The organism is Armatimonadota bacterium, assembly GCA_017993055.1.
Classification (GTDB): domain Bacteria; phylum Armatimonadota; class UBA5829; order DTJY01; family DTJY01; genus JAGONM01.
Window position 1 is genome coordinate 1 of record JAGONM010000027.1, and the last position, 52,437, is coordinate 52,437.

Annotated in this window: 47 protein-coding genes and 1 tRNA gene; 24 read left to right on the forward strand and 24 right to left on the reverse strand. The window is 61.9% G+C overall.

Annotation, left to right across the window (positions count from 1 at the left end; translation table 11 throughout):
• Positions 1 to 265 precede the first annotated feature (265 nt).
• The 8 genes from KBC96_10770 to KBC96_10805 all read right to left on the reverse strand — a co-directional run bounded on the left by KBC96_10770 (position 266) and on the right by KBC96_10805 (position 5,504).
• Positions 266 to 535 carry a hypothetical protein gene (locus KBC96_10770; protein ID MBP6964876.1) on the reverse strand — a complete coding sequence of 90 codons (270 nt, stop codon included), beginning with the start codon at positions 533 to 535 and terminating at the stop codon, positions 266 to 268.
• The gene (locus KBC96_10775) at positions 535 to 921 is read right to left on the reverse strand and encodes a hypothetical protein (protein MBP6964877.1); all 387 of its coding nucleotides are present in this window, start codon (positions 919 to 921) and stop codon (positions 535 to 537) included. Before KBC96_10775 ends, KBC96_10770 begins: the two co-directional genes overlap by 1 nt.
• 104 nt (positions 922 to 1,025) lie before the next feature.
• A complete protein-coding gene (locus KBC96_10780; GenBank protein MBP6964878.1) occupies positions 1,026 to 1,298 on the reverse strand; it encodes a 30S ribosomal protein S20 in 273 nt (90 codons plus the stop codon).
• A 144-nt stretch (positions 1,299 to 1,442) separates the two neighbouring features.
• Positions 1,443 to 2,600: a C39 family peptidase gene (locus KBC96_10785; GenBank protein MBP6964879.1), complete on the reverse strand. Its 1,158-nt coding sequence runs from the start codon at positions 2,598 to 2,600 to the stop codon at positions 1,443 to 1,445.
• A gap of 48 nt (positions 2,601 to 2,648) precedes the next feature.
• Positions 2,649 to 3,605, reverse strand: coding sequence for a WYL domain-containing transcriptional regulator (locus KBC96_10790; GenBank protein ID MBP6964880.1), 957 nt, complete (start codon positions 3,603 to 3,605; stop codon positions 2,649 to 2,651).
• On the reverse strand, positions 3,595 to 4,026 hold the full coding sequence (locus KBC96_10795; GenBank protein MBP6964881.1) for a hypothetical protein: 432 nt from the start codon (positions 4,024 to 4,026) through the stop codon (positions 3,595 to 3,597). The genes KBC96_10790 and KBC96_10795 overlap by 11 nt, the downstream gene beginning before the upstream one ends.
• A gap of 105 nt (positions 4,027 to 4,131) precedes the next feature.
• Positions 4,132 to 4,833, reverse strand: coding sequence for a DNA repair protein RadC (radC, locus tag KBC96_10800; protein ID MBP6964882.1), 702 nt, complete (start codon positions 4,831 to 4,833; stop codon positions 4,132 to 4,134).
• Positions 4,830 to 5,504, reverse strand: a complete 675-nt coding sequence (locus tag KBC96_10805; protein MBP6964883.1) for a hypothetical protein — start codon at positions 5,502 to 5,504, stop codon at positions 4,830 to 4,832. The genes radC and KBC96_10805 overlap by 4 nt, the downstream gene beginning before the upstream one ends.
• Positions 5,505 to 5,634: 130 nt before the next feature.
• Between KBC96_10805 and KBC96_10810 the strand changes: the two genes are divergently transcribed.
• The 14 genes from KBC96_10810 to KBC96_10875 all read left to right on the forward strand — a co-directional run bounded on the left by KBC96_10810 (position 5,635) and on the right by KBC96_10875 (position 21,171).
• Entirely contained in the window at positions 5,635 to 6,486 is an 852-nt protein-coding gene (locus KBC96_10810; GenBank protein MBP6964884.1) for a sugar phosphate isomerase/epimerase, read from the forward strand.
• Between the two features lie 178 nt (positions 6,487 to 6,664).
• Positions 6,665 to 7,426, forward strand: coding sequence for a secretin and TonB N-terminal domain-containing protein (locus KBC96_10815; protein MBP6964885.1), 762 nt, complete (start codon positions 6,665 to 6,667; stop codon positions 7,424 to 7,426).
• Positions 7,427 to 7,477: 51 nt separating this feature from the next.
• On the forward strand, positions 7,478 to 8,050 hold the full coding sequence (locus tag KBC96_10820) for a sigma-70 family RNA polymerase sigma factor (protein ID MBP6964886.1): 573 nt from the start codon (positions 7,478 to 7,480) through the stop codon (positions 8,048 to 8,050).
• Entirely contained in the window at positions 8,040 to 8,903 is an 864-nt protein-coding gene (locus tag KBC96_10825; GenBank protein ID MBP6964887.1) for a zf-HC2 domain-containing protein, read from the forward strand. The genes KBC96_10820 and KBC96_10825 overlap by 11 nt, the downstream gene beginning before the upstream one ends.
• Positions 8,830 to 9,675, forward strand: a complete 846-nt coding sequence (locus tag KBC96_10830; protein ID MBP6964888.1) for a secretin and TonB N-terminal domain-containing protein — start codon at positions 8,830 to 8,832, stop codon at positions 9,673 to 9,675. The genes KBC96_10825 and KBC96_10830 overlap by 74 nt, the downstream gene beginning before the upstream one ends.
• 241 nt (positions 9,676 to 9,916) lie before the next feature.
• The gene (locus tag KBC96_10835) at positions 9,917 to 10,705 is read left to right on the forward strand and encodes a hypothetical protein (protein MBP6964889.1); all 789 of its coding nucleotides are present in this window, start codon (positions 9,917 to 9,919) and stop codon (positions 10,703 to 10,705) included.
• A gap of 378 nt (positions 10,706 to 11,083) precedes the next feature.
• Positions 11,084 to 12,262, forward strand: coding sequence for a M48 family metalloprotease (locus KBC96_10840; protein MBP6964890.1), 1,179 nt, complete (start codon positions 11,084 to 11,086; stop codon positions 12,260 to 12,262).
• A 101-nt stretch (positions 12,263 to 12,363) separates the two neighbouring features.
• On the forward strand, positions 12,364 to 13,113 hold the full coding sequence (locus KBC96_10845; GenBank protein ID MBP6964891.1) for a periplasmic heavy metal sensor: 750 nt from the start codon (positions 12,364 to 12,366) through the stop codon (positions 13,111 to 13,113).
• Positions 13,114 to 13,275: 162 nt separating this feature from the next.
• Positions 13,276 to 13,367, forward strand: a tRNA-Ser gene (locus KBC96_10850).
• 91 nt (positions 13,368 to 13,458) lie between these two features.
• The gene (locus KBC96_10855; GenBank protein ID MBP6964892.1) at positions 13,459 to 15,039 is read left to right on the forward strand and encodes an alpha-L-arabinofuranosidase; all 1,581 of its coding nucleotides are present in this window, start codon (positions 13,459 to 13,461) and stop codon (positions 15,037 to 15,039) included.
• Between the two features lie 75 nt (positions 15,040 to 15,114).
• On the forward strand, positions 15,115 to 15,681 hold the full coding sequence (locus KBC96_10860; protein MBP6964893.1) for a hypothetical protein: 567 nt from the start codon (positions 15,115 to 15,117) through the stop codon (positions 15,679 to 15,681).
• Positions 15,682 to 15,809: 128 nt separating this feature from the next.
• Entirely contained in the window at positions 15,810 to 16,289 is a 480-nt protein-coding gene (locus KBC96_10865; GenBank protein MBP6964894.1) for an Lrp/AsnC family transcriptional regulator, read from the forward strand.
• A 131-nt stretch (positions 16,290 to 16,420) separates the two neighbouring features.
• The gene (locus KBC96_10870) at positions 16,421 to 17,575 is read left to right on the forward strand and encodes an aminotransferase class I/II-fold pyridoxal phosphate-dependent enzyme (GenBank protein ID MBP6964895.1); all 1,155 of its coding nucleotides are present in this window, start codon (positions 16,421 to 16,423) and stop codon (positions 17,573 to 17,575) included.
• A gap of 119 nt (positions 17,576 to 17,694) precedes the next feature.
• Complete coding sequence (locus KBC96_10875; GenBank protein ID MBP6964896.1) at positions 17,695 to 21,171, forward strand: hypothetical protein; 3,477 nt, start codon at positions 17,695 to 17,697, stop codon at positions 21,169 to 21,171.
• Between the two features lie 295 nt (positions 21,172 to 21,466).
• Here KBC96_10875 and mraZ read toward each other — a convergent pair whose 3' ends face one another.
• Both mraZ and KBC96_10885 read right to left on the reverse strand, forming a co-directional pair.
• A complete protein-coding gene (gene mraZ, locus KBC96_10880) occupies positions 21,467 to 21,901 on the reverse strand; it encodes a division/cell wall cluster transcriptional repressor MraZ (protein ID MBP6964897.1) in 435 nt (144 codons plus the stop codon).
• 20 nt (positions 21,902 to 21,921) lie between these two features.
• The gene (locus tag KBC96_10885) at positions 21,922 to 22,554 is read right to left on the reverse strand and encodes a hypothetical protein (protein ID MBP6964898.1); all 633 of its coding nucleotides are present in this window, start codon (positions 22,552 to 22,554) and stop codon (positions 21,922 to 21,924) included.
• A 316-nt stretch (positions 22,555 to 22,870) separates the two neighbouring features.
• Between KBC96_10885 and KBC96_10890 the strand changes: the two genes are divergently transcribed.
• Together KBC96_10890 and KBC96_10895 are read left to right on the forward strand one after the other, a co-directional pair.
• Positions 22,871 to 23,686 (forward strand): alpha/beta hydrolase, encoded by an 816-nt coding sequence (locus KBC96_10890; protein MBP6964899.1) that lies wholly within the window; start codon positions 22,871 to 22,873, stop codon positions 23,684 to 23,686.
• Between the two features lie 13 nt (positions 23,687 to 23,699).
• A complete protein-coding gene (locus KBC96_10895) occupies positions 23,700 to 24,473 on the forward strand; it encodes a TatD family hydrolase (GenBank protein MBP6964900.1) in 774 nt (257 codons plus the stop codon).
• Here KBC96_10895 and KBC96_10900 read toward each other — a convergent pair.
• Positions 24,460 to 24,639, reverse strand: a complete 180-nt coding sequence (locus tag KBC96_10900; protein MBP6964901.1) for a zinc-ribbon domain-containing protein — start codon at positions 24,637 to 24,639, stop codon at positions 24,460 to 24,462. The two genes, KBC96_10895 and KBC96_10900, sit on opposite strands and share 14 nt — an antisense overlap.
• A 143-nt stretch (positions 24,640 to 24,782) precedes the next feature.
• Between KBC96_10900 and KBC96_10905 the strand changes: the two genes are divergently transcribed.
• The 3 genes from KBC96_10905 to KBC96_10915 all read left to right on the forward strand — a co-directional run bounded on the left by KBC96_10905 (position 24,783) and on the right by KBC96_10915 (position 27,666).
• Positions 24,783 to 25,733, forward strand: a complete 951-nt coding sequence (locus KBC96_10905) for a GNAT family N-acetyltransferase (protein ID MBP6964902.1) — start codon at positions 24,783 to 24,785, stop codon at positions 25,731 to 25,733.
• Between the two features lie 54 nt (positions 25,734 to 25,787).
• The gene (locus KBC96_10910) at positions 25,788 to 26,492 is read left to right on the forward strand and encodes a PIG-L family deacetylase (GenBank protein MBP6964903.1); all 705 of its coding nucleotides are present in this window, start codon (positions 25,788 to 25,790) and stop codon (positions 26,490 to 26,492) included.
• A gap of 79 nt (positions 26,493 to 26,571) precedes the next feature.
• Complete coding sequence (locus KBC96_10915; protein MBP6964904.1) at positions 26,572 to 27,666, forward strand: AAA family ATPase; 1,095 nt, start codon at positions 26,572 to 26,574, stop codon at positions 27,664 to 27,666.
• Positions 27,667 to 27,783: 117 nt separating this feature from the next.
• On the opposite strand, the gene KBC96_10920 is transcribed toward KBC96_10915, so the two are convergent.
• The 6 genes from KBC96_10920 to KBC96_10945 all read right to left on the reverse strand — a co-directional run bounded on the left by KBC96_10920 (position 27,784) and on the right by KBC96_10945 (position 34,872).
• The gene (locus KBC96_10920; GenBank protein MBP6964905.1) at positions 27,784 to 28,662 is read right to left on the reverse strand and encodes a carbohydrate ABC transporter permease; all 879 of its coding nucleotides are present in this window, start codon (positions 28,660 to 28,662) and stop codon (positions 27,784 to 27,786) included.
• A 63-nt stretch (positions 28,663 to 28,725) separates the two neighbouring features.
• Positions 28,726 to 29,619, reverse strand: a complete 894-nt coding sequence (locus KBC96_10925; GenBank protein MBP6964906.1) for a sugar ABC transporter permease — start codon at positions 29,617 to 29,619, stop codon at positions 28,726 to 28,728.
• Positions 29,620 to 30,096: 477 nt separating this feature from the next.
• The gene (locus tag KBC96_10930) at positions 30,097 to 31,380 is read right to left on the reverse strand and encodes a sugar ABC transporter substrate-binding protein (protein MBP6964907.1); all 1,284 of its coding nucleotides are present in this window, start codon (positions 31,378 to 31,380) and stop codon (positions 30,097 to 30,099) included.
• Between the two features lie 22 nt (positions 31,381 to 31,402).
• Positions 31,403 to 32,764: a sugar ABC transporter substrate-binding protein gene (locus KBC96_10935; GenBank protein MBP6964908.1), complete on the reverse strand. Its 1,362-nt coding sequence runs from the start codon at positions 32,762 to 32,764 to the stop codon at positions 31,403 to 31,405.
• Positions 32,740 to 34,032 (reverse strand): sugar ABC transporter substrate-binding protein, encoded by a 1,293-nt coding sequence (locus KBC96_10940; GenBank protein MBP6964909.1) that lies wholly within the window; start codon positions 34,030 to 34,032, stop codon positions 32,740 to 32,742. The genes KBC96_10935 and KBC96_10940 overlap by 25 nt, the downstream gene beginning before the upstream one ends.
• A gap of 168 nt (positions 34,033 to 34,200) precedes the next feature.
• On the reverse strand, positions 34,201 to 34,872 hold the full coding sequence (locus tag KBC96_10945) for a hypothetical protein (GenBank protein ID MBP6964910.1): 672 nt from the start codon (positions 34,870 to 34,872) through the stop codon (positions 34,201 to 34,203).
• Between the two features lie 274 nt (positions 34,873 to 35,146).
• On the opposite strand from KBC96_10945, the gene eno reads away from it, so the two are divergent.
• From eno to KBC96_10970, 5 genes are all read left to right on the forward strand, one after another.
• Positions 35,147 to 36,454 (forward strand): phosphopyruvate hydratase, encoded by a 1,308-nt coding sequence (gene eno, locus KBC96_10950; GenBank protein MBP6964911.1) that lies wholly within the window; start codon positions 35,147 to 35,149, stop codon positions 36,452 to 36,454.
• A gap of 86 nt (positions 36,455 to 36,540) precedes the next feature.
• A complete protein-coding gene (gene pyk / locus KBC96_10955) occupies positions 36,541 to 37,968 on the forward strand; it encodes a pyruvate kinase (GenBank protein ID MBP6964912.1) in 1,428 nt (475 codons plus the stop codon).
• 84 nt (positions 37,969 to 38,052) lie between these two features.
• Positions 38,053 to 38,481: a hypothetical protein gene (locus KBC96_10960; protein MBP6964913.1), complete on the forward strand. Its 429-nt coding sequence runs from the start codon at positions 38,053 to 38,055 to the stop codon at positions 38,479 to 38,481.
• 194 nt (positions 38,482 to 38,675) lie between these two features.
• On the forward strand, positions 38,676 to 42,224 hold the full coding sequence (mfd, locus tag KBC96_10965; protein ID MBP6964914.1) for a transcription-repair coupling factor: 3,549 nt from the start codon (positions 38,676 to 38,678) through the stop codon (positions 42,222 to 42,224).
• A 3-nt stretch (positions 42,225 to 42,227) separates the two neighbouring features.
• A complete protein-coding gene (locus KBC96_10970; protein ID MBP6964915.1) occupies positions 42,228 to 43,493 on the forward strand; it encodes an NAD(P)/FAD-dependent oxidoreductase in 1,266 nt (421 codons plus the stop codon).
• A gap of 1 nt (position 43,494) precedes the next feature.
• Here KBC96_10970 and KBC96_10975 read toward each other — a convergent pair whose 3' ends face one another.
• From KBC96_10975 to KBC96_11005, 7 genes are all read right to left on the reverse strand, one after another.
• Positions 43,495 to 46,650 (reverse strand): efflux RND transporter permease subunit, encoded by a 3,156-nt coding sequence (locus KBC96_10975; protein MBP6964916.1) that lies wholly within the window; start codon positions 46,648 to 46,650, stop codon positions 43,495 to 43,497.
• Positions 46,637 to 48,067, reverse strand: coding sequence for an efflux RND transporter periplasmic adaptor subunit (locus KBC96_10980; protein ID MBP6964917.1), 1,431 nt, complete (start codon positions 48,065 to 48,067; stop codon positions 46,637 to 46,639). The genes KBC96_10975 and KBC96_10980 overlap by 14 nt, the downstream gene beginning before the upstream one ends.
• A gap of 1 nt (position 48,068) precedes the next feature.
• Positions 48,069 to 48,773, reverse strand: coding sequence for a hypothetical protein (locus tag KBC96_10985; GenBank protein ID MBP6964918.1), 705 nt, complete (start codon positions 48,771 to 48,773; stop codon positions 48,069 to 48,071).
• Positions 48,770 to 49,591 carry an ABC transporter permease subunit gene (locus KBC96_10990; protein MBP6964919.1) on the reverse strand — a complete coding sequence of 274 codons (822 nt, stop codon included), beginning with the start codon at positions 49,589 to 49,591 and terminating at the stop codon, positions 48,770 to 48,772. The genes KBC96_10985 and KBC96_10990 overlap by 4 nt, the downstream gene beginning before the upstream one ends.
• Positions 49,566 to 50,504, reverse strand: coding sequence for an ABC transporter ATP-binding protein (locus KBC96_10995; protein ID MBP6964920.1), 939 nt, complete (start codon positions 50,502 to 50,504; stop codon positions 49,566 to 49,568). The genes KBC96_10990 and KBC96_10995 overlap by 26 nt, the downstream gene beginning before the upstream one ends.
• Before the next feature lie 80 nt (positions 50,505 to 50,584).
• Positions 50,585 to 51,922, reverse strand: coding sequence for a TolC family protein (locus KBC96_11000; protein ID MBP6964921.1), 1,338 nt, complete (start codon positions 51,920 to 51,922; stop codon positions 50,585 to 50,587).
• A gap of 11 nt (positions 51,923 to 51,933) precedes the next feature.
• Positions 51,934 to 52,170: an AbrB/MazE/SpoVT family DNA-binding domain-containing protein gene (locus KBC96_11005; protein ID MBP6964922.1), complete on the reverse strand. Its 237-nt coding sequence runs from the start codon at positions 52,168 to 52,170 to the stop codon at positions 51,934 to 51,936.
• Between the last annotated feature and the right edge of the window lie 267 nt (positions 52,171 to 52,437).

Here is a 52,437-nt window from a genome sequence, read left to right on the forward strand (position 1 = left end):
CGGCGTCGTTCCCCCCGCCCCCAGTGGCGTTCTGGTTGCTGCTACCGCCGCCTCCGCCGGATGAACCGCCGGAGCCCTTGCCCCCGCCGTCCTCCGCGTCGAAGAAGGCCCGCCATTCGTCAGACCTCAGTACCATGTCCCAAACCTCCCGCTTAGAGCCCGTCGGCTGTATCATCTGGTGAGAATTCCGCGCTCACCAGCCCATACAAAAAGCCCTCCCGTACCAGCCGGGAAGGCTCGATGTCACGTTACTTGCACTGCTGGGTTAGTGCCAGATCACCTTCAAATCTGTAACCACATCCCGAAGCGGCTTGCCGTCGAACTTGTAGCCGTCGAGCATCTCCTCGATCGTAGCAAACTCGCGGTACGACTCCTCGTTGTGCTTCTCATAGATGCAGTAGTTGCCAACCTGCGGCAAGATCGCCCACTCCTTGCCGGCGAACTTGAACTCTATCTCGATGCCGATCTTGATCTGATCGACCATCTCCTGCACGCTCTCGTATTCGTCGCCTTCAGGGAACGGATGTATGATCATCAGTCTATCCCAAGCGATCGCTTCTCGCTCTTTGTCAGGTCTCTCCATTCGCGCTGTCGTTCGCCGTCAATCCAGTCATGTACATGCGGTACTACTCTGTGCGTCTTCGGCTTGCCATGAGCGGTCAGGTCAATATCTCTGACGGGTCTCCCGTCCGCACCATAGACGCGCCTCTGTACTATTGTACCATGTTCATTCTCTCTGTCAATCGCTGAGTTGGGAGCCGCCTCGTATGGCAATCCAAGGCTCCGAGACCTTGGCACAACAAACCGCTCCCTATCCCTCTGCCTCAACCGCCCGGTGTCCTTGATGAACCCGCGCATCCGGGCCTGGTAGAACCTGACCTTCCGCTCAGCGACCGCCCTGACGGAGTCCGTCCCGGCCACCGCCGATCGCCGCTTCCTTCGTCGGGTAGATCCGGGCCTGACGCAACAAAGCCCGGACACCACGAGGATATCCGGGCTCGATGAAGGTCAGGTTCTGCTGAAGACTATGAGTCCGACTGGGTCTTGTTCGCGGCGCGCATGAGCCTCGACTTTCGCCGCGCGGCGGCGTTCTTGTGGATGATGCCCTTCTCGGCGGCCTTGTCTATGACGCTCTCGGCCGCCGAAACGACCTTAGCTTTCGCCTCGGGATCGCCGTCCTCGAAGACCGAGTGAGCTTTCTTGACGAAGGTCTTGATCTTCGACTTGGTCGCGACGTTGCGATCCCGGCGTTCCCGGGACTTCTTGACGTCCTTGATTACGGACTTGATATTCGGCAATGGTCTTCCCCCCAAATGTCATCTGAAACTGAGCGAGCCGAAGCCAGTCGGCTCAGGAAACGGGTCAAGCTTAGGACCGGACGACATAGTATAGCAGGTTCGATCCCAAAAGGCAAGAGCCGCGGAAGTGCGAAGAGCGAACCCCTACCACCGATTGCGGGGGATCTTCCATCCCTCGGGATAGACCAGGTAGACCGTCCCCCAGGAGCCGGGGTTCTTCAGCCATGACGCCTCGAGGGCCTCGCGGCTGTAGACGACCCGCCCGCTCCTGCCGAGATCGAGCCTCGTAGCGGGGTCGTTGAGGATGACCTCTCCTCCGGCCGTGAACCCGCGCACCAGCATCAGGTGGCCGGAACGCTCGGTCGTGTCTCTTGCCCGCAGCTTGTTGTAGTCCAGGCTCACGATGACCGGGACCCCCGCCGCGATCCATTGCTCTATGTCGCTAAGGCTGTCAAACCTCGTGACGATCGCCCGGATTCCCTCGTATTCGCCCGCGAACGCGGTGTTGAATGTCCAGTTGCCCGTGCCGCCCCAGCCGATGTCGTATATCCCGTCCACCGCCTGCTGGACGCCGCACGTCAGGTCGGGCCGGTTGAGTTCCTGCGCCCAGTAGCTCAGGGCCATCGCGGTCGAGGTCGCGCTGCAGAACCGCCCGCCGTCCGGCACGCTGAGTTGGGAAAGCTGCGGCACGTCCAGGTCCTTCCCCCACACATCCTTCCTCGCGCGGGCGCGGGGCAAGGCAGCCTTCGTGTCCATGACGTGGACCGTCAGCGACTTGAGCGTTGGGTAGACGGCTCCCTCAGCCGAGCAGAGACTGGCGGATACCCGGACCGCATCACCGGGCCGCCTGAGGTATAGTATGTCCGCCCGCAGGGACGCGATGTGGTCGCTCTGCCCCCGCACGCTCATGCGCTTCATGGGGATGTTGTCCCGGTTCCATATCGCGTAGCAGAACCACCGGCTCCAGACCTCGCCGCTCCGGACCTGGACGTAGATCTTGAGGTAGCTCCCCGGCGGCGTGTCGGCATTCCACGAGAGCACGACCTCGTCGAATCCGAAACCCGGCTCGAGGTCTCCCGACTCGATCCTGCCCATCGGGATGCCCTTCTCGTCCGCGGGCGCGTTCTTCTCGCGGAAGACGATGCCGTTCGCGGATGAGTCCCACTTCGCGCCGGAGCAGAACATCGCCGCGAAGTCGCGTCTGGTCTCGAATCTGAACAGCCGCCGTGATGGTCCCGAGTCCGCGTACGCGCTGATCATACAGGCTGTCAGAGCCGCCGCAATGCACGCTGCCGTCTTCATGTGGTTACTGCACGTCCCTCTCTACGAAGCTGTCTCGGAGCTCCTGAGTCAATCGTCGTACATCGCAGCCATGCGCGCGCAGGTCTCGGCGATCGCCTCGCGCAGGCTTGCCGGTTCGACCACCTCGACGCGGTCGCCGAACCCCAGTATCCAGTGCTTGATCTCCTCGACTCCGGCCACCGTCACCTCGAACAGGAGCGATCCGTCTTCCTGCTCTGTCATCTTCTGGTTCGGGTGAAACTTGCAGCCGGAGATCCATTTCGCCCAGCTCTTGCTGAATCTCAGCACCACATGCTCCGGCTCGGCGTTCGCCTGTAGCTGCCAGCCGCGATTGAGGTACTCCTCCAGATCGAAGTCGGCCGGATACTTGAAATGGTCGTCGCGCACCCGTATGCCCCTGATGCGGTCCACCCCGAAGGTGCGTATCTCGTTCCTGAGTTTGCAGTATCCGATCAGGTACCAGGAGCCGAAACGGAACGTCAGCCCGTAAGGCTCGACCAACCGTTTGGTCGTCTGGTCCCGGCTGGGCACGTAGTATGTGATGTCGAGCGGGTTGTGGCCGGAGACAGCCTTGCTGATCTCGTTCAGGGTCTCGGTGTTGCACTCGCGGATGAGGTCAATGCCGACGGATACGCGGCGCTTCATCTTGCGTATGGTCGAGTCCACCTGGTCGGACAGCAGGGAGTTGACCTTTTTGAGAGCGCTGCGAACCGCATCCGTCGGGGGCATCCGGATGCGATCGGCCGCGATGTGCCCGGCGAGAACCAGCGCGAGCGCCTCGCTGGGCGTGAAGGCCGACGGCATCAGTTTCAGATCGTTCACCGCGAAACACCCGTTGCGCCGCTTGATCGTGCCCCACTTTCGCAGGATGCGGATGTCTCTCTCGATGGTGGCGGTCCCCACGCCGAACTCGACCTCGAACCCCGCGACGTCCCACTTGCCCGGTTCGTTCTCGATGAGCTGCAGTATCCGTATCAGGCGCCCGAACTGTTCTTCAAGAGTCATGGTGTGTCCCCGCGCCGGGCTCGACGGGCTTCGGCTCGCCGGCCCTGCTCTCGGCTGGCTCGGCCAGAACGTCTTCGTACTCCGGCCCGGTGTGGTAGATGGTCGTGAACGCTATGTGACCGATGATCGGCAGCTTGTGTTCCTCGCCGTACAGCGCCCTGATCATCATGTAGCACGAGAACACGAACGCGATTCCGCCCGGCGCCCACCAGAAATACCTGTCGAGAAAAGGAATCCATCGGACCGTCAGCCACAGGCACGTCAGCAGTCCGAATGCGAGGATTGACTGGACGCAGTGGAACTTCACGAAATGGCTGCGTTTCTCGAAGATGAGGATGATCAGGCCCAGGAAGCCGAGATACGATGCGGCGGCGACCAGGCTCTCCTCTACGCCGAGGCTCGATTGGCCGTCATGCTCCATGTTTCCGGCAGTTCCCCCCAAGGCAGACATTCTTGCGGCATGGGTCGGATTTGCATACCCATGCTCTATATTCCATGAGAGTATATCAGATCAACAGTCGAGTTATCAACGCTGCATCAATCCGCGTTCCTTGAGGCTCACCCACCGGCCGTCGCCGATGACCAGATGGTCCAGAACGGAGATTCCCACGTATTCCCCGGCCTGCACCAGGCGCTTCGTTACGGTGATGTCCTCCTGCGAGGGGGTAGGGTCGCCGGAGGGATGATTGTGGGCCACGATCACCGACGCGCTCCCCCATCCCAGGGCCTTCCGAAACAGGTCTCTCGGGCTTATCAGGCTCGAATCGAGCGTCCCGACGGTGATTCTCTCTGTCTTCAGGACCTCGCCTTTGGTGTTCAGGAACAGGCCTGTGAACTGCTCCTGGGTCAGGTCGCGTAGGGCCGGCATCAGGAGGTCGGCGGCGTCCGCCGGGTCGCGTATGACCGGTCTGCTCTCGGCGACGCTGGCGGCGAGCCGTTTGCCCAGTTCGACCATCGCCATTATCTGCGCGCTCTTCGCCGTGCCGATCCCGTGAATCCGCTCGAAGTTCCCGAGGCTTGCCGTGGCGATTCCTCTCAGCCCGTTCAGGTCCGCCAGCATCTTCTGCGCCAGGCCGACGGCCGAGTATCCGGCCGCTCCGACTCGCAGGATTATCGCCAGCAGTTCCGAGTCCGACAGCGCTTCGGGCCCGTACTTGAGCAGCCTCTCGCGGGGTCGTTCGTCGGCAGGAAGTTCCTTGATGGTCAGGGTGCGCCGTCCGTCGGTCATGGCTGTTCGGCCCTTATCCTGAGCTTGATCCATCCGATATCGGATTCCGGCAGTACCGACTCCTCCCACCGGCCGTAGTCCAGCGCCTCGACGGTGATGTTCATTCCCGCCCTCGATCCCCGCCACGTCTTGCCTCTCCTGAGCTTGTCCGGCTCGATGACCGCCAGCGTCTCGTAGCCCGTTGTGCCGAGACCCTTGGAACTGTCGCTCAAGGCGATTCGCACCTCCGCGAGCTTGTTGCCGGCATCTCCCACCAGCACGACGGTGCCGAATGCCACGGACACCTTGTCGGCGCCCCCGTCGGTCAGGGCGAGGTTGAACATATGTGGAGGATAGTAGAGCACGGTGACAGGCCGTCCGTCCGCCGCGATCTTCGGCGTGGAGCCGTTCGCGTACTTCGGATCGTGCGAGTCAATGTCCGCCTTCGGGGGCGTCTCTGCCGGCCTCTCATCGGTCACGGAACGCTCGGATGGGGCTTTTTGCGATGCCTCATCGGGCTTCGATACCTTCGCCTGCTTCGGGACTACCTGCTCGGAGGCGGGGGGCTTCCCGGCGGCCGTTTCCGGTGGCGCAGTGGCGGTTTCCTTCCGGCAGCCGCCCGCCAGCTCCAGCAACGCAATCAGCGCGCAGAGCGTGCACGCTCCTGCAATACGTCTTTCTGTATCGCTCATATCCTTCCTCCCGCCAGACGTCGGCACGTTCGGTATACCATCGTGACGCCCCGCGTGTCAACAGAGGTTGACGGCGCGGTGTTCCGGCCCTAGAATGATAGCGCTATTACAGGCGCGGGAGGTGCCACACATGAAACTCGGATACCTGACCAACTTCAGCGAGGACGAACTCAAGCTGGCTTCGAACATCGGCTTCGACGGCCTTGAGGTGCATGCGAAGTCCTGGGCGGCCGACGATCTGCAGTCGCCTGACCGGCGGGCGGAAGCGTCCGCGCGCGCGTCGGAACTAGCCGGCCGATACGGTATAACGGTAACGGCGATCGCCCACTACGAGCGCGGCAACCCGGCCGATCCCAAGGCGCGGATCGAGTCCTATCGCAGCGTGATCGAGTTCTGCTCCGCGATGAAAGTGCCGGTGGTCGCGACTCTCACCGGCGGAGACCCTGACGCGGGACTCGAAGACAACGTCAAGCTCTGGACGAACACCTTCTCGGAGGTTGCGCGCATCGCGGAGGCGAGCGGCGTCAAGGTCGCCTTCGAGAACTGGCCCGGCTTTGGCGCGATCCCGCCGTGCAGGAGCGTGAACTTCGGATTCAGCCCGACGGCATGGGAGATGATGTTCGACGCGGTGGATTCGCCCGCGCTGGGCCTCGAGTTCGATCCCTCGCATCTGGTCTGGCAGCAGGCAGACTACCTGTCCGCCGCGAAGCGTTTCGGCTCGCGGATACACCACGTCCATCTCAAGGACACCGAGATCATGGAGGACAAGCTGGCGGAGCACGGTTCTTTCGGCGGCGGATGGTGGCGCTACCGCATACCGGGATTCGGCCTGGTGGACTGGATGGGCTTCTTCTCCGTCCTGTACGAGATCGGATACGACGGGGGAACCGCCATCGAGCACGAGGACGGGGTGTTCTCCGGCCCGAAGCGCGCGGACGGCCTCAAGCTCGGCTATGAGTACCTGCGCCCCATGATCCTGTGATCCGTGCCACCGAAACCTTCCGGTGCCCGGCGAACAAAAAGCGGTGTCCGGCCGACTAATAAGTGTAACGTGAAATGATGCGGTCGCGTCTAATCAGTGAAGGCACCACCCGGAGTGGCGGGGCGTGCCTCCCGCGGGCGAGATGACGCTCGCGCACCGTCGAAGGGAGGAATCCGAGATGGCGGCAAGACAGCGCATTTCACTCTATCTGATAGCATCGGCTTTGGTCTTCCTGATGTCGGCCCAGGCGGTCGCGCAGCAGGCAGGGGCCGGAGAGAAGCGGGTCACCATCAGCCTGCAGGACACCCCGGTCCGCAGCGCGATAGACATGATCTTCCGCGAAGCGGGCGTCAACTATGCCTTCGAAGGCGGCACTCAGGGCACGGTCAACGTCAACCTCACGGATGTACCGTTCGATCAGGCCGTGGCGATCATACTTCGCAGCGCCGGCCTCACGATGCGCCGTGAGAACGACACGTACATGATCGGTCCGAAGAAAGAAGTCGAGGCCTATGTCGAGACGGCCCCGACTCTTGCGGCCGAAGAGACCGAGATCGCACGTACGACCTCGCTGGAGAAGATCCGCGTGAACTTCGCCGACGTCATGGAGATCGGCGCGATCTTCGGCGCCGAGTACCGCGGCGGCAGCGGTTTCGGCGGAGGCGGATACACCGGCGGTTACGGCATGACCGGAGGAATTGGCGGCTACGGTGGAATGGGTGGAATGAGTAGCTACGGTGGAATGGGCGGAATGGGCAGCTACGGCATGACCGGCGGCATGGGCGGCTATGGAAGCAGCTACGGAAGCGGCATGGGCGGCTACGGCAGCAGCTACGGCGGCGCCATGGCAGGCTACGGCAGCAGTTACGGCGGGATGAGTGGGTTCGGCGGTACAGGCACCTATGGCACTGGCAACACCGGAATCCGCAGGCGATGGTAGTCACCCGTAACGGCGGAGTCGCGCGTCATCCTGGACAGGAGTGATCCGTGCATGGGCTTTCGCGATAGCTCGGAGGCGGCTGCCCGAGCGACCGATCCCGATCTGGAGTTGGTCCGGGCGTTTGCCTCCGGGCAAGCCGATGCATTCGATCAACTGTACGATCGGCACAACCGGTTCGTGTACAATGCCTGTCTGGGGATACTGGGCGATCCTGACGATGCGCGGGATGCGGTGCAGGAGACCTTCGTGCAGCTCTGGAAATCGCTGCCGAAGTTCAGCGGCCGAAGCAAGTTCTCGACCTGGCTATACCGCATCGCGGTCAACAAGTGCATGGACTTCCTGCGGGGGAAGCCCAAATGGGCGGGCGAGCTGCCCCTCGACCTTCCGTCAGACAGCGGCCCGCGTTCCGACGGGCTTCTGGAGCAGCAGGTCAGACAGACCGTCCTCAGGCTGAAACCCGAGTATCGGGCGGTCATGGTTCTGTACTATTTTCAGCAGCTCTCCTATGATGAGATCGCTGAGAGCCTGGGATGCTCCTTCGATCAGGTTCGGATCAGGCTCTATCGGGCAAGGCAGGCGTTCCGGAAGCTCTATACCCAGGGGGGTGTCGGCAGTGAAGTGTAAGCAAGTTTCCGCTCTGATCTCCGACTACGTTGACGGTCGCCTCAGTGAGAGGACCGCCCGCACGGTTCGCGACCACGTATCCTCATGCGCGCTCTGCCGGGAAGAACTGGCCGCCGAGAAGGCATCCGTCAATGCATTGACATCCCCGATGACCGTATTCGCCGCCCCCGATGTCCTCTCGCAGGTCAAGCGTCGGGTCAGTGCCACTCCGGTCGGTTCTCCGCGCCTCGGATGGCAGTGGGCGGCGGTCGTCCCAGTCTTGTTCTGTCTTGCTTGGTTTGCGTTTGCCGTCTCGAATCAGCAGGCGCCTCCGACGGGCGGCTCTGATCGTCCGGCGGTCGTGAATATGCCCTCGGAGCCAGCTCCATCCGATCAGTCGGAGGTGGCGAAACCGGCGCTGCCATCGGAGCCTGAGCGCCCGGCCCCGAGGCCGAAGCGGATCGTCGCGAGGAAGTACCCGACGAAGAGGGAGAGGCCCGCGCCGCCGCCTGCTTCTCCCGAGGCACTTGTGCCCGAGCCTGCCATCGAGTACCTCGTCGTCTACAATCACCCCGGGCTGGGCGACGGCATGGACGGCCTCGCGGTCACGCCCGCCGATGCGGCGGAGGAGCCTGGCCCGAGTTCCTATTCGATACGCACAACCGATGAGTCTACCGGCGAGGTGACAGGCCTCTCCGTCTACATCCGCCGCGAAGGCGACTCAGAAGAGAACGCCAGAGTAGAGTTCCGCAGCGAAAGCGCTGGTTCTGACCAGGACGAGCGCGAGAGGAGTTCGATAGATGAGAAGCCGCTTGATCATGCTTACGGCATTGCTTGTGGTGATCTGCGCCGGTGTGGCGTCGGGGCAGGTTGAGAATGTGGCGGCCGTGAAGGCTGCCGATGACGAGCCCCGAATCGCGGACCTTCAACTCGCCAATACCGGCATACTGCAGGCCCTCGATATTCTGCTCGCCGGCACGGGTCGCAACTACATGGTCGCCCAGGGATCGGATGTCAGCGGCACAGTTAACGTCACCCTGCAGGATGTGCCTCTCGATACGGCGGTGAAGACCGTGTTGCGCAGCGCCGGGCTTACGGCCTCCAGGGAGAACCGGACCTACTTCATCGAGCCGATCAAGCCGCCGGTCGTCGCGATGGTGCCTATGACACGCGCTCCGACGCTCACCGCCAAGCCGCCCATCGGCACCATGGATGTGAAGCCGTCGGGTACTGAGAAGGGCGTCAAGTTCGACATTCTGCTGGACAAGGCCAACGTGCTGGAGGCCATGCACCGCATATTCGAATCGGTCGGCCAGAACTATGTCATAGACACGGGCCTCGACAGCGCCTGGGCCGGTCCTCTCGGCCCGAGAATCAGCGCCCGCATGCGAGGCATTACCCTCGACGAGGCCGTCCAGGCCCTCGGCAGGAGCGCAGGTCTCGTGGTTGCCCATATCGGCAGCACCTACTCGGTTCGTCCGCCGGACGGCGCCCTGCCGTTCACATACGTTCCCGGCATCGGCGCGAAGCCGGGCAATCAGCTCGAGACCGCGCCGGTCTGCGGCAGGTGCGGGCGGGCTCTCGATCCGTCGTGGCTCTACTGTCCTCAGTGCGGCGGGCGGACTCGGGCCGCGACGACCAACTGAAGCGGTTCGGACAATACCGTCTACTCCTGAAGACCCGTCCTCGAACGGATGCATGCAGACCGCTTGCTGAGTATCCCCACGCTTAGTGAAGGCTTGCTTAGTAAATATTTCCCCTGTTTCCGCGCCTTTTTTTCCCAAACACGCCCTTTTGGCCCGAAACTTGCAATATGACCACGTGAGTACCGGCCCTGTCCGCCGACCGATGAGGTCGGCAGGACCGGGCGGAAAGGTCGTGGTCCATATGAGAGTTCATCATTGGATCGGAGCGTTACTCTGCGTCCTGATGCTCTGCCACCCCGTGGCCTGCGAGGCCGCGACGGCGCGCGTCGGGATGCCCCCGGGATCATTCCTGACCAAGCCGGTCAGTAATCCCGAGGATCTGGCGAGGCTCATCGAGACCGACAAGCGTGTTGCAGAGAGGTATTCGCGTCTCTTCTTCATGAATGCCGAGAAGCTCGCCGCATACGTCAGGACGAACCTGCGAGTTGGTCAGCTGAACAGCACGGGAAAGTACACCACCTATTACATCTCAAAGGGTGACCGCATCCTCGTGCATCAGAAGACCTTCAAGGCAGGTCGCAGGATGCTGTTCGGTCCTGATGGTAGACCCATCATGGATCTCGAGTGCGGCAACCCGCTTGTCAAGACGCTGCCACAGGTGGTTGCGCAGGTGAAGCCTGTGCAGCAGGAGATCGTCCTGCCGCCGGCGGAAGCGCCGCCTGCGGTCGTCGAGCTTCCGACAGAGCCGCCGGTTGTCGAGGCTCCTGTTCAGGAGGCCCCGGTGATCGCGCAGCAGATGACCGTGCCTGAGCCGCAAGTCGAAGTCCTGGGCGTGCCGCCGGTGGAGTTCTCGTCGGCAGCTTCACTGCTCAGCAAGGCAATCCTGCCGGGCCTTCTCACTGCCGCGGCGGCATCGGCCGTCTTCAGCGGCGGCGGAGGGACTCCCGTGCCTGAGCCGTCGGGGATGATCGCTCTCGGCTCGTGCGTGATCGGGCTTGCGATGGGTGTCCGATTCCGTCGCAGACGCTGATCCGCAGTAACCAGGCAGTTGTAACGCTGATTCGATCCGAAATCGCTACATGACTAATACCGCACCGGGCTGCAGCCACCCCGTGCATCCCGGTGCGGGACGGCCCTTGCGCATCACTCACGCGCAGGTCCGACGCAGATCGCTCGTCACTGGAGGTCACAGGGGCACCCTCCGGCGGCATATGCAGGTCCGTTTCCAGGACGGGAGTCCGTGGGTATAACGCCGTTGGCGTTCACCCTCACCCGTATCGGACCTGCCGCATGATGACCTCATGCCGCTGGAAGACACCTCCGGCAATGCACAGGGAGTTTTTCCTGTCGCCTGCGATATCGCCCGATTGAAGGGCGGTTCGCCGATGCATGAGAGGAAGGTGCCGCTATGCGATTCGTAACGCGCGCCCTGGTCAACACCGTTCCATTATTCGTCTTTGCATTCGTGGTCCTCTTGGCGCTGCCATCCGCGGCGCCCGCGCAGAGTATCGGAGACGCCGAGATTCTGATGGGGCGCAGGGCTGTCCGAGAGGTCGAGAAGAACATCAAGCTGGTCGAAGACCCGGATATCCTGCTCAGGGTCAGGACCATCGGCGCTGCGGTCGCCCATGCCGCCAATTCCCTCGAGGTGCCGTCAACCTATGGCACGGGCTCGATCACCGAGTTCAAGTACACCTTCAAGGTGATTGACACCGATGAAGTCAACGCCTTCTGCCTCCCGGGGGGATACGTATACATCCACAAGGGTCTGCTCGACTATGTCGAGTCCGACCACGAACTGGCGGGCGTGCTCGCCCACGAGATCGCACACGCGGCCCACCACCACATGGCCTATCTCATCAGAGAGCAGGGCCGGCTCGACACGCGCATCGCACTCGTCCTCCTCGCAGGCATAGTCGGCAATGTTGACACGAAGGACCTGGGTCACGTGCTGGTCGGCGCCCAACTCGTCAGGATCGCCTTCTCCAGCGGATACGGTCAGGAGGCAGAGGCCGATGCCGACCGCACGGCGATAGCCTATGTGCAGGCGGCGGGGTACAACCCGGTCGGTCTGCTGACCTTCATGGAGCGCCTGGCGCGCGACCACGCCGCCAAGCCTCAGATGGACATGGGTATCTTCCGCACTCACCCGCTCTCGACCCACCGCGCCCGGGCGATCATCGCACAGATCGAGGGACTCGGGCTGCCGCTCAGGCGGCGTGAAGTCACCAACGCGGTCAAGGCCGTCGCGGAGAAGATCGAGGTTGACGGCAGACGGGAATGCTGTGTCAAGCTCGGCGGCAGCGTGATCCTCCGCCCCGCTCCGGTAGGCGGCGTACTCACCGCCGAGGAGCGCGCCGATGCCATCGCCGCCGGGATCAACCGGCTGCTCGATCAGGAGCCTCCGATTCGCCGGATCAAGCTCGATTCCGACGGGCGTACCGTGTCGGTCTGTGGCGAGCCTGTGTTCGCGGTCACGGAGCAGGACGCCGCTCTGAGTGGCAAGAGTCCGGCGGAACTCGCCGAGCAGGCCGCAGAGACCCTCCGGACCTTCGTATGGCGTCAGACGGTTTTGGCCACGTACTGATCCCGGGCTCTTGTGCCCATGCTCGGCCCTCAGTATGTTTGGCGCGCATCCTCCGCGTGGGTATACCCTGTGTGATCCCCAAACACGGAGGTGGAATCGAGATGAGACGGATTTTGTATGTTGTTGTGGCGATGCTCCTTCTGGGAGTGCTGCCGGTTCTTGGCCAGAACGATCCCAATGTGGGTGGCGGCATGGCTCCCCAGCCGGGGATGCCCGGCATGGGCGGGCAGGGAATGATGGGTGGAGGCATGGGCCGCGGCATGATGGGCGGCATGGGCGGTGGCCAGGGAATGATGGGTCCCGGGGCGATGGGCGGCATGTGCCCCATGATGGGCGGTCAGGGCATGATAGGCGGCGGTGGCATGGCGCCCGACCAGTGCCTGATGATGCACATCCAGTCGCTTGGACTGACTGACGACCAGATGAGCCGACTGCGACCCAGCATGACAGAGTACCAGAAGGAGATGATCAGCCTGAACAGCCAGATTCAGGTCAAGCAGATCGATCTCCATACTATGCTGATGGCGAACAACGTGGACATGAAGAAGGTAGAAACCCAGGTGCGGGACATCAATCGCATGCAGGGTGACCTTCAGCTGGCCGGGATTCGGGCATTCGAGGCCGGAAAGAAGATACTCACCCCGGAGCAGACCCGGATGCTTCACCAGCAGATGGGCAACTGCACCGGCTCCTGCCCCATGATGGGTGCCCCGGGCATGATGGGTGGCCGGGGTGTGATGGGTGGTCAGGGCATGATGCGCGGTCCGGGCATGGCGGACGGAATGCCGGGATCCGGGGGCATGGCTCCCGGCGCTCCCATGACGCCTTCGGCTCCTCCGCCCAACCGGTAGTGGCATGCGGCCTGCCGCAGGTCAGTGCAAGGAACGAATAATAAGGCAGGCAAGCGGTAAGCTTGCCTGCCTTTGCTGTCTCATTGGCAATCCCCCGGCGACGCCTCCGACGCGTTGACTCCGGCCCCCGTATGTGATAGAATCCCGCGTGCCCGAACGTACGGAGCGGTGTCCGAGTTGGTCTAAGGAGCACGACTGGAAATCGTGTAGCGGGGATGACTCGCTCGTGGGTTCGAATCCCACCCGCTCCGCCACTTACATGCCTCGCCCCTTCGCTACCACAAGGAATGTCAGCCGCGCAGGTGGAAGATTAGTCCTGTTTCCACTCTCCTGAGGAGGCATATCGTGGCATTCTCCGTCCGGACGGCCGTCTGCTCAGTCGCGCTGTTCCTTGTACTGGCATATCCTTCCGCAGCTGCGGAGAAAGGGGATCCTTCGATGACCGGCGCGAAGATCACCGTCCATACCGATCGCGCTATCGGTACGATCAGCCCCAACATATACGGCCACTTCACCGAGCACATCGGCGGGGTGATTTACGACGGCATATGGGTCGGCAAGGACTCGAATGTGCCGAACATAGACGGCATACGCAGGGACCTGGTAGACTACATGAAGCGCCTGAGTCCGCCCGTCATCCGTTGGCCGGGCGGATGCTTCGCCGACAAGTACCACTGGATGGACGGCATCGGCCCTGCTGATCAGCGTCCGAAGCGGTACGGCCGATGGTCCGATGTCACCGAGCCGAACACCTTCGGCACGCACGAGTTCGTCCGCTTCTGCAGGCTTGTCGGCGCGGAGCCGTATCTCGCCGGCAATGTCGGCGCAGGCACGGTCGAGGAGTTCCAGTCGTGGATCGAGTACTGCAACGCCCCCGCCGGCGGAACGACCATGGCTGAACTCCGCGGGAAGAACGGCTCGAAGGAGCCGTTCGACGTCAAGTACTGGGGCGTCGGCAACGAGGCATGGGGCTGCGGCGGCACGTTTACCCCGGAGGACTACTGCACCGAGTACCGCAAGTTCAGCACATGGCTCCCCGGCTACGGCAAGCCGCTCTACCTTATCGGCTGCGGGCCGAACGGGAACGACGTGAGTTGGACGAAGCGCTTCTTCACCAAGTTTCGAGACTACGCCGGCGCTCCGATTGACGGCTGGGCGCCGCACTACTACTGCGGATCTACCGGAAGCGCGCTGGAGTTCACCGAGGACCAGTGGTACGAGCTAATCGCCCGAGGAGCCGAGATGGAGAAGCTGGTCAACGACCAGTGGAACGCCCTTGCGGAGTTCGATCCTGAGCACCACATCAAGCTGATCGTTGATGAGTGGGGCTGTTGGCACCCGCCCGGTACCGAGATCAATTGGGCGCATCTCTTCGAGCAGATGAGCACCATGCGCGATGCCGAGGTGGCCGCCATCACTCTCGACATCTTCAACCGCAACTGCGACAAGGTGGCCATGTCGTGCGTTGCCCAACTCGTGAGCAACCTGCACTCTCTATTCCTCGCGGACGGGCCGAAGTTCGTCGCTACGCCTAACTTCTACGTGTACGAGATGTACAAAGTCCACCAGGGAGCGACCGGAGTCGGCATCGAGATCGCGTCGCCGATCGTTGATTTCAAAGTCGGCGATCAGGCACGGACCTTCGCGAGCCTGCTCGGATCGGCATCGGTCTCCGGCAAGAAGATGCACATCTCCGTCGTCAACACCGACGTCCGCCGGGCCGTCGAGACCGACGTCGATCTCGGCGTGACGGTCACGGGGGGACGGCAGACCGTGCTGGCCGGCGGAGACATACACGCGCACAACACGTTCGAGCAGCCGAACGAGGTCGTCTTGATCTCGTCGCCGCTCGCGGTCACCGGGAGCACGTTCAAGCATAGGTTCCTGCCCGCCTCGATTACGATGCTGGAGCTGGAGTTGCAGTGATCAGCCATCGGTCTTCAGCAGCCATTACGCTCGACTGGCCGCCGATGACTGACAACTGACAACTGAGGACTCGATATGTTCGACTACACCGAGGCGATGGAGTGCCTCCTGAGACACATAGTCGCGCACTGCCCTGACTTCGCTCGCGTTGATATGGACCGCGTCGTCGTCGCCTCGATGCGGACGCGGAGTCCGGGCGCGCGAGGAGTCTACGCGTCTGTCATGCCTCTCAGGTTCAAGGACGGCGCGACGACGATGAAGCGTCGGGGGCGCGCGTATTCGATGCCGGAGATTCACGTTGGAGGAGCGGAGATGCTGTACCTGGTGTACTTCGCGCTCCCTCGGTTCGCAGACCTGGATTTCCGGACGAAGATCACGACGGTCTTCCACGAACTGTATCACATCGGCCCGGAGTTCGATGGCGACATCCGCCGGTTTCCGGGCAGGAACTACGCGCACGGCCACTCTCGCAGGAAGTACAATGAAATGATGCAGAAGCTGGCCGATGAGTATCTTTCGCTCCCGGAATCGGAGTTGCCTACGAGCTTTCTCAAGATGACCTTCAAGGAACTGGAATCGAGGTACGACGGGATCTGCGGCCGGAGGGTCAGATCGCCTCGCCCGAAGCCCTGTTCAGGTTGACAGCAAGGAGAGCTTACTGCTATATTCGGGCAAGAGCGAAGCATCGGTTTCCCAGTGTCGAGAAGTGTCTCTGACCGGCCAATGCTTCTTAGCTGCAGGTACGCGTAAGCCGAGGAAGGACCGTCTCCATGAGAGATATTCTGAAGATACTGGAATCCGACTCGAGGCTCAGCCCGGAGGAGATCGCCACGATGACCGGCAAGTCGGCCGACGAGGTCCGCAAGGTCATCGAGGAATGCGAGTCCAACGGCATCATCCGCCGGTACAAGACCGTCATAGACTGGGAGAAGGTCGGCGAGGAGCGCGTCTTCGCGTTTATCGACGTAGGGGTGTCCCCGGAGCGCGGCGTCGGATTCGACGACATAGCCGAGCGCATTTACCGCTATCCCGAAGTTCACTCCGTCTATCTGGTCTCCGGTACGCACGACCTGCGCGTAGTCGTAGAGGGTGACAGCATGAAAGAGGTGGCGTTCTTCGTCGCCGAGAAGCTGGCGACGATAGATCGCGTGCAGAGCACTGCCACCCACTTCCTGCTCAAGACCTACAAGCAGGACGGCGATACGTTTGAACAGCCTCCTCCGGACCGTCGCTTGGCCGTTGCACCGTAGGCCGGCTGCAGGCATCCAGCAGCCGGCCGCCCTGATGCCCTGACGCCCCGTCGCCAGGATCGCCCCGGCGGCGGGAGTCGTCGGGGCGCCGGACTCCCTACGGTACAATCACAAGCGAGGTTTCCTGAGAAATGCCGAACATATCACGCAGAGTACAATCCGTGCCCCCGTCGGGCATACGCAAGTTCTTCGACATCGTGCTCACGATGGAGGACGTCATCTCCCTCGGCGTCGGTGAGCCGGATTTCGTGACACCCTGGCGCATCCGCGAGGCCTGCATCTACTCGCTGGAGAAGGGCTACACGACCTACACATCCAACTACGGCCTGATCGAGCTTCGCGAGGCCGTCGCGGATCATCTGGAAGATCGTTACGGAGTCAGGTACGATCCGACATCCCAGGTGCTGATCACCGTCGGCGTCAGCGAGGCGATTGACCTCGCCCTTCGCGCGATCCTGGAACCCGACGAGGAGGTCCTCGTCCCCGAGCCGTCGTTCGTCGCATACAAGCCGTGCGTGACGTTCGCCGGCGGCACGCCGGTTGCCGTCCCTACCACTGTTGAGAGTGGTTTCGCGCCGACCCCCGAGCAGATCGAGGCCGCGATCACTCCGCGCACGAAAGCGATCCTTCTCAGCTTCCCCAGCAATCCCACCGGTGCGGTCATGTCCCGCGAGGATATGCAGGCCGTGATGGATATCGCCGCCGCCCGCGACCTCTTCGTGATCTCGGACGAGATATACGATCAACTGGTCTACGGGGTCTGCCATACATGCGTCGCCTCGCTCGACGGCGCGTATGAGAGGACAATCCTGCTGAATGGCTTCTCGAAAGCATACGCCATGACCGGATGGCGCATCGGGTATGCCTGCTGTGCCCCGGACGTGCTGGATGCAATGATGAAGATCCACCAGTACATCATGATGTGCGCTCCGATCACCGCGCAGATGGCGGCGCTCGAGGCGCTTACAAACGGCAGTTCCGATACCCGGGACATGCTCCGAGAGTACGACCGCCGACGCCGGGTCATCACTGCCGGCATGAACAAGATCGGACTCGACTGCTTCGAGCCGAAGGGGGCGTTCTACGTGTTCCCGTCCGTTCGACGAACCGGCATGACTTCCGAGGATTTCGCCGAGCGCCTGCTTCACGAAGAGCGGGTCGCGGTCGTGCCGGGCAGCGCGTTCGGCGACTGCGGAGAGGGTCACGTGCGCTGCTCGTATGCTACCAGCCTTCAGAACATCCAGCAGGCCCTCGAGCGGACCGCCCGTTTCATGAGCAATCTCTAGCGGTCCCCCTGGACAAAGGACACCGGCCTCATGCTCGAGGTGCCTGTTCCAGTCAGCAGTCGGACGTGTAACAATTGTCGTCTTGCCTTCGTATATGCTCGCTGAAAGGACTAGGTCAAATGCCTCGATTACGCCTGTTCATCGTCGTTCTGATGATCGCCCTCTCTGCGTCGGCTTTGGCGGCGGACCGCATCACCTGCATGACCACGTGGGACGCATTCTACCTATACGCCGCCGTGCAGGTTCAGGATCCGGATGTCCGCAGCGAGAATACGAAGCACATGTCGAATCCGTGGGAGGACGATGCCGTCGAAATATTCCTCGAAACGGACGACAAGCGCGCCGCCGACCGAAGCCCTAACACGTTTCAGATGTCGATCAGCGCCGGCGGTGGTTCGAGCTGGATCGTCGGGCAGGACGGCACGCCCACTCCCAAGCCGATCTACAGCTTCAAGTTCGCGAGGAAGGTCCAGGGTACTCTGAACAAGCCGAACGACAAGGATATCGGCTACACGATCGAGCTTGCCATCCCCTGGAAAGAGGTCGGCGCCCCTCCGGAGCCCGGCGACGTAATGGGGTTCAACCTGGTCTGCCGCATGAAGGGCGATCGGCTGGGTTTCGTGAGTTTCTCGCCGGAGGTGAAGACGGAGGAAGATATCCAGGTGCCGGCGAAGTGGTCGCGCATCAAGTTCACCAACTCGCCCACGATCATCGCCATCCAGGACGGCGCGGTCGTCAGCCGCAAGGTGGTGAGTCGCGCTCCGGTGATTGACGGCGTCCTCAGCGCGAGGGAGTGGAACACGGACCTCAGCTTCCAGATGACCAAGCCTGCTCCGGTGCCGCTCCCGCCCGAAAAGCAGAAGTACGCGATGGAGAAGCTCTCCCTTACTCACTACTTCTACTGGTACCAGGGGGACGCGCGAAAGGATGCGCCGTTCGGGCACGTCGTCTACAGCGACGGCAGCAGCGAACTCACCAACCAGCCAATCAAGGGCGCGGGCCCGTGGTTCTCGTTCGACCAGGTCCAGTGGCACAAGGACGAACTCGCCGACGTGCGCGAGGCCAACATTGACGTTGTGATCCCGGTCTACTGGGGTTCGGCTGACAACAAGCGGGCGTTCGCCACCAAAGGCCTCGACTGCATGGTACAGGCGCTCAAGGAACTCAAGGCCGAGGGCCGGGACTACCCGCTGGTCGGCATGTTCTTCGACACCACCTCAATGAACTCGCAGTACGGCGGCAAGCCCGATCTGCGCGGCGACGAGGTCAAGCAGACCTTCTACGGCATGATCAAGGACTTCTTCCTGCACGTGCCGGACGAGTTCCGCGCGGCGTTCCAGCTTCCGCCGGAGAAGGGCGGGGGATCGGCGAACATCGTCGTCCTCTACACGGCCTCGTGGTTCAGCGACCTCGATCCGAGCTTCGTCGAATACTGCAACAGCCGTTACGCCGAGGATTTCGGCGGGAAACTCGTGTGGGTTGGATCGTCGGACTACCGACCGAAGGCGGAGGTCATGGACGGCTATTCGGACTATGCGGCGGGCCTCGGCCTGAAGTACGATGACACCGGCTGGATTGACATTGCCGGGGTCGGTGCCGGCTACGATGATTCCGCCGTGCGCGGTCGTAACTCCCAGATCCGAAGTCGCATGTTCGGCGACACGTATCGCAGGGACTGGGATTCGCTGTCCGCAGAGTCGCCGAACTGGGTTATCGTGGACGGATGGAACGAGCTTCACGAGGGCAGCGACATCTGTGCCAGCCGCCAGTACGGCATCCGGTACATCAGCCTCACCAAGATCAACATGCTGCGCTTCAACGGCATGAGGCCGTACGATGCCAAGTTCATCAAACACGATGTTCCGGCCGTCATGTATCCCGGCGCGATCCATCAGGTGAAGCTGACCATGAGAAACGCCGGGACCCGACCGTGGAACCCGGGCGACGGCGTATTCATAGCCTCGCGCTGGTACAAGGACGGCAGGCTCTTCGCCGACTCGGGTATCCGCGTGCCTCTCCAGGAACTCGTCCCGGCCGGCAGGAGCATCGAGAAGACCGTCGGCATCATGGTGGTTGACCAGGACCGCAAGGCTCTGGAGGAAGGCGATTACGAGCTTCGCGTGGAGCTTGTCCGGGGCGCCGACCAGTGGTTTACGGACGCGGGCGACTCGCCGCTGACCGTCCCGGTCAAGGTCTCCCTGACCGGCCGGCCCGGGTTCACTCTGGTTGGATCGGATGCCCCGACGCTGATGAAGTCCGGCGCCTCATACTCCGTCGCCCTCAGTATCCGCAACGACGGCCCTACGGCCTGGCCGTCCGGCGCGAGGGTCGCATATCGCTGGCAGAGAGCATCGGTCCACCTCGGGGCAGATTCAGATGACCGGATAGAGGTGATCGCCTCGAACGAGTTAGCCGCCTCGATTCCTGCTGAGGTCCTGCCGGGACGGATCGTGGAGGTCACCGTGCCCGTGGCGGTCGTCGGTAGTGACGGCGCGCCGCTTCCGGCTCGGACTCAGCAGGATCTCTGGGGCTATCGGCTCAAGTGGGACGTGCACGATGGTGCAGAGTGGCTCGCCTCGTCGGCGGTCGGACAGACCTCTGAGGCGGTCGCTGTCACGCCGGACGATCTCGGTCCGAGGTTCGTCGAGAGCGACACGCCCGAGGAGATGAACGCGGGCAGGAAGTATACGGTCCTGCTCACGGTGCGGAATACCGGCCCCGATGCCTGGGACAAGGCCGCTTGCGCGGTCGGGTATCACTGGTACTACCTCGACGGCACGGAAGCGGTCTGGGACGGCAGCCGTTCGCAGTTGCCGGGCGCGGTCCGCTCCGGCGAGCAGGCTATCGTCAAAGCCCAGGTCACCGCGCCGCCATACGACGGGCAGTACTACCTGGTCTGGGACTTGCTGAGCGGCGACAAGTACGCCTCGACGGCCGCGAATACGCGCGGCGGGAACACGCTCATCCTTCCCGTGAACGTCACAAAGGGCAGGCTCGCGGCGCAGGATCTGACCAAGGCCTTCGATGCGGACGTAATCAGTTGGGATACCGACCGGAGGAACGGCGATCTTGATGCGGGGCTGACGTTTCCTGCGGAGTTCATGCCGCCGCAGGTGCTGATGAAGACCTTCGACGGCGCGCTCTGGTCGAGCGGCCTGTGGAGCGCCCGGCACGGGTCCGGCCTCGAGTCGTCGCGGCGGATTTCGTTCAGGTATCCGCCCAAGCTCGACGGGGCGAACAACGCGGTCACGTGCACGGGCCAGACGTTGGCTCTCAAGTCCGGGAAGTATTCGACGGTACATATCCTGGCTGCGGCGGCTCAGGACGTATCGGCGGATTTCGGACTCTCTTACGGATCGAAGACGGCTTCCGTGCCGGTCAAGTTCAGCTCGTGGGAGGCGCCGCCGAAGTTCGGAGAGCGCGTCGGGTTCGCCTGCCTTCACCGCCATTCGCCCGAGGGCGACCAGCGCGGTCAGGCGTGTTACCTGAACCACTACGAGATCCGGGCCGACGCATCCTCCGACCTGACGGCGATCCGCCTGCCGAACACCCCGGGTCTCAAGATCCTCGCGATTACGCTCGAGAAGCCTCAGTGACCGGTTGCCGGCCTGTCGTTACTCTCAGGTCGCGACAAGCAGACTGAAAGACGTTAGGGCAGGAGTTGTACTCCTGCCCCTCCAGATAGTGCGATCGAACTCCATCCCGTTCTTCCCCCGTCCGCAGTCCATGGCCCTCAAAAAATGGCGGGAGGACACAGACTCCCGTGGGTGAGAGAAGACGATGTCCGCCCGCCTTTGATATGAAATTCCGGGTATTTCCAGCGCAAGGGGAGCACGGTATACCGGATACCCGGATCGGATTGTCAATGTCCCGTCCCGCATTCCCGGGGCTCTAGAACCACCCCAGGTCCAGAGACTCGCCGAGACCCTGTATTACGTCGTCCGTCAGGTTGTTGTTGAACTCTTGCCACCTGGCGCTCGACCACACCTCCACGCGCGTGCCCAGCCCGACCACCCAGATGTCCCCGTCAATCCCGGCGTAGTTCCGCAGAGGCTCGGGTATGCCGATGCGGCCCTGACCGTCCGGCGTGCACTCGACCGCCGAGCCGAGGAAGTACCTCTCGAGCTTCAAAGCGTCGCTGTCCAGGAGTGATCGGGGTGTCAGCTTCTTCTGGAACTCGGCCCAATGCTGTTCGGCGAAGATCCACAGACAGCCGTGAAGTCCCCGGGTGAGGTAGAAACGCTCGCCCAGCCTCGCCCGGAACTTGGCGGGGATGACCGTTCGCCCCTTATTGTCAACGGAGTGAAAGTATGCTCCCGAGAACACCGAAATACCCCTGTCCGCCTCTAACCGATCATGAACTGATGCCCGGCGTCCGACTCTATGCGGAAGGCCAGCTTCTTCTTCGAACGGCTTCGTACAAGCCTCACGTTCCGAACCTCGTCGAACTTGCCTCTGTCGGCCTGCAGCAGCGAGATTACGAACTCCTTGTTGCTCTGCCCGCCGGATTCGGCGGCGCAGGTGGCGCAGTAACCGCGAGCCGATATCCTCTCGCCCCGACTGTCCGCGAAGCCGACCGTGACGTCAGGGAAAGGCTCCGCGCGCCTGCAGATGTCGCATCTCGGCACGGGCGTCAACCTGCTGCCCGAGTCCTTGCAGAGCTCGCGGACGATGTCGTAGATCAACTGATCGAACGACCGATGGAGGATCACGAAAGCGTAGTTGGCCCGAAGCATCTCCTCGATCTCGTCGAGTATCGACTGGTCGTCGCCTTGCAGTTTCACGGCGTATGCGACGAGCTTGCCGCTGCACAACTCAACACTCTCCAGAAGCGGCTGGAATTGCTCGAACAGCCGGGCCAGTTCCCGCTCGTCCCGGTCGCTTCCGGCCTCGACGAGATATACGGCCCGGAGTCCCTTGGGCTGCTGCTCTATGCTGATCTGCCTTACGAACCTGGTCGGAGCAACTTGACGTGGCATAGTCCTAGACTCCCCATGATGTCTGCCGCAGCAATATTCGGCTCCAATCCTTCCACTTCCTGCCGCCGACTAGTCTAATAATGCAATAATCGGAGCAACTGTGGTAATACATACCACTTCCTACCACCAATCACCACTGATTATATCCATGGCGAACACGGGCGTCAATGCTTGGGAGCGAAATACTTTTTGAACTTTTTTGGACTACCGATTGCCCGGTCTGTGAAATGCACGCGGGTCATTGACTTTCGGTCCGGTTCCTGCGTATCCTAATAAGTGATAGACGGGCAATCAGCCCATTGAGGAGCGTTGCGTCTTGCCTACGATTCGAGTAGAGGGCCTTACCATAGACTACCAGGAGTCCGGCGTTGGACTGCCCATGTTGTTCATCCCCGGCATAACGGAGTTCAAGGAGGAGTTCGGGTTTCAGTTCCACGGACTTTCGGACAGCTACAGGGTGATCAGCTATGACCTGCGGCGCGGCCTCAAGCGTGCTTCGGATTACACTCTCGACCTGCTGGTGGAGGACCTGAGGATCTTCATCGAAGGAATCGAGTTGGACAGCGCGGTGATCTGCGGACATTCGTTCGGAAGTCTGGTCGCCCTCGAGTTCGCCCTGCGATACCCGGCGATGGCGAAGGCCCTCGTTCTGATCTCAGGCTATCCTTCCGCTCCCGGCATTTCTCCGGACAGGCTTATCGCGTGGACCTCCTCGGCCAGCCATCCCTTCCACAGGTCCTTCGGTGCGGCGTTCAAGGTTCAGATCGCGCGTTTCCTGGGTCGAAAGACGTCGGGCGTGCTGGCAATGACCGACGAGATCAGCGCGGTACGAACCGTGGCGCGTCAGGCGGCTCACACCAGCGAGACGACCATCAACCAGCGGGAGCGCATCATCCGCCACACCGACCTGCGGGAACGGTTGTGCGAACTGGGTATGCCTGCCCTCATCGTTGCCGGCGCCAAGGACCGGGCGGAGTTCCTGTCGGCCGCGCAGCAGCTGTACGAGGGCATTCCGAACGCCTCGCTGGAGGTCATCGAGGGCGCGGCTCATTTCTGCTTCCTCACGCGGCACGATCAGTTCAACACAGTCGTTGACGAGTTCCTTACCGACTGCCTGGCTGAGATATCATGATCGGACTGCCCGCATGTTGTCCCTCGTAGACACCCACTGCCACCTCAACCATCCCGATCTTGCCGGCGACATCTGCGGAGTTCTCGAGCGCGCCGCCCAAACGGGAGTCGGGCGCATCATCTGCGCGGCATTCGACATGGAGTCGAGCGAGACGGCAGTCGAACAGGCTTGCGGGTTCGGGGCTGTATATGCGACCGTCGGGATTCACCCACACGACGCTTCACGGATGCTTCCCGGTGATGAGGGGCGCCTGAAATCGCTCTGCCGCGAGGAGAAGGTCGTCGCAGTCGGGGAGACCGGACTCGACTACCACTATGACCACTCCCCGCGGGAGACCCAGCGCGAGGTGTTCCGCCTGCATATCAGGCTGGCCTGCGAGGTCGGCCTGCCGGTGGTGATTCACAGCAGGGAAGCCGCCGAAGATACTCTCGACATACTGGAGGACGAGGGTGTCCCGCCGCGCGGCGCGGTCCTGCACTGCTTCTCAGGCGACGACGCAATGGCTCGCAGGGCTCTGGAGTTGGGGTGCTTTCTGGGCATCGCGGGCCCGATTACCTTCAGGAGCGCGGCCTCATTTCGCGAGACGGTCTCTCGTGTGCCTCTGGAGCGCCTTCTCGTCGAGACCGATGCGCCCTATCTTGCGCCGCATCCGCATCGCGGGAAGACGAATGAGCCCGCCTACATCCTGCTTGTCGTCGAAGCGCTGGCGTCGGTGCTAAGCATACCTGCGACGACAGCCGCCGAGGTCACTACGGCCAACGCGGTCCGGCTCTTCAAGCTCGGGTAGCGCCTGCTTCCGTCCCGCGGTCCTTCTTTCTCGCGTGGCGGCAAGGAGGGCAGCGCGCGGGTTCGTTCTGAAACCCCTTCTGCGTGTAGAACTCCTGCTCCCCTGCCGTAAACACGAAGTCGCGTCCGCATTCCTTGCACTTCCGTATCCTGTCTTCAGGCATCATGCCATTCCTTCCCGCCGGCCGCGTATTGTGGATTCTATATACCCGGATATCGGTCGCGGAAACCTTGCCGGCCACAGCCTGCAATTGACGAACTGCATCCCCGAGAGTACAATTGGGCAACGTCTTCCGTGAGAGGTACCGACTTGTCAACAGGCACCATCGCTATCAGCCCGTTTGGCCCCGACGATCTGGAGGGGGTCGTCTCCCTCCTCAACCGCGAGATGACCGCGGATCCGACCACCAGCGCGAACTTCCAGCGGCGAGTCCTGCTTGACCTGAACTTCGACGCGAGTGGGGCGCCCGTCGCGAAGGACGGCGAGAGGATCGTCGGTTTCATGTGCGGCATGGTTCGGAAGTATCTCATGGAGGACCAGGCGCCGGACCTCGACCGGGGCTACATCACCCTGCTGGCGGTTGACGGCGAGTACCGGCACCGGGGCATCGCGACGCGCCTCTGGGAGCAGGTCAGGTCCTACTTTGAGTCCAGGGGCGTCAGGGCGGCGATCGTCGGCACCTTCGCGCCGAACTACTTCGTGCCCGGTGTGGATCAGGTCGCCTATGCCGGCGCGATAGGGTTCTTCGAGAAGCAGGGGTTCACCACACCCATCACGGTGCTGAGCATGGACTCCAACCTGCTGGAGTTGGAGACTCCTGATTGGATCGTCGAGAAGGAGGCCAGACTCGCATCGGAGGGACTCGTGTTCGAGGTCTTCAGACCGGAGCACACTCTCCCGTTGCTCGATCACCTCAGGGAGTGCTTCCCCGGCGACTGGCAGCGCTACCTGCGGGAGTCCATGGTGCGCAAGACGATGGGCCACTTTGAGCGCGGCGAGATCTACGTCGCGATGCAGGGAGGTGGGTGCCTCGGGTTCTGTCAGCACGAGAATGAGCGCTTCGGACCGTTTGGCGTTGACGAAAGAGAGCGCGGGCGCGGGATCGGGGCCGTGTTGCTCCTGAAGTGCCTGCACGGAATGAAGGCGCTTGGCATCCACGACGCCTGGTTCATGTCCACGACCGACGATGCCGCGAAAGTCTACATGCACGGCGGCTTCCGCGAAACCCGCCGCCACGCGGTGATGAAGAAGTCGCTGTAGAACACTGAGGCGGTTTGCGGTGAGTTTGCGTTCCATTTTGAAGAGGAGTTGGCGATGGCAGACAAGGTTGATATCCTGGCTATAGGTGGGCACGCGGGAGACGCTGAGATCTCGAGCGGGATGGCTCTTTGCCACCACGTCAATCAGGGCAGGAAGGTGGCGATGCTCCACATGACCCCCGGAGAGAAGGGGCATCCCACGATGAGTCCCGAGCGCTACGCCGAGCTGAAGTGCGCCGAGGCCGAGTATGCCGCGAAGGCGATCGGCGCTAAGGTGTACTTCCTCCCGTACGGCGACGGCGAACTGCCTGTAAATGACGAAGTCAAGTTCCGGGTCGCCGACGTCATTCGCGAGTGCAGGCCGAGCGTGATCCTGACCCACTGGGTGAACAGCATCCACAAGGATCACATCAACACCGCTCTCAATGTTCCGGACGCGCAGTTCTACGCCGGGATCGCAGGGTTCGAGCGCAAGAATCCAGCTCACTGGTGCGGGACGATCTACCACGCGGAGAACTGGGAGGACTACGAAGGTTTCGTGCCCCAGTTGTACGTCGAGATCACTGCGGAGGACATCGAGCTCTGGGAGGAGATGGTGCTCAAGTACGCACTATTCCGGGGCGAGGTCGCGAAGTTCCGTTACGTGGATTACTACAAGGCCCTGGCTCGCGCGCGCGGCTGCGAGATGTATACCGAGTACGCGACCGCCTTCATGCTCCCGCCGGGAGCCCACCGCCGCAAAGTCCAGTCATTCTTCTGACTTGGAGTGCGGCGGTCTGACACCGCATGGGAGCCTGCACAATGGCGGTGTAAACCAACTGTGCGCCGGAGGGTCATTCGTGAAAGTATACATCGCAGCTACGAGACAGAATGACGGCAAGACCATCGTATCACTGGGGCTTATCGCGGCCGCTCTGAGGCGCACCGCGAAGGTCGGCTACACCAAGCCGGTCGGACAGCACTACGTCGAGACCGGCGGCCACAAGATTGACGAGGACGCCATCCTCGTCAAGGAGACGTACGGCGTGGAGTGCGATCTGCCGGACATGTCCCCTGTTGCCATCCCGCGAGGGTTCACCGAGGACTACATCAGCGATCCTGATCCGGAGTCGCTGGCGCGCGATATCACCTCGGCATTTGGTCGAGTCTCGACCGGCAAGGAGTTCACGCTTATCGAGGGCACCGGCCATGCCGGAGTGGGCTCGGTGTTCGACATGTCGAACGCCGACGTGGCGCATCTGCTGGGAGCTAAGGTCGTGATCGTCTCTGCGGGTGGCGTCGGCAGGCCGATTGACGAGATCATGTTGAACAAGGCTCTCTTCGACCAGATGGGTTGCGAGGTCGTCGGCGCCATTGTCAACAAGGTCCAGCAGGACAAGTACGACAAGATCGCGCCGCTCGTCACCAAGGGGCTAGCGCGCAAGGGTCTCGAGGTCTTGGGTGTTATGCCCTATAATCCCGTGCTCTCCAGGCCGACGATGGAGCAGCTTCTCGAGGATACTAGGGGCGAGCTCATTACGAGTCGGAGCGGCCTCAAGAACATGGTGAGCCGCATCGCGATCGGTGCGATGGCTCCCCATGAAGCCCTGGATTACATCGGCAAGGACACCCTGTTGATCACCCCGGCTACCAGGGAGGACCTGATCCTGGCGGCGATGGGCTCGTGCTTCCTGGGCGAGGACGACGAGGCCTGCGTTTCGGGGATACTTCTGACCGGCACGGCCAGCCCGCATCCTCGGATACTGCATCTCATCGAGCGCGCGCAGATTCCGGTGATCCGCGTAGCGCAAGACACCTTTACCGTCGCCACGATGATAGACGACCTCATGGTCAAGATTCGTCCGGGAGACACCGAGAAGATCGCGGCCGCCGAGCGTCTAGTCACCGACCATGTCAACATGGATCGAATGATGGATCTGCTCCGGAAGAGCTGAGTCGGCATCTGATGCGGTGCGCAGTTCGGGCAGCAGTTGCGCTCCTGCCCGAAAAACGAGAGGGGTCGCCGGCACTCGGAGACCCCTCTCGGGTTACTGGTGGCTGCTGACCGGCGACTACCCCTTCACCCCCGAGATCACCACGCCTTGGATGAAGTACTTCTGCGCGCAGAAGAAGATCACGAGCAGCGGAAGCATGACCACCGTCGCGGCTGCCATCAGCAGGTGCCACTCCACCGCGTGCTCGCCCTGGAAAGACCAGAGCGCCAGTGCGAGGGTCCGCTTCGCGGGGTCGCTGAGGTAGATCAGGGGGCCGAGGAAGTCGTTCCAGTGCGCCATGAACGAGAAGATCGCTACTGTGCCCAGCGCCGGCTTGGCCTGCGGGAGGATGACCTTCGTGAAAATGCCGAAGGTCCCGGCGCCGTCTATCTTCGCCGCCTCGTCCATCTCGATCGGTATCGTCATGTAGTACTGGCGCAAGAGGAATATGGCGAAGACTCCTCCGCCGAAGAACGCCGGCACCGTGAGCGGGTAGAACGTATCATACCAACCCAGGGTCGTGAAGATCTTGAAGATCGGGATCAGCGTCACCTGAGGCGGCAGCATGATGGTCGCCAGCAGCACGATGAACAGCACGTCCCGCCCGGGAAAGCGCATCCTGGCAAAGCCGTATGCTACTATGGAAGCGGACATGATCTGCCCGGACATTGCGAAGAACGTGATCGTGATGGTGTTCCGAAGGCATCCCAGGAAGTTCATGAACTTCAGAGCGTCCGGGTAGTTCTGCCACAGGCCACTGCAGCGAAAGAAGTCCCCCAGACTCTTTATCGGCTTGAAGATGTCTCCGGGGTCCATGAGCGAACTCCTGACGAGCCACCAGAACGGGATGAGGATGAGTATCGAGCCGATGGTAAGCAGAGCATACGTCAGAAAGTAGCTGAAGAGCCTGCTCGTGCTCCGCCTGCGGACTTTGTTCTGTGTCAATGTTGTTGCCATGCGTTGAAACCTCGTTTCGGTTCAGGGTCCAGGACAAACTGCGTCCCCTGGTTCCTGCAGGGACTATCGTCTCCCCTTCACTTCGCCTTCATAGTAGACCCAGCCCGCGGACGACTTGAATACCAGCAGCGTGCATATCAGGATGATCACAAAGAGTATCCAGGCCATTGCGGCGGCGTAACCCATCTGGAAGTACTGGAACGCCTTCTGGTACAGGTAGAGCAGGTAGAACAGGGTGGCGTAATGCGGCCCGCCCTGGGTCATGACGAACGATGAAGTGAACACCTGGAAGCTGCCGATCACTCCCATGACCAGGTTGAAGAAGATGGTCGGGGAGACCATCGGCAAGGTTATGTTGCGGAACTTCTGGACCGGGTTCGCGCCGTCAATGTCGGCGGCTTCGTAGAGCTGTGTCGGGATTCCCTGCAGTCCCGCCAGGTAGATGATCATTCCCCCTCCGACTCCCCACAGGCTCATCAGGATGAACGCCGGCAGCGCCCAGCTCGGATCTGCCAGCCACAGCGGCAAGGGTCCGCTGAGAGATCGCGTAAGCAGGCCGAAGAGCGTGCTCCACGCAACCGCTATGAGGCCGCCGAATGGGAGCGCCACCACCAGCCAGAGCACGGCGACCCAAGTCGAGGCCGTGCGTCTGATGAGCATTTGAACGCCCTTCACCGCCATCACGGCTGCCACGATCAGCCCCACAGCAATCGCTACGGGCCACGGACTCAGCCATTGGGCAACGGGAGCCAATCGCGGGTTGATCACGCCGAGGATCAGGTTCAGAATACCGTTCTCCGGATTGAAAATCCATCGCCAGAGCATCGCAGTGGCGATTCCAGGCAGAATGGCTGGAATATAGAAGATGGTCCTGAACCAGCTCATCCCCTTGACGTTCTGATTGAGCAGCAAGGCAACCATCAGCGATCCGACCAGGCCGAGCGGAAGCGCGAACATCGCATAGGTGAGAGTCACCTTCAGCGCCTGGATGAACCGGAAGTCATGGAACAGCGCCTGCTGGAAGTTCGCGAGGCCGACGAACTGCGGAGGGTTGATGATATCCCAGTCGCACATGGCGATGTAGATCGAAAACAGCATCGGGCCGAGTGTGAATGAGAAGAAGCCGACGAGCCACGGCAGAATGCACAGGTACCCTTCGGTGGCTTCCTTTCTTGCTATCCGCGACATGTCCCTGGTCAAGTGCAGGAAGATCAACCGCGCGATCAGAAACACGCAGAATACGCCCAGCGGGAGAGCCATCTTGAGCAGTGCCGAGCTGTCTCCGGTCTGCTGGTAGATCTTTGCGACTGTCAGCGGCGCAGCGATGAAGGCGAGCAGGTAGACCACCCACCAGAAAACCCGATATGCGCCGCCCTTTTCGATTCTTTCACTCATAAGTTGCCTCTCGTGACGAACGCGCTACTGGCCCGCCGCCTATCGCGCTTCATATAGCAGCAGATCGTTGGCCCGCTTCGCTGCTATCCTGCACACTTCCTCGGCGGTAGCCTTGCCGAGCAGCGCCGGCGCAATCTCGCTGTAGATGATGAAGTTCATCTCCGGCGAGCACTCCACTTTTGGAAGCGGACGCCCATACTCGATGGCGTCAATGAAAGCCTGCTTGTTCTTCGGCGGCGCGTCCAGGTACAGATACGCGCCCGATTCGGCCACCGACCGGCGGCTCGGGATGACCTGTTTCTTCTCCGCAAAGTGCTTCTGCATGCTCGGCGAACTCATGAACTTGACCAGTTCCCAGGCTTCCTTCTTGTGCCTGCTGCCTCGCAGTATCCCCCAGCACGCCCCTCCGACAAATGATGCTCTCTGCTTGCCTCTGGGAAGCGGGGCGCAGTCGTACTCAAACGTGGTTATCTCCTTCGGGAACACGATTCCTGCCGCCCAACTCCCGCTGACATACATGCCGATCTGGCCGTTGGTGAACATCTTCTGAGAACCGATGTCGGCGGCGTCGGCGGCGGTCGGAGCGACGTGGTGCTTGTTCCTCAGGTCGCACATCCACTGGAGACCTTCATACGCCGCCGGCTGATCGAGGATGCACCTGGTGTTGTCCGTGTTTAGCACGTCGCCGCCGTTCTGCCAGACATATGTATGCCAGGTCGAGTCCGGCACGCAGCCCCATTGGTCGAGCTTGCCGTCGCCGTTGAAATCCTTCGTGAGCTTCCGTGCGACCTCCAGGAACTTCTTCCAGTCCCATGACTCGTCGGGGTACGGGATGCGGTGCTTGTCGAACATGGTCTTGTTGTAGTACATGGCGGAGATGTCCACATCGCCCGGGATGGCGTAGATCTTGCCCTTGTACTTGCCCCAGCCCTCGACCGCCGGCCCGTAGAAGTCGCTGATGTCGAAATCGGGATCGCTCTCGATGTACGGTCCCAGGTCCTCGAGCAGGTTCTTGGCGGCGCTGGGCGTGAAGTAGTTGGAACTGACATGGCTCACGTCCGGCGCCCGCCCGCCGGCTGTGGAGATCAGGAGTTTGTCGAACATCCGTATCCAGGGGACCGATTCCACCTCGACTCGGATATTCGGATGGGTCTTGTAGAACTCCGTCTCGAACGCCTGCTTGTAGAAGTCGAGGTCTTCCTGCTTGTCCCAGACGGTCATTCGCAGGACGACAATCCCTTCTTCGCCCTTAGGCTTGCTGCATCCGCCCAGCGCAGTTGCTGCCAGCAGAATCAGAGACAGAGCCGTCAGTGTTCTTCTCATGTTGCTCATCACGACGTATTATTCACTGCGCAGGCCCGTCCATCCTCCTGCGCGGACGGTTGTACATCAGCAGATCGTCCACGATCGGCGTGACCCGAAGGCAGGTCTCCTTCGCCGACTCCTTCCCAAGGATCGCCATGGTGATCTCGTTGTTGATGATATCATTCATCTCTCGAGAGCATTCGATGTTCGGGATCACGCGGCCGTACTTGATCGCGTCTATGAACACCTCCTTGTTCCGGGGCCTTCCCTTCAAGAGCAGATATGCACCGGATTCGGCGACCGATCTCCGACTCGGGATGATATGCTGCGTCCTCGCATAGTAGCCCTGGAAGGTCTGCGACGTCATGAACTTCACCAACTCCCATGCTTCCTGCTTGTGCTTTGATTTGCTCAGTATGCCGAACGCCGCGCCTCCCATGAAGGCCGCGCGCTGTTTGCCCATGGGGATGGGAGCGGCATCGTAGTCGAAGGTCGTGACCTCCTTCTCGAAGATCAGCGGCGTGGCCCAGCTTCCGCTGACGAGCATCCCGATCTGACCGTTCGTGAACATCTTTTGAGGGCCGATGTCTGCGGCGTCGGCGGGAGACGGGGCGACACGGTGCTTGCTTCTGAGGTCCGCCATCCACTGCAGAGCCTCGTACGCCGCGGGCTGATCGAGCAGACACCGCTTGTTGTCTGCGGAGACGATATCGCCTCCGTTCTGCCAGATATAGGCCTGCCACCAGGTGTCGGGAACGCAGCCCCACTGATCGAGCTTGCCGTCGCCGTTCGTGTCCAGCGTGAGCTTCTTGGCGGCCCACAGCAACTTGTTCCAGTCCCACGTCTCATCCGGGTACGGAACACCGTACTTGTCGAACATAGTCTTGTTGTAGTACATCGCGTAGATGTCTACGTCGCTTGGAAGGCCGTATATCCTTCCATCGTACATGCCCCAGCCTTCGACTGCTTCGTTGTAGAAGTCGTTGATGTCGAAAGTCGGGTCGTTCTCGATGTACGGGTCGAGGCATTCCAGCAGACCCTTCGCCGCGCACGGGGTGAAGTAGGTGGAGTCCACCCGGCTCACGTCCGAGGTCCGCCCGCCTGCTGTGGAGATGAGCAGCTTGTCGAACATCCGGCTCCAGGGGACCAATTCGATGCTTACCCGGATGTTCGGATGATCCTTGTAGAAGACCTTGAGCGACTCGTTGTAGAAGCCGAGTTCTTCCTGCTTGCCCCACATGATGAGCCGCAGGTGCACGACCTCAGGCGTCTGTGATCTCTTACAGCCGGACAGAACGATTGCGGCTGCGACGAGAACGATGATCGCTGATATGGCTCGCGGGTGGACGGATGACGGGTGCATGCGCCTGACCTGCACTATTCCCGGTTCTTCCTGGGCCATAAGAGGCCGTTCACTCTCTTGGCCGTCCTCTTGCAGGCCGACTCCGCCGTTTCTGTGCCGATCTGCAGGTTGTTCAACTCGTTACCGATTATACTGTTCATCTCCTCGCTGCACGGGACCCTCGGCAAAGTGCGCCCGTATTCGATGGCGTCGAGGAACACCTTTCGGTGCCTCGGTGGGCCTGGGAGGTCCAGGAACGCGTTTGACTTGGCGACGGACATGCGGCTGGGGATTACCTGTTCTTTGATCGCGCGCTCCCTCAGCGCCTCCTTGCTGACCATGAACTTGACCAGTTCCCAGGCCAACTGCTTGTGCTTCGAGCCCCTCAGCACCGCATACGATGCGCCTCCGTAGAAGGTGGCCCTGCACACCGGACCCTTCGGGACCGGCGCGACATCGTACTCGAAAGCGCCCTTGATGTCCTTGTCGAAATACAGCGGCACGGCCCAGCTCCCGCTGAAGTACATTCCGGTCTGGCCGTTCGTGAACATCTTCACGGAGCTGATGTCGGCCATGTCTTTGGCGGTCGGCGCGACGTGATACTTGTTGCGCAGGTCGGCCATCCACTGCAGGCCCTCGATGGCTTCGGGCTGATCGAGCAGACACCTTGTCTTGTCCTCACTGATGATTTCGCCCCCGTTCGCCCAAACGTAGGACTGCCACCAGTTCTGGCTGGTGCCCCACTGGTCCAACTTGCCGTCGCCGTTTGTGTCCAGAGTGAGCTTCCTCGCCGCTGCCAGATAGTCGTCCCAGCCCCACGTCTCATCGGGGTAGGGGACGTTGTATCGGTCGAACATCGTCTTGTTGTAGTACATCGCGGTAACGTCTACGCCGGCCGGGATGGCGTAGAGTTTTCCCCGGTACTTGCCCCAGCCCTCGACGACTTGAGGGTAGAAGTCGCTGAGATCGAAATCCCTATCCTTCGCAACGTACGGTCCCAGGTCCTCCAGGAGTCCCTTCGATGCTGCGGGAACGAACCACATCGAGCTGATCACGCTGGCATCCGGCGCCTTGTTGCCCGCGGTGGCGATGAGCAGTTTCTGCAGAGTCCGTTCGTTGACGATGTATTCGAGGCGCACCTTGACGTCCGGGTGGGCTTCGTAGAATCTCTTGAGCTTGTCGTTCCATTTCTGCTCGTCGGCTGCCGAGCCCCAGACGACCATGCGCAGGTGAACGACCTCGCTCTCTTCCTTCTTTTGCACGCAGCCGCACAGCATGGAGAGCAGTATCGGGAGTATCAGACAGAGCGCGAGTCTCGACTTGGTCATGTTCGGCAAAGCTTCCTATCGTGCGATCACTGGTAGCATATTCGCTGACAACCCCCGCCAATCCTCGTGCTTCTGCGCGCACTTGCTCATCGAGACTGAAAAAGGGCCGGGCGAATCGCCCGACCCCTCTTCTCATATGGATACGCGAGAACCTAAGATCGACGACTGCTAGAACTTCAGGTCATAGTCAACCCCGACCCAGGTGTGCTTGCCCAGGGTGCCGGCCTTGAACGTCGGCCACTCGGGGTACGGCTTGTAGGTCACCGCGTAGAGTGACTGCTTCGCATCGTTCAGGGCGGCCACACCTATCTGCGGCGTCAGCATCGCCTGCACCCCGCCGAAGAGGCCGTTGTGCAGGTTGTCGCCGTATCCCGCGTGCAGGCGGATCACCGGGGAGAACGGTTCTCCCGGCGCCGGCGCCATGACCGTCTTGACCGCCGCGACGAAGAACGTCGGATCGTCGTTCATGGTGGAGCCGTTCGCAATCGTCTCGCCCAGGAAGTTCTTGGCGCCTACCGAGATCTTGGGCATCTTGTCGGTCTCCTGCACTACCTGGTAGGTAAGCACATAGAAGTCCCAGGTGTCGCCGCCCTTGTTCAGATCGTAGACGTTTGCCTCGAGTTCCAGGTTCTTTGCGATGCCGGCATAGGCGATATACACGCCCATACCCGTGCTTGGCCCCACCATCCCATCGAAGTTGACGGAGTAGGCCGCGAGGTTTATCAGTCCCACCGGCGCGACGTCGGCGGTCGGCATCGTGATGATGCTGCTTCCGAGCACCATCTGCGCGGCGATGAGCAACAATGCCACCGCCAGCGCGATCTTCACTGCTGATTTCATTTCTCTCTTCCTCCTTGCATCTCGACGGACACAGTGTCCAGTGTTTCCTGCATCCGGCAGCCCTTATGGGCTCTTGGCCCGCGCGCTCAGCAGAATCCCCGCGCGAGTCTGCATGGATTGTATCAGCGGCTGAGGCAAAACGCAAGAGCTTTCCTCGCACGGCTCCCGTTTGTTCCGTCCGTTTGCATTCAAGCGACCCTGATGCTATAATCCTACGGTGCGTCCGGCCCATCATGCGGCCGACCACATCGGACAAGGCAATGGAGGTAATACTATGCCCACAACGATAGAGCATGTTCAAGCCCGCGAGATACTCGATTCCCGCGGCAACCCGACCGTCGAGGTCGAGGTCTATCTCGCCGACGGCAGCATGGGCCGCGCGGCGGTCCCGTCCGGTGCGTCCACCGGCGCCTACGAGGCCTGCGAACTGCGCGACGAGGATAAGAGCCGATACCTCGGCAAGGGTGTCCTGAAGGCCGTTGACCATGTGAACGAGGAGATTGCCGGTGAGATCATTGATCTCGACGCGCTCGATCAGGTCGGTATTGACCAACTCATGATCGAGCTGGACGGAAGTCCCACCAAGTCCAGGCTCGGTGCGAATGCGATCCTCGGTGTCTCTCTGGCGATCGCTAAGGCGTCGGCCGAGTCGCTCGGGCTTCCCCTGTATAACTACATCGGCGGCGTGAACGCTCGCGAGCTTCCCGTGCCGATGATGAACATCCTGAACGGCGGCAAGCATGCCGACAACAACGTGGACCTGCAGGAGTTCATGGCCATGCCGGTCGGCGCGACCTCGTTCGCGGAGGCGGTCCGCATGGCCGCCGAGACCTTCCACGCGCTGAAGAGCGTCCTGAAGGGCAAGGGCCTGAATACCTCCGTCGGCGACGAGGGCGGATTCGCCCCCAATCTCAAGACCAACGAGGAGGCCATCGAAGTCCTGGTTGAGGCGATCGACAAGGCCGGCTACAACGGCAAGGTCAAGATTGCGCTCGATCCCGCCGCCACCGAACTCTGGGATGAGGCGAAGAAGAAGGGCCAGGAGGGCAAGTACTACTTCTGGAAGTCCGACATGCTGAAGACACCTGAGGAAATGGTGGACTTCTACGCCGCGCTGGTCGAGAAGTATCCAAGCATCATCTCAATCGAGGACGGAATGGCCGAGGACGACTGGGATGGGTGGAAACTCATCAACGACCGACTTGGCAAGAAGATTCAGATCGTCGGCGACGACATCTTCGTTACCAACACCGAGCGGCTCAGGAAAGGCATCGAGATGGGAGTCGCGAACTCGATCCTGATCAAACTGAACCAGATCGGGACCCTGACGGAGACCCTCGACACCATGCAGATGGCGATGCGCGCCGGATACACCGCCGTCGTCTCCCATCGGTCCGGCGAGACCGAGGATACCACGATCGCCGATGTCGCCGTCGCGACGAACGCCGGCCAGATCAAGACCGGCGCCCCGTCGAGAACCGACCGCGTGGCGAAGTACAACCAGCTCATCCGCATCGAGGAGGAACTCGGCGATACAGCCCTCTTCCGCGGCATGGATGCCTTCTACAACGTCAGGAAGTAACTCATCCGTCTCATCCGTCCCATATGTCCCATGGGACGGATGAGACCCATGAGACATATGGGACGACCCCTGCGGCAGCACGGACCATGCGACGCACAAAGATCATCTGCACAATCGGCCCGGTGACCGAGTCGGACGATATGCTTCTCGCGCTCGCGGAAGCCGGTATGAACGTCGCGCGCCTCAACTTCTCCCACGGTACGCACGAGGAACACGGCCGGAAGATCGCCGCCATCCGCCGCATCGAAGAGAAGCTCTGGAAGCCGATCGCCATCCTCCAGGACCTCCCCGGCCCCAAGCTTCGCACCGGCCCAATGACCCCCGTCACCGTTGACCTTTCCCCCGGAAAGCGCTTCATCTTTACGACCCGCGATGTTCCCGGCAGCGCGGACGAAGTGAACCTCCCTCACCCCGAACTCGTCCGCAAGGCGAGGCCCGGCCAGCAGGTCTTCGTCGCCGATGGCGACTTCGAGTTCCAGGTCGAAGAGGTTACCGATACCGACATCATCACTCATGTGGTCGTCGGCGGGGAACTGGGCGGCCACAAGGGCATCAACATGCCGGACGCCGAGGTAGACCTCCCGTCGGTAACCGATGCCGATATCGAGGACCTGCGTTTCGGCCTCTCCCAGGATGTGGACTGGGTCGCCGCGTCGTTTGTCCGGCGGGCCTGCGACCTCGATCCGATCCGGTCGGTCATCGCCGCGTCCGGGAAGCCGGTTCGCCTCATCGCCAAGATCGAAAAGTCGGAGGCTGTGGAGAACATAGACTCGATCATCGAGGCCGCCGACGGCATCATGGTCGCCCGCGGCGATCTTGGCGTCGAACTCCCGCTGGAGAAGGTCGCCGGCGCGCAGAAGATGATCATCTCGAAGTGCAACGAGGCCGGGAAACCCGTCATAACGGCTACCCAGATGCTCGACTCGATGATCCGTAACCGCCGGCCGACCCGTGCCGAAGTCACCGACACGGCAAATGCCGTGCTCGACGGCACGGACGCGACGATGCTCTCGGGAGAAACCGCCATCGGGAAGTACCCGGTCGAAGCGGTCCTCATGATGCGGGCAATTCTGCTGGAGACGGAATGCTCGCTCGACTACTGCCGTTTCATGCAGGAGAGCCTGAGCCGTCCGGCGAATACGGTGACGAACGCTATCGCGCAGGCCACCTGCTCCCTCGCGTGGGACCTGTCGGCCGCCGCGATCATCACGCCTACCTCGTCTGGGGCGACTGCGCGGGCAGTGTCTCAATATCGGCCGTCCGTACCGATCATCGCCGCTCCGACGCGCCTCAGCACGTACAGGCAGCTCGCTCTCTCGTGGGGTGTCTATCCGATGTTGGTCGCGCCGGGAGTCAAGACGACCGATGCAATGATCGAGGGAGCGGTGCACGGGGCCTCCAGGCTGGGGATCGTCAGGCAGGGTGATACGGTCGTGCTGACGGCGGGCGTTCCCGCCGGTGAGCCCGGCCGCACGAACCTGATCAAGGTGCACGTCATCGGGCAAGACGTATAGCCGCCGAAACAGAGGCTTGAAACTTTCCGGCGGAAGCGATACACTATACTCATCCATTCCACAGGCGGATCGAAGGTGATCGCATTGAGCAGGCCGCGAAGAAAAGCCGTTACGAGCAAGGGAAGGCTGCTGAAGTCGCGCGCCCTTCGGATTGCGGTGGTCGCGCTGTCCCTGATAGGTCTGGCTGCAGGCGTCGGGGCGGCGCTCGGCAAGGTCGCCAAGCCGTATCTTATCGGTCGCACCGAAGGCGCCGAGATCGCGCAGATCAAGCAGGAAATCGCGCAGCAGGAGAGGCGGCGCGGCGAATTGATGGACGACATGCGCTACCTCCGGACGCCCGCCGGGATGGAGGTCGAGGCCCGCAGGCTAGGTTGGGTCAAGGAAGGCGAGGTGTCCGTCGTGGTCGAGGAGCCGAAGCCCGAGCCGACCGTGGAAGAATCGTCGAAGAAGCCGTTTCTCCAGCGCTTCTCCGACGGGGTCGTAGGCCTCTTCGGAGCTGGGAAGAAGGACTAGCCCCGAGCGGCATGTCCCGTCTTCCGTCGTGTAGTAGAGCTTAGGGGCCTTCGGCGGCGTCCGGAGGCGAGGGTTTCGTGCAGGGTTTTGGTGGACACCACCGGGGTGTCGGGCCAAAGCCCTTGTCGGCGTTAGACGGGGCAATGTCATTCTGAGCGAGGCGAAGAATCTGGCCATGCGGACTGAATGCAGACATGAAATCTGAGCCTATCCTGCAACTGATACAGGACCTCCCGAAGTTCCGGGAGATCGGCGATGCCCTCCGCGACGGCGGTGGAGCGATCCAGGTCGAAGGCCTGGCCGCCGCGACCAAGAGCGCGTTCACAGCGGCCCTCCAGCGGACCATGAAGCGCCCGACCCTCGTCGTCACCTACAACTACGAACAGGCGGAGCATCTCCATGACGACCTCGTGAGCCTCGGGATGGCGGGAGAGGCGCTCCTCGTGCCTCCGTCGGACGGAATGGTCTATCAGGACGGCGATACGGACTACGATGTCATCGGCCGCAGGATCACTGCTCTCTCACGCCTCAAGGACGGCAGTCCGGTAGTCGTGGTCGCCCCGATCGGCGCCGTCCTCCAGCGCACCATCCCGCCGGACCTACTCGCGGCTTACCGGATCCGCGTCGAGAAGAGCGCCGAACTCGACCTCGACGACACCGGCCGTCGGCTCGTCGAACTCGGATACGAGCGCGCGCAGATGGTCGAGCGGCAGGGAGAGTTCAGCATCCGGGGAGGGATTCTCGACGTCTTTCCCTCGACCGAGGAGACCCCCGTTCGAATGGAGTTCTTCGGCGACGAGGTCGAGAGCATCCGATGGTTCGACCCGGAGTCCCAGCGTTCGAGCGGACACGTTGAGTCCGTAGACATCGGACCAGCGCGCGAGATCGTTCTCAACCCGGAACTCGCGGAGTCGGGAGCGCGTGTTCTTCGGCAGCATCTCGATCTGGAGTGCGGGCGATTCGAGCAGGAGGACGACACTGATGCCTCGACTCGCCTGCGGACTCGCATAGAGGACGACATCGCTCGGCTGGACAACGAAGCCTACTTCGACGGCATCGAGTACTACCTCCCGCTGTTCCATGCGCAGGAGCACTGTCTGCTCGACTATCTGCCGACCGATGCGGTTGTGATCCTCGACGAGCCGCATCAGATCGAGTCGCACTGGAAGCAGCTTCACGAGGAGCTTCTCGAGGCCCTGCACTCGCGCATCTCACGCGGCGACGTGATCTCGCTGCCGGTTGCGCTCTCTGTGGATTTCGGGCGATTCGTGGATCGGCTGAGGCGCAGGCAGAGGACAGTGCTTCTGTCGCTGCTCGACCGATCGGTCGAGTGGGTTGACATCGCCGCTCATGTCCCCATGCCGTCCGCGCCGATGGACTCCTTCGCCGGGCAGATCGAGACTCTGATCGAGCAGATACGGACCTGGCTCGCGAACCGCTGCCGGGTGGTGCTGGTGTCCGGCCAGCCGCATCGGGTGGTGGAACTGCTGACCGAGCGCGGGCTGAGCACCTCGCCGATCGAGAGCCTGGGCGACGGCTCGGGCATCTACGTCATCGAAGGCTCCATCCGCTCCGGTTTCAAGCTCCCGGAAGCGAACCTCATGGTCGCCGGCGACGGCGAGATGTTCGGCCAGGGCAGGATGCACCGCCCGCGAAAGGCCTTCCGTAAGGGACTTGGGATCTCGTCACTGCTGGAGCTCAGCGAGGGTGACTACGTCGTCCACGTCAGCCACGGCATCGGCAGGTATCGGGGCATGACGAAGCTCTCAGGTCCGGGCGGCGAGAGGGACTACCTGCTGATCGAATACGCGGGCGCGGACAGGCTCTATGTGCCGTCGGATCAGATTGACCGCATCCAGAAGTACATCGGATCGGACGCCGCGCCGCCGTCGGTACACAAGCTCGGAGGGAGTGAGTGGGCGCGCGCGACGAAGCGGGTGAAGCAGTCGGTCCGGGAGATGGCCAGGGAACTGATCCAGCTCTACGCCGCTCGCCAGTCGCTCGACGGGTACGGCTTCAGTCCGGATACTCCCTGGCAGCAGGAACTCGAATCGGCCTTCGAATACGACGAAACGCCCGACCAACTCACCGCAATAGAGGAGGTCAAGTCGGACCTCGAGGCCCCGCGCCCGATGGACCGCTTGATCTGCGGCGACGTCGGCTACGGGAAGACCGAGGTCGCGATCCGCGCGGTATTCAAGGTCGTGAACGACGGCAAGCAGGCCGCCATCCTTGCCCCTACGACCGTCCTAGCCCAGCAGCACTACAACACCTTCACCGAGCGGCTCGCCGCGTATCCGGTCAAGATCGCCATGCTCAGCAGGTTCCGCAGCCGCGCTGAGCAGAAGAAGATCGTCGAGGGCCTGAAGATCGGCGACGTGGACATCGTGATCGGGACGCACAGGCTGCTGTCGAAGGACATAGAGTTCCGCGACCTCGGCCTGCTGGTGGTTGATGAGGAGCAGCGATTCGGCGTAGCGCACAAGGAGCGCCTGAAGCAGATGAAGAAGACGGTGGACGTGCTCACGTTGACCGCCACTCCGATCCCGCGCACGCTCCACATGTCGCTCTCGGGCATCCGGGACATGAGCGTGATAGACAGCGCGCCGCTCGGCCGTATGGCGATCAAGACCTACTGCCGCGAATACGACGACGAACTGGTCAGGGACGCGATCCTGCGGGAGCTCGACCGCGACGGGCAGGTGTACTTCGTGCACAACCGGGTCGAGAACATAGAGAATATCGCCGATCACCTTAGAAACCTCGTGCCGTATGCGCGGATTCGGGTCGGCCACGGGCAGATGTCCGAGGACGAGCTGGAGATGGTGATGCTCGACTTCTACGAGCACAAGTTCGACGTCTTGCTCTGCACGACCATCATCGAGAGCGGGCTCGACGTGCCGAACGTGAACACGATCATCGTCAACGACTCCGAGCGGATGGGCCTCGCGCAGCTCTATCAGCTCAGGGGACGGGTCGGGCGGTCGGACCGCCAGGCCTATGCATACCTGCTCTACAAGGCCAACCGGCTGATGACCGACGTTGCCGAGAAGCGGCTCCAGGCGATCAAGGAGTTCTCGGAACTGGGCTCCGGCTTCAAGATCGCCATCCGCGACCTCGAGATCAGGGGCGCGGGCAACCTGCTCGGGGCTGAGCAACACGGGCAGATGGCGTCGGTCGGGTTCGACATGTACTGCCGGCTCCTGAGCGAGGCCGTATCCGAACTGAAGGGCGAGGAGCCGGATACCTTCGAGCTTCCGCCCGCCGACCTCTCGATGGACGCGCACATCCCGTCGAAGTACATCACTTCGGAGAGCCAGCGGCTGTCGTTCTACAAGAAGATGACGGCGGTTCGCGAACTGAAGGACATCAAACAGATCGAAGAGGAACTCCGCGATCGGTTCGGCGACCTGCCGAAGCCGGTCAGCAACTCGCTCGATCTGCTCCGGCTGCGCCTGCGCATGGCGGAGGTCGGCGTCGGCTCGATCGTCACCGAGCGGCGCCAGGTGATCGTCAAGCTCGCAGCCGGCATCCGGCTGGACTCGGATGTCTGCGTGTTGATGAGGCGCAAGATACCCGGCACCGTCTTCGCGCAGGACAGGGTGATCGTTGACGGCGCCAGCCGCGACCTCTTCGGCCTTCTGCACAAGGTCATGGACGCGCTCCCCGAGGCGGTCAAGGAGTCGCGCGACCTTCGTCGCTACCTCAAGAAGGCGCGGGCAGGCGAGGTCATCAAGGGGTAGGTCATGGCAAGAGTAGTCGTCGTCGGCGGCGGGGCGGGCGGGATGCTCGCGGCGGGACGTGCGGCGGAGAGCGGCGCGAAGGTCGTGCTCCTCGAGCGCAACAGCGTCCTCGGCAAGAAGCTTCGGATCACCGGCAAGGGCAGGGGAAACGTCACCAACACCGCCGGTATCGAGGAGTTCGTCGCCGCGTTCGGCCCGACCGGCAAGTTCCTCTACGGCGCGTTCTCCCGGTTCTCGAACAACGATTTGATCGAGCTGCTCGACAGGCTCGGCGTCCCGACGAAGGTCGAGCGGGGAGGGCGCGTCTTCCCGCAGTCCGGCCGCGCGTCCGACGTGGCCGATGCTCTCGACCGCCGGCTCCGTGAGTTGAGAGTGGACATCCGACCTGGGACGAGGGCCAAAGGGCTCTCAGTATCGGGTGATCCGGTAAGCAGTATCGCTGGAGTGAACGTCTTCGGCGGGACGATGTCCGCCGATGCGGTGATCATCGCGACCGGCGGCATCACATACCCCGCAACCGGCTCGACCGGCGATGGATATCGAATGGCGGCGGAGGTAGGCCACACCATCGTCCCGCCCGTGCCGTCGCTCGCCGCGCTCGACGTCGCGGAGGGTTACGTCTCCAGTCTCGAAGGGCTGAGCCTCCGCAATGTGGAGGCCTCACTCCATGCCAACGGGAAGCGACTCGGCCGCGAACCGGGCGAGATGCTCTTCACCGGCGCCGGCGTTTCCGGGCCGATCATTCTGACGCTCAGCAAGGTCTATGCCCGGCTGGAGGACAAGTCCGACGTCGAATTGCGCATCAACCTCAAGCCCGGGCTCGACCGTGAGAAGCTGGAGGCACGCCTGCTGGCCGATTTCACTCGCACGACGCAATACATGAACTACCTCGGCGAACTGCTCCCGCGCAAGATGGTGCCTGTGTTCGCCGAGGTCAGCCGCATCTCCGGCGACACCACGCTCAACAAGATCACGTCGGTCCAGCGCAGACGTATCATTGATATGCTCCTCGGCTACCGTTTCACGATCACGGGCGCGCGTCCGGCTGAGGAAGCAATCGTGACAGCCGGAGGAGTCGCCATCGGCGAGATCGACTCGCGCACGATGGAGTCCAAGATCGTCCAGGGGCTGTACCTGTGCGGAGAGGTCATTGACATTGACGGCACGACCGGTGGATACAACCTCCAGGCGGCGTTCTCTACCGGCTGGGTTGCCGGCGAAAACGCCGCCCGTGACCGCAATGCTCCGGAAGGGCAGGCTGTTCGCTGAGCTATCCGCGTCGTCCCAGCAGCCGGTCCTTGCGCGCCTGTAACCTCCCCACCATGTCGTCGAACACGGTGTACAGCGTCGGGATGATGATGAGTGTCAGCAGAGTGGACACAATCAGCCCGCCTATTACCGCGATCGCCATGGGGGCGCGTGTCTCCGAGCCGCGGCCGAGCTTCAGCGCAGTCGGCAGCATCCCGCCGATCATCGCCAGGGTGGTCATCAGAATCGGCCGCAACCTCGTCGGCCCTGCCTGTAGTACCGCTTCGGTGCGATCAAGGCCCCGTGCGCGGAGTGTGTTCGTATAGTCCACGAGCAGGATCGCGTTCTTGGTGACCAGGCCCATCAGCATGATGAAGCCGATCATCGAGACGATGCTAAGGGTTTCACCGGTCATTACTAACGCCAGGATCGCGCCTATCAGCGCCATTGGCAGGCTGAACATGATGATGAACGGGTTGAAGAGCGACTCGAAGAGCGCCGCCATCAGCATATAGACGAGCAGTATCGCGAGGATCAGCGCGCCGAACATGTAGCCGAAGCTCTCCGCCATCATCTCGGACTGGCCGCCGTAGAACAGCTGCGTGTTGCCGAGAGGCACACCCTCCAGGCCCTTCTTCAGCGCATTCTGCACGTTCCCCAGCGGATATCCGGGCAGGAGCGATGCGGTCACAGACACCTTCCTCTGCCTGTTCTTGCGCTCGATCTTCGTCGGGCCCGTGTCCGGCGCGATTTTCGCGACATCCTGCAGGAAGACGGGCATTCCGTTCACGGCCCCGATCACCACGCGGCCCACGTCAGACACGTTGTAGCGGTCGAACTCGCTCAGGCGCACGCGGATATCATACTCCTTGCCGTTCTCGCGGTACTTCGTGTCCGTGCTTCCCTCGATGGATGTGCGCAGGGCTGAAGCGATCTGACCCACGCTGAAGCCCATCTCGGCGGCGCGGATCCGGTCAATGGTCGCAGTGATCTCCGGCTTTCCGACCTTCCATGATACGTCGGGGTTCACCGTGCCCTCGGTGGATGCTACGACCGCCCTGATCTTCTGCGATACGGCGTTCAGTTCGTCCATGTTGTCGCCGGTAAGCTCGATATCGATCGGCGACCATCCGCCGCCCATGCCGCTCACGGCGCTCACGGTCACCCGTCCTCCGGCAATCCCCTTCACCTGCTCGCGTATCAGCGCAGCGATGTCGGTGTCGCGCCGGATCCGCTTCCGCTCGCCCCTCATGAGAGGGCGCAACAAGCGGTCCATCACGCTCTCCTTCTCGCGAAGCGTGATGGTGATCTGGCCGTAGTTTGCTCCTGACCCACCTGTGGACATCACTCCGCCGTGGGTAGACCCGACGTTCGTGAAGACATGCTCGGCCTCGGGAATCTCCGAAACCATGTCCTCGATCTGGCTGACCACCGCATCCGTCGCAATCAGAGATGTGCCGGTGGGCATTTCTACCGTGACGCCGACCTGCCCCTGGTCGCTCTGCGGGAAGAACTCGAACCCGAGCTTCGGTCCGGCGGTGAGCATTACCGCGAAGAACACGACGATGCCGATCGTCAGGACCTGCCAGCGGTGTCCGAGCGCCCATGAGAGCGCTCCGCTATATTTCCTGTCGAGCATGTGGTAGAACTCGTCGAACTTGGCAAAGAAGCCGGTGGAAGCTTCCACGTCCTCGGCCTTGCGGTACCATCTCGACGCAAGCATCGGCGTCAGTGTAAACGACACCAGCAGCGAGAATGCCGTCGCCGTGGCCACCGTGATGCCGAACTGCTTGAAGAACATTCCGACGATTCCGCCCATGAACGCGATCGGAAGGAATACGACCATGTCCACCGCGGTGATGGTGATCGCCGCCAGGCCGATCTCCGACCGGCCGTTGAGCGCCGCCTCCGCAGGTTCCTCCCCCTTGCGTAAGTGCCGGTAGATGTTCTCGAGCACGACGATGGAGTCATCAACCAGGATTCCGACCGCCAGCGACAGCGCGAGCATTACCATGCTGTTCATCGTGAATCCCGCGAAGCGGATTGGGATGAACGTGGCGACGATGGACGTTGGGATGGCTATTGCGACGATGAAGGTGCCCCTGATGTTGTGCAGGAACAGGAAGACGATTAGCACTGCCAGAATCGCACCCAGCCAGAGGCTTGTGTTCACGTCCGCGATCGCCTCGCGAACATGGCTCGACTGGTCCATGGATATTGCGATCTTGACGTCGGCCGGAAGGATTACCTTCATGCTGTCGAGTTCCTTCTTGACCGCGTCGGCGACCTCGACGGTGTTTGCGTCAGACTGCTTCTGGACGGTGATGCCGACGCTGTCCTGTCGCTCGAGCCGGGTGTTCTCCTCGCGCTCGGCGATGCTGTCCCTGACCTCGGCGATGTCGCCGATCGTGAGAACCCGGCTGCCGCTTGATCCGCCTGAGATGCTGATCTTCAGGCCGCGTATCTCATCTACGCTCGAGAACTCACCGACCGCTCGGACCGCGTACTCGCGCCCTCCTTCCTTGATGCGCCCGCTTGGGAGGTTCAGATTGCCGGCGGCTAACGCCTGCGATACCTGGCTGATCGAGAGCCCGTAGGCTTCCAGGCGGTTCTTGTCAACATTGATCTGGATCTCGCGGAGCTCACCTCCGGTTACGTTGACTGACGCGACGCCCTTCAGTTTGCCCAATCGGTCCTTGATGACGTCGTCTACCAGTTGGCGCAGTTCGCGCGGCGGCCGCTTGCTGGAGATGCCCATGTAGAGTATCGGCTGTGCGCCTATGTCTATCTTCTGTATGACGGGGCTGTCCGAGTCGTCGGGGAGAGTCCTGCGAGCGGCATCCACCTTGCCGCGTACGTCCGACACGGCCACATCGAGGTTCGTGCCGAGTTCGAACTCCATGGTTACGATCGAAACTCCCTCCTGAGAGGTGGATGAGATGTTCTTCAGCCCGTTAACCGATCCTATGGCATCCTCGAGCGGCTTGGAGACCAGCGTCTCGATCTCCTCCGGCCCGGCGCCGGGATAGACGGTCGAGATGACGACATACGGTATGTCAACCTTCGGGTTCAGGTCGAGCGGCATCTCGGATCTCGACTTGATGCCGAGCACCGCGAGGGCCATGAAGAGCATCAGGATGACGACCGGCCTCTTGATTGCTAGGTTAGTCAGCCACATTTACCTTAACTCCATCGGATAGTCTGTCCTGGCCGACGACGACTACTTCGTCACCGACCGATAGGCCGGACAGTATCTCAACTTCCTCTCTGGTAGTGAACCCCAGGGTGACCGGTCTGAGTCGCGCCTTGGATCCGGTGACTACGTACGCGGAGAAACTCTCCCCGTTGATGATGATGGAATCCTTCGGCGCGACGATCGTGCTCCTGTGCTCTGCAATCTTGATGACTCCCCGGGCGAACATCCCCGGCTTCATTTCGCCCTTTTCGTTCGGAACGGCGATCCACACATGGAACTGCCGGCTCGACTGATCGGCGGTCGGCAGGATCTTCAGCACACTGGCGGCAAAGGTTCTGCCCGGGAGCGCGTCAACGGTGACCTTGACCGGCTGGCCGACCTTCAGCTTGTGCATATCCATCTCCGAGACCGTCGCGTCGAAGTAGACGGTGTTCAACGCCACAAGCTCCAGCAGCGGCGTGCCGGGACTCGCCATCTGGCCCGGCTCGGTCATCCGCTTGGAGACCGTTCCCGAGATCGGAGTAGTTATGGACGTGTTCTCCAACTGCTGCCACGCATAGGCGAGCGCGGCTCTCGCCTGGGCGACGCCGGCTCTAGCGGCCTTTATGTCCTCCTCGCGCAGCTTCTGTGACTCCCTGCCGGTCTGGGCTATTCGGAGGGCTTCCTCCGCCTGCTCTACCTGCCTCTCGGCGGCCTCTATGTCTTCGGAGCGTGCGCCCTCCTGCACCAGGCTGAGCTGCTGTTTTGCGCTCTCATACTGTGCCGATGCGACTTCGTACTGCGTCTGCGCCTGGTCCATCTGCTGAGGGCTGAGAGCGCCTTCCAGGAACAGCGATCTCATGCGGTCGCGGTTCGACTGCGCGTTCTCGAAGCTGGATTTTGCCATAGCGACGGCGTTCTCAGCCTGAGCGCGTTCCTGGGCACGGGCGCCGCTCTTTATCGCGGCCAGCCGGGCCTTGGCGCTCGCCACGCCGGCCCTCGCCGAAGCTATCTGCGCCTCTGTCGTCGTGTCGGAGACACCCCGCGAGGTCCTGGCCTGCGACAGGCGTGCCTGTGCTGACTGTAGGTTCGCCTCAGCTACCTGCACCTGGCTCTTCAGATCGGCGGTATCCTGCTGGACGACGATGCGTCCCGCGCCGACCGCGTCTCCCTCACGGAACGGCACTGAGACGATTCGCCCGCTCGCTTTCGCCGATACCTGAACCGACTTGAGTGCTTTGACGCTGCCCGAAACCTCGATCGTGGACGCCATGTCGCCGCGCCGTACCTGGCCGACTCTCACGGAGATTCCCGTTTCTTCGGGCTTCTGCTGAAGCTTGCTCCTCTTCATCATCTTCGGCCCGAGCGCCAACCCGAGCGCGGCAACGATCACGATGGCCAACAATAATGCCTTTTTCACGCTAACTGCTCCTCTTCTTACGGAACAGGCTGTCGCTCAGTCCCGTGTTGACTCTGTAGTTTGTGAACTCCGCCGTGATCCTGGTGGGTTTCGACGGCTCGCTCTTGTCTCTTCCGCGCCCCGCGGCGGTCGTCGGGAACTCCACCACCGCCAGTGACTTCGACGGTAGCCAGTACTTCCCTACAACCCGCGAGTACCATACGCTGAGCCTCAGCGAAGGCCCGCTGTCCGGATCCGTGTACATCTGCACCACCACCCAACGCTCCTTGTCTATCCAGACGCGCGACCGGGTTGTGACCCCGTCCTTCTTCGCGGTCAGCCTGATCACGTGGCAATCCCGCTGAAGAGCCCTCTCAGAACCCGCGAGGCTGACCTCGGAGTTCTTCAGCATCTCGCGCAGGGGATTGCCGATCGCCACTCCCTCTTTCGGCAGCACGGCGAACCCCTCCCTGCTGTCCACGTGCAGCTTATCCGGCTTCCTGTAATACACCCTGATGTTCATCTCCGGCACGTTCACGTTCGGCGAGCTGACGGAGACCTTCAAGTCAGTCGTGTAATCCTGCACTCGGTCATACTCGTCCGCCGCCCGCCTGAGTACTTCCTGCGCCGTGAGCGGCCTGGCCGACAAGCCGCTCGTTGCGAGAATGCAGCACGCCGTCACCAGGCAGATGCGAAGTACGAGACGTGAGATCAGAGATCGCCTCATGACAATACGTCCTTGCGGCGGAATATGAACAATCCGATCGTGCAGAACGCAGCCGCGTAGGCGAGCATGATCCCAACGGCGTGCCGCACCTCGGCCATGTCAACAGGGTTCACGAACAACTCTCTCCAGGAGTCCATGTAGCTTGTGAACAGAAACGGCTTGATCGGGTCGAAGTAATCTATCTCGCCTACAACCGCCAGCCCGTACATCACCACCATCGCTCCGATGATCGCGCCGTTCGCGTTGCTCAGGAAGCTCGAGAGCGCGAAAGCGATGCTTCCTACCGCGAGCATCGCGACGGCCGCCAGCCCGTAGGCGGCGATCAGCCTCGGTATCGCATCCGCCTCCCTGAATACCCATATCCCGCTGTTCAACGTCACCAGGCTGCCTTTGCCGAAGAAGAGCCATCCCGCGAGGAACGCTCCCAGCCCGGTTCCGAATGCCAGGGCGATTACATACCCGGCTCCGGTGACATACTTCGCCAGCCCGACGCCGATCCTGCTAACCGGCCGGCAGAGCATCGAGCGCATGGTGCCGTCCGCCGCCTCAGAGGCGATCAGGTCGCCGAAGACCATAGCCGTGAACAGCGGCAGGAACGTGAAGACCACGCCCGCCATCAGGTGCAGGGCTATGAACTCCGCGTTCAGAAAAGAGCCCGCCACGATGAAGTTCCGCTCGAGCGTCTGCTCGACGTGCCGGAACGGGTGCCCGAACTTCATGCCGACGAACATCAGGCCGACTATCGCCGCCATGCCCGCGAATCCGATATACGTCCTCGGCTTCCGCCATAGCTTAGTTAACTCGATCCTGAACAGCACCCTCACCCTCCCGCAGCAAGTTCAGGTACAAATCCTCGAGGCTCGCCGCCCTGACCGACACCGAGAACAGGTCAACGCCTGCCTCTACCAGCGCCCTGTTCATCTCCGGCGCCAGGCTCGGAGAGATGCGCACGGACAGAACGTCGCGGTCCCGGCTGACGACCTGGGCGTCGGGCACCGACTCGAGTATCCTCTCGGCGTGCTCTCCGTCGCCCACGCGAACCTCGACCAGTCCGGATTCGCGTCCCAGCAGGTCTCGCACGCTGTCCTCCGACAGCAACTTCCCGCGGTTGATGACGCCGACGCGCGAGCATATCTGTTCCACCTCGTGGAGCAGGTGGCTCGATAGAAACACCGTCTTGCCGCGGTCCTTCGCAAGGCCGAGTATCAGTTCCCGCACATCCTTCATGCCCTCCGGGTCGAGCCCGGTCGTAGGCTCATCCAGGATGATCAGTTCAGGGTCCGGCAGAAGAGCCTGCGCGATGCCGAGCCTCTGTCGCATGCCGTGGGAATAGGTCTTTACCTTGTCCCTCGCCCGGTCCAGCAGCCCGACCATGTCCAGTGCCTCGTCAATCCGCTTGTCCGAGCATCCTCCGGAGAGCCTCGAGAAGAGGCGCAGGTTGTCCCTCGCCGACATGTATCTGTAGAAGCTCGGCGACTCCACGAGCGCGCCTACTCTCCTCAGAGCGGTCTCGTGCGCGGCCTGCACATCCACGCCGAAGAGCCGCGCCGCACCGGCATTCGGCCTTACCAGCCCGACGAGCATCCTGATGGTCGTGCTCTTTCCCGCGCCGTTAGGCCCGAGGAACCCGTAGATGTCCCCGGTATGTACCCGCAAGCTCAAGTCGTCAACCGCCCGACGGCTGCCGAAGTTCTTGATCAGGCCTTCCGTTTCCAGAATGACATCGGGCATATCGCCTCACGGTGCCGGAGTGCTCAGGAGCCTCCGATCACATCCGACCGGTCCGTCGCTTCAGACCGGTTGCAGCTCGATCATTGTCCGCCGCCGACCAGCTTCGCCATCTGAGTCCGGCCGCCGACCGCCTTCTCCAGTTGTGCCAGAGCGATATGGTAGTCGTAGACTGAACTCACGTGGTTCGTCTCGGCGGCCGTGAGCGCGGCACGCGCATCGAATATCTCAAGCTGGGTGGATACACCCGCCTTGTAACGTACGTCGGCAAGCCGCATGGCCTCGCGCGCCTGTTCGAGTGCCTTCTCCGCGACTGCGATCTTCTCGCGGCTCTCGTCTGCCTGTAGATACGCCTGCCGAACGTCCAGCCTGACGCCCTGGAGCGCCTGCTCCCGGGCGAGGCCCGCTGTGACGGTATCGCTCCTGGCCTGATCCACCTCCGACTTCGCCTTGCCGCCGTCGTAGAGAGGCATTGATATCGTGGCCAGCGCCCGCCAACTGTTGTCTCGAGGGTTGAACACGGTGGTCGTGAAGTTCTGCGTCATCAACCAGGTGACGTTCACCTGAGGCTTGCTGCCCTGCCTGGCGATGTACAGCATGTCCTTCGCGAGGCCCTGCTGAGCCTGCATCATCAGGAGTTCGGGGCGCGCGGCGGCCGCCAGCTCGAGGCATTGTTCCAGGGAGAAAGTGGCATGGAGGGGTTGTTTCGGCTCCGCAAGCTCGACGGATTCCGCAGGGTCGCGGCCGATCGTGTTGTTGAAAGCGGCCTTCGCCAGTTCGACCCCGTTGCGGGCCGATATCAGCCCGTGTTTCGCGTTCGCTACCTCCGTCTCGGCTCTGAGCACGTCGAACGGCGCGGCCGTCCCTGCTTGGAGATGCGACTTCGTCTGTTCGAGGTGCGCCTCCAACTGCCTGACCTGGGCCTCCTGCACTTCGGTAAACCGCTGTGCCCTCAGTACCGAGTAATACGATCCCGCGACGGCAAGGGTAGTGTCGTTTACGACCCGATCGTAATCGTATGCGTAACCGAGCTTTCCCTTCTTCGCGGCGGCCCGGCCGGTCCTGATGACCCCGAAAAAGTCAATCGGCTGGGACAGCGTCAGCTCTGCGGACTTGCTGTCGAGCGAGTTCAGCGCCACGGACTCAGGCCCGAACTCCACTGTGGACACCTGGTCGAGCCTTGTATATGTCCCGGTGACGTTCAGCTTGGGCATTCCCGCCGAGAAAGCTTCATTGACCATCGCGTCGGCCTTGCGGATGCTCTCCTTTGCCCTGCCGACGGCCGGGTTGTGTTCCATAGCGTACTGCACGCTCTGTTCCAGCGTCATCGGCTCGGCCGAGGCGATCGGGTCAGATGCGATCACAAGTCCGCCGACAGCCGCGCAGATCACGAGCCTTGCGAAAAACCGTGTCTTCTTCATGTCCACATCCTTCACTCCGAATCTTCGCCGGTATGATCGGCATCGGCGAGATTGAGCTTTGTCGCCAGGTCGTCGAGAAACTCGCGCATGGCACCGATCTTGACCATCATGAGCCCCTGTTTCGCAGGATGGCCCATGACGACGAGCTTGTCCCCGGTCTGAATGTCGAGCTTCTTCCTCGCCTCGGCGGGAATCACGACCTGTCCGCGTTCGCCCACGTTGACCGTCCCGAAGAAGCAGTCCTCCATCCTCGGATGGCCTGCACTTGGTTCTGTCAAAACTTTCACCTCTTTCGGAAACGTATGAAAGTTCATACAAATCACACGCCCACCAGATTATACTCGGACGCCCGTCGGCTGTCAATACCCGTTCTGGGCCGCGCTGACGACCAGTGGCGTAAGCTTTGAGTGTGTAGATTTGCGAAGATGCTCCCCGTTTCGTAGACTTGATTTGGTCACGAATCAAGCGAGCGAAACGGAGGAGCATCGATGAGCAGTATAACCCTAAGAGAAGTA

Coding starts and splice junctions, on each gene's coding strand:
- KBC96_10925 (MBP6964906.1), bottom strand. CDS start 29,619: ATGTTCGCGCTTCCGCTCGGCCTGGTCGGATCGCTGATGGTTGCCTTG.
- KBC96_10870 (MBP6964895.1), top strand. CDS start 16,421: ATGCCGAACATATCACGCAGAGTACAATCCGTGCCCCCGTCGGGCATA.
- KBC96_10835 (MBP6964889.1), top strand. CDS start 9,917: ATGAGAGTTCATCATTGGATCGGAGCGTTACTCTGCGTCCTGATGCTC.
- KBC96_10895 (MBP6964900.1), top strand. CDS start 23,700: ATGTTGTCCCTCGTAGACACCCACTGCCACCTCAACCATCCCGATCTT.
- KBC96_10975 (MBP6964916.1), bottom strand. CDS start 46,650: ATGTGGCTGACTAACCTAGCAATCAAGAGGCCGGTCGTCATCCTGATG.
- KBC96_10785 (MBP6964879.1), bottom strand. CDS start 2,600: ATGAAGACGGCAGCGTGCATTGCGGCGGCTCTGACAGCCTGTATGATC.
- KBC96_10865 (MBP6964894.1), top strand. CDS start 15,810: ATGAGAGATATTCTGAAGATACTGGAATCCGACTCGAGGCTCAGCCCG.
- KBC96_10770 (MBP6964876.1), bottom strand. CDS start 535: ATGATCATACATCCGTTCCCTGAAGGCGACGAATACGAGAGCGTGCAG.
- KBC96_10970 (MBP6964915.1), top strand. CDS start 42,228: ATGGCAAGAGTAGTCGTCGTCGGCGGCGGGGCGGGCGGGATGCTCGCG.
- KBC96_10830 (MBP6964888.1), top strand. CDS start 8,830: ATGAGAAGCCGCTTGATCATGCTTACGGCATTGCTTGTGGTGATCTGC.
- KBC96_10910 (MBP6964903.1), top strand. CDS start 25,788: ATGGCAGACAAGGTTGATATCCTGGCTATAGGTGGGCACGCGGGAGAC.
- KBC96_10860 (MBP6964893.1), top strand. CDS start 15,115: ATGTTCGACTACACCGAGGCGATGGAGTGCCTCCTGAGACACATAGTC.
- KBC96_10945 (MBP6964910.1), bottom strand. CDS start 34,872: ATGAAATCAGCAGTGAAGATCGCGCTGGCGGTGGCATTGTTGCTCATC.
- KBC96_10815 (MBP6964885.1), top strand. CDS start 6,665: ATGGCGGCAAGACAGCGCATTTCACTCTATCTGATAGCATCGGCTTTG.
- KBC96_10995 (MBP6964920.1), bottom strand. CDS start 50,504: ATGCCCGATGTCATTCTGGAAACGGAAGGCCTGATCAAGAACTTCGGC.
- KBC96_10930 (MBP6964907.1), bottom strand. CDS start 31,380: ATGAGAAGAACACTGACGGCTCTGTCTCTGATTCTGCTGGCAGCAACT.
- KBC96_10885 (MBP6964898.1), bottom strand. CDS start 22,554: ATGCCACGTCAAGTTGCTCCGACCAGGTTCGTAAGGCAGATCAGCATA.
- KBC96_10795 (MBP6964881.1), bottom strand. CDS start 4,026: ATGGAGCATGACGGCCAATCGAGCCTCGGCGTAGAGGAGAGCCTGGTC.
- KBC96_11005 (MBP6964922.1), bottom strand. CDS start 52,170: ATGGAGGACTGCTTCTTCGGGACGGTCAACGTGGGCGAACGCGGACAG.
- KBC96_10940 (MBP6964909.1), bottom strand. CDS start 34,032: ATGACCAAGTCGAGACTCGCGCTCTGTCTGATACTCCCGATACTGCTC.
- KBC96_10790 (MBP6964880.1), bottom strand. CDS start 3,605: ATGACTCTTGAAGAACAGTTCGGGCGCCTGATACGGATACTGCAGCTC.
- KBC96_10935 (MBP6964908.1), bottom strand. CDS start 32,764: ATGGCCCAGGAAGAACCGGGAATAGTGCAGGTCAGGCGCATGCACCCG.
- mfd (MBP6964914.1), top strand. CDS start 38,676: ATGAAATCTGAGCCTATCCTGCAACTGATACAGGACCTCCCGAAGTTC.
- radC (MBP6964882.1), bottom strand. CDS start 4,833: ATGACCGACGGACGGCGCACCCTGACCATCAAGGAACTTCCTGCCGAC.
- eno (MBP6964911.1), top strand. CDS start 35,147: ATGCCCACAACGATAGAGCATGTTCAAGCCCGCGAGATACTCGATTCC.
- KBC96_10820 (MBP6964886.1), top strand. CDS start 7,478: ATGGGCTTTCGCGATAGCTCGGAGGCGGCTGCCCGAGCGACCGATCCC.
- KBC96_11000 (MBP6964921.1), bottom strand. CDS start 51,922: ATGAAGAAGACACGGTTTTTCGCAAGGCTCGTGATCTGCGCGGCTGTC.
- KBC96_10920 (MBP6964905.1), bottom strand. CDS start 28,662: ATGGCAACAACATTGACACAGAACAAAGTCCGCAGGCGGAGCACGAGC.
- KBC96_10875 (MBP6964896.1), top strand. CDS start 17,695: ATGCCTCGATTACGCCTGTTCATCGTCGTTCTGATGATCGCCCTCTCT.
- KBC96_10845 (MBP6964891.1), top strand. CDS start 12,364: ATGAGACGGATTTTGTATGTTGTTGTGGCGATGCTCCTTCTGGGAGTG.
- KBC96_10900 (MBP6964901.1), bottom strand. CDS start 24,639: ATGATGCCTGAAGACAGGATACGGAAGTGCAAGGAATGCGGACGCGAC.
- KBC96_10985 (MBP6964918.1), bottom strand. CDS start 48,773: ATGAGGCGATCTCTGATCTCACGTCTCGTACTTCGCATCTGCCTGGTG.
- KBC96_10810 (MBP6964884.1), top strand. CDS start 5,635: ATGAAACTCGGATACCTGACCAACTTCAGCGAGGACGAACTCAAGCTG.
- KBC96_10805 (MBP6964883.1), bottom strand. CDS start 5,504: ATGAGCGATACAGAAAGACGTATTGCAGGAGCGTGCACGCTCTGCGCG.
- pyk (MBP6964912.1), top strand. CDS start 36,541: ATGCGACGCACAAAGATCATCTGCACAATCGGCCCGGTGACCGAGTCG.
- KBC96_10840 (MBP6964890.1), top strand. CDS start 11,084: ATGCGATTCGTAACGCGCGCCCTGGTCAACACCGTTCCATTATTCGTC.